This is a genomic window from Candidatus Berkelbacteria bacterium, assembly GCA_016432625.1.
Classification (GTDB): Bacteria; Patescibacteriota; UBA1384; order 2-12-FULL-50-11; family 2-12-FULL-50-11.
On the sequence record CP066697.1, the window covers coordinates 334824 to 388756 of the forward strand.

The 53933-nt window shown below is 49.4% G+C and carries 70 protein-coding genes and 1 tRNA gene (2 of these 71 cut by a window edge); 55 read left to right on the forward strand and 16 right to left on the reverse strand.

Annotated elements, in window-relative coordinates; genetic code table 11:
- The 8 genes from rpoC to HY845_01995 form a co-directional block, all read left to right on the forward strand.
- Positions 1–828, forward strand: partial view of a DNA-directed RNA polymerase subunit beta' gene (gene rpoC / locus HY845_01960; GenBank protein QQG52076.1) — the end only. It extends 2988 nt beyond the left edge of the window; the window shows 828 of its 3816 coding nt (coding positions 2989–3816); the start codon falls outside the window, past its left edge; its stop codon occupies positions 826–828.
- Positions 829–839: 11 nt separating this feature from the next.
- On the forward strand, positions 840–1256 hold the full coding sequence (rpsL, locus tag HY845_01965) for a 30S ribosomal protein S12 (protein QQG52077.1): 417 nt from the start codon (positions 840–842) through the stop codon (positions 1254–1256).
- Positions 1256–1729: a 30S ribosomal protein S7 gene (gene rpsG / locus HY845_01970; protein QQG52078.1), complete on the forward strand. Its 474-nt coding sequence runs from the start codon at positions 1256–1258 to the stop codon at positions 1727–1729. The genes rpsL and rpsG overlap by 1 nt, the downstream gene beginning before the upstream one ends.
- 13 nt (positions 1730–1742) lie before the next feature.
- Complete coding sequence (gene fusA, locus HY845_01975) at positions 1743–3830, forward strand: elongation factor G (protein ID QQG52079.1); 2088 nt, start codon at positions 1743–1745, stop codon at positions 3828–3830.
- A gap of 1080 nt (positions 3831–4910) precedes the next feature.
- Entirely contained in the window at positions 4911–5390 is a 480-nt protein-coding gene (locus HY845_01980) for a hypothetical protein (GenBank protein QQG52080.1), read from the forward strand.
- Between the two features lie 347 nt (positions 5391–5737).
- The gene (gene tuf / locus HY845_01985) at positions 5738–6919 is read left to right on the forward strand and encodes an elongation factor Tu (protein QQG52081.1); all 1182 of its coding nucleotides are present in this window, start codon (positions 5738–5740) and stop codon (positions 6917–6919) included.
- Between the two features lie 22 nt (positions 6920–6941).
- A complete protein-coding gene (gene rpsJ / locus HY845_01990; protein ID QQG52082.1) occupies positions 6942–7286 on the forward strand; it encodes a 30S ribosomal protein S10 in 345 nt (114 codons plus the stop codon).
- Positions 7287–7356: 70 nt separating this feature from the next.
- Positions 7357–8052, forward strand: a complete 696-nt coding sequence (locus HY845_01995) for a hypothetical protein (protein ID QQG52083.1) — start codon at positions 7357–7359, stop codon at positions 8050–8052.
- An 11-nt stretch (positions 8053–8063) separates the two neighbouring features.
- Here HY845_01995 and HY845_02000 read toward each other — a convergent pair whose 3' ends face one another.
- The 3 genes from HY845_02000 to HY845_02010 form a co-directional block, all read right to left on the reverse strand.
- Positions 8064–8426, reverse strand: coding sequence for a DUF2200 domain-containing protein (locus tag HY845_02000; protein QQG52084.1), 363 nt, complete (start codon positions 8424–8426; stop codon positions 8064–8066).
- Between the two features lie 122 nt (positions 8427–8548).
- The gene (locus HY845_02005) at positions 8549–8983 is read right to left on the reverse strand and encodes a hypothetical protein (GenBank protein ID QQG52085.1); all 435 of its coding nucleotides are present in this window, start codon (positions 8981–8983) and stop codon (positions 8549–8551) included.
- Between the two features lie 146 nt (positions 8984–9129).
- Positions 9130–11703, reverse strand: a complete 2574-nt coding sequence (locus HY845_02010) for a hypothetical protein (protein QQG52086.1) — start codon at positions 11701–11703, stop codon at positions 9130–9132.
- A 179-nt stretch (positions 11704–11882) separates the two neighbouring features.
- On the opposite strand from HY845_02010, the gene HY845_02015 reads away from it, so the two are divergent.
- A complete protein-coding gene (locus tag HY845_02015) occupies positions 11883–12122 on the forward strand; it encodes a DUF167 domain-containing protein (GenBank protein ID QQG52087.1) in 240 nt (79 codons plus the stop codon).
- A gap of 60 nt (positions 12123–12182) precedes the next feature.
- On the opposite strand, the gene HY845_02020 is transcribed toward HY845_02015, so the two are convergent.
- Entirely contained in the window at positions 12183–12692 is a 510-nt protein-coding gene (locus HY845_02020) for a hypothetical protein (protein ID QQG52088.1), read from the reverse strand.
- A gap of 222 nt (positions 12693–12914) precedes the next feature.
- Here HY845_02020 and HY845_02025 point away from each other — a divergent pair, with 222 nt between their 5' ends.
- The 42 genes from HY845_02025 (at position 12915) to HY845_02230 (ending at position 38267) form a co-directional block, all read left to right on the forward strand.
- Complete coding sequence (locus HY845_02025) at positions 12915–14033, forward strand: hypothetical protein (protein ID QQG52089.1); 1119 nt, start codon at positions 12915–12917, stop codon at positions 14031–14033.
- 159 nt (positions 14034–14192) lie between these two features.
- The gene (locus HY845_02030) at positions 14193–15149 is read left to right on the forward strand and encodes a hypothetical protein (GenBank protein ID QQG52090.1); all 957 of its coding nucleotides are present in this window, start codon (positions 14193–14195) and stop codon (positions 15147–15149) included.
- 163 nt (positions 15150–15312) lie between these two features.
- On the forward strand, positions 15313–15933 hold the full coding sequence (gene pcm, locus HY845_02035) for a protein-L-isoaspartate O-methyltransferase (protein QQG52091.1): 621 nt from the start codon (positions 15313–15315) through the stop codon (positions 15931–15933).
- A 322-nt stretch (positions 15934–16255) separates the two neighbouring features.
- Positions 16256–16840, forward strand: coding sequence for a 50S ribosomal protein L3 (rplC, locus tag HY845_02040; GenBank protein QQG52092.1), 585 nt, complete (start codon positions 16256–16258; stop codon positions 16838–16840).
- A complete protein-coding gene (gene rplD / locus HY845_02045) occupies positions 16833–17435 on the forward strand; it encodes a 50S ribosomal protein L4 (GenBank protein ID QQG52093.1) in 603 nt (200 codons plus the stop codon). Before rplC ends, rplD begins: the two co-directional genes overlap by 8 nt.
- A complete protein-coding gene (locus HY845_02050) occupies positions 17436–17744 on the forward strand; it encodes a 50S ribosomal protein L23 (GenBank protein ID QQG52094.1) in 309 nt (102 codons plus the stop codon).
- Complete coding sequence (gene rplB, locus HY845_02055; protein QQG52095.1) at positions 17744–18571, forward strand: 50S ribosomal protein L2; 828 nt, start codon at positions 17744–17746, stop codon at positions 18569–18571. The genes HY845_02050 and rplB overlap by 1 nt, the downstream gene beginning before the upstream one ends.
- On the forward strand, positions 18571–18873 hold the full coding sequence (rpsS, locus tag HY845_02060) for a 30S ribosomal protein S19 (protein ID QQG52096.1): 303 nt from the start codon (positions 18571–18573) through the stop codon (positions 18871–18873). Before rplB ends, rpsS begins: the two co-directional genes overlap by 1 nt.
- A gap of 5 nt (positions 18874–18878) precedes the next feature.
- Positions 18879–19265 (forward strand): 50S ribosomal protein L22, encoded by a 387-nt coding sequence (rplV, locus tag HY845_02065; GenBank protein ID QQG52097.1) that lies wholly within the window; start codon positions 18879–18881, stop codon positions 19263–19265.
- A gap of 3 nt (positions 19266–19268) precedes the next feature.
- Entirely contained in the window at positions 19269–19928 is a 660-nt protein-coding gene (rpsC, locus tag HY845_02070) for a 30S ribosomal protein S3 (protein ID QQG52098.1), read from the forward strand.
- Positions 19928–20344: a 50S ribosomal protein L16 gene (gene rplP / locus HY845_02075; GenBank protein QQG52099.1), complete on the forward strand. Its 417-nt coding sequence runs from the start codon at positions 19928–19930 to the stop codon at positions 20342–20344. Before rpsC ends, rplP begins: the two co-directional genes overlap by 1 nt.
- Positions 20344–20577, forward strand: a complete 234-nt coding sequence (gene rpmC / locus HY845_02080) for a 50S ribosomal protein L29 (protein ID QQG52100.1) — start codon at positions 20344–20346, stop codon at positions 20575–20577. Before rplP ends, rpmC begins: the two co-directional genes overlap by 1 nt.
- A complete protein-coding gene (gene rpsQ / locus HY845_02085; protein ID QQG52101.1) occupies positions 20570–20821 on the forward strand; it encodes a 30S ribosomal protein S17 in 252 nt (83 codons plus the stop codon). Before rpmC ends, rpsQ begins: the two co-directional genes overlap by 8 nt.
- Positions 20821–21189 (forward strand): 50S ribosomal protein L14, encoded by a 369-nt coding sequence (rplN, locus tag HY845_02090; GenBank protein QQG52102.1) that lies wholly within the window; start codon positions 20821–20823, stop codon positions 21187–21189. The genes rpsQ and rplN overlap by 1 nt, the downstream gene beginning before the upstream one ends.
- A gap of 1 nt (position 21190) precedes the next feature.
- Positions 21191–21511, forward strand: a complete 321-nt coding sequence (rplX, locus tag HY845_02095) for a 50S ribosomal protein L24 (GenBank protein QQG52103.1) — start codon at positions 21191–21193, stop codon at positions 21509–21511.
- Between the two features lie 2 nt (positions 21512–21513).
- Positions 21514–22059: a 50S ribosomal protein L5 gene (rplE, locus tag HY845_02100; protein ID QQG52104.1), complete on the forward strand. Its 546-nt coding sequence runs from the start codon at positions 21514–21516 to the stop codon at positions 22057–22059.
- Between the two features lie 15 nt (positions 22060–22074).
- Entirely contained in the window at positions 22075–22254 is a 180-nt protein-coding gene (locus tag HY845_02105) for a type Z 30S ribosomal protein S14 (protein QQG52105.1), read from the forward strand.
- Positions 22254–22625 (forward strand): 30S ribosomal protein S8, encoded by a 372-nt coding sequence (rpsH, locus tag HY845_02110; protein ID QQG52106.1) that lies wholly within the window; start codon positions 22254–22256, stop codon positions 22623–22625. Before HY845_02105 ends, rpsH begins: the two co-directional genes overlap by 1 nt.
- Positions 22625–23167 (forward strand): 50S ribosomal protein L6, encoded by a 543-nt coding sequence (gene rplF, locus HY845_02115; protein ID QQG52107.1) that lies wholly within the window; start codon positions 22625–22627, stop codon positions 23165–23167. The genes rpsH and rplF overlap by 1 nt, the downstream gene beginning before the upstream one ends.
- A 1-nt stretch (position 23168) precedes the next feature.
- Entirely contained in the window at positions 23169–23504 is a 336-nt protein-coding gene (locus HY845_02120) for a 50S ribosomal protein L18 (protein ID QQG52108.1), read from the forward strand.
- A 7-nt stretch (positions 23505–23511) separates the two neighbouring features.
- Complete coding sequence (gene rpsE / locus HY845_02125; protein ID QQG52109.1) at positions 23512–24027, forward strand: 30S ribosomal protein S5; 516 nt, start codon at positions 23512–23514, stop codon at positions 24025–24027.
- A complete protein-coding gene (gene rplO, locus HY845_02130; protein ID QQG52110.1) occupies positions 24024–24443 on the forward strand; it encodes a 50S ribosomal protein L15 in 420 nt (139 codons plus the stop codon). Before rpsE ends, rplO begins: the two co-directional genes overlap by 4 nt.
- Before the next feature lie 76 nt (positions 24444–24519).
- Positions 24520–25800, forward strand: a complete 1281-nt coding sequence (gene secY / locus HY845_02135) for a preprotein translocase subunit SecY (GenBank protein QQG52111.1) — start codon at positions 24520–24522, stop codon at positions 25798–25800.
- A 24-nt stretch (positions 25801–25824) separates the two neighbouring features.
- Complete coding sequence (locus HY845_02140) at positions 25825–26511, forward strand: LysM peptidoglycan-binding domain-containing protein (GenBank protein QQG52112.1); 687 nt, start codon at positions 25825–25827, stop codon at positions 26509–26511.
- Positions 26508–27104: a nucleoside monophosphate kinase gene (locus tag HY845_02145; GenBank protein QQG52113.1), complete on the forward strand. Its 597-nt coding sequence runs from the start codon at positions 26508–26510 to the stop codon at positions 27102–27104. Before HY845_02140 ends, HY845_02145 begins: the two co-directional genes overlap by 4 nt.
- On the forward strand, positions 27094–27849 hold the full coding sequence (gene map / locus HY845_02150; GenBank protein QQG52114.1) for a type I methionyl aminopeptidase: 756 nt from the start codon (positions 27094–27096) through the stop codon (positions 27847–27849). Before HY845_02145 ends, map begins: the two co-directional genes overlap by 11 nt.
- Before the next feature lie 71 nt (positions 27850–27920).
- Positions 27921–28139: a translation initiation factor IF-1 gene (gene infA / locus HY845_02155; protein QQG52115.1), complete on the forward strand. Its 219-nt coding sequence runs from the start codon at positions 27921–27923 to the stop codon at positions 28137–28139.
- A 67-nt stretch (positions 28140–28206) separates the two neighbouring features.
- The gene (gene rpmJ / locus HY845_02160) at positions 28207–28320 is read left to right on the forward strand and encodes a 50S ribosomal protein L36 (GenBank protein ID QQG52116.1); all 114 of its coding nucleotides are present in this window, start codon (positions 28207–28209) and stop codon (positions 28318–28320) included.
- A gap of 3 nt (positions 28321–28323) precedes the next feature.
- Positions 28324–28710, forward strand: a complete 387-nt coding sequence (rpsM, locus tag HY845_02165; protein QQG52117.1) for a 30S ribosomal protein S13 — start codon at positions 28324–28326, stop codon at positions 28708–28710.
- A 2-nt stretch (positions 28711–28712) separates the two neighbouring features.
- On the forward strand, positions 28713–29114 hold the full coding sequence (rpsK, locus tag HY845_02170; protein ID QQG52118.1) for a 30S ribosomal protein S11: 402 nt from the start codon (positions 28713–28715) through the stop codon (positions 29112–29114).
- A 4-nt stretch (positions 29115–29118) separates the two neighbouring features.
- Positions 29119–29610 carry a 30S ribosomal protein S4 gene (rpsD, locus tag HY845_02175; protein ID QQG52119.1) on the forward strand — a complete coding sequence of 164 codons (492 nt, stop codon included), beginning with the start codon at positions 29119–29121 and terminating at the stop codon, positions 29608–29610.
- A 167-nt stretch (positions 29611–29777) separates the two neighbouring features.
- Complete coding sequence (locus HY845_02180; protein ID QQG52120.1) at positions 29778–30578, forward strand: DNA-directed RNA polymerase subunit alpha; 801 nt, start codon at positions 29778–29780, stop codon at positions 30576–30578.
- A 2-nt stretch (positions 30579–30580) separates the two neighbouring features.
- Positions 30581–31003 carry a L17 family ribosomal protein gene (locus HY845_02185; GenBank protein ID QQG52121.1) on the forward strand — a complete coding sequence of 141 codons (423 nt, stop codon included), beginning with the start codon at positions 30581–30583 and terminating at the stop codon, positions 31001–31003.
- A complete protein-coding gene (gene rplM, locus HY845_02190; protein ID QQG52122.1) occupies positions 31000–31374 on the forward strand; it encodes a 50S ribosomal protein L13 in 375 nt (124 codons plus the stop codon). The genes HY845_02185 and rplM overlap by 4 nt, the downstream gene beginning before the upstream one ends.
- Positions 31367–31744: a 30S ribosomal protein S9 gene (gene rpsI / locus HY845_02195; GenBank protein ID QQG52123.1), complete on the forward strand. Its 378-nt coding sequence runs from the start codon at positions 31367–31369 to the stop codon at positions 31742–31744. Before rplM ends, rpsI begins: the two co-directional genes overlap by 8 nt.
- Before the next feature lie 75 nt (positions 31745–31819).
- Entirely contained in the window at positions 31820–32137 is a 318-nt protein-coding gene (locus HY845_02200; GenBank protein ID QQG52124.1) for a ribosome-binding factor A, read from the forward strand.
- Positions 32134–32514, forward strand: a complete 381-nt coding sequence (locus tag HY845_02205; GenBank protein ID QQG52125.1) for a hypothetical protein — start codon at positions 32134–32136, stop codon at positions 32512–32514. The genes HY845_02200 and HY845_02205 overlap by 4 nt, the downstream gene beginning before the upstream one ends.
- Positions 32511–33191, forward strand: coding sequence for a phenylalanine--tRNA ligase subunit alpha (gene pheS / locus HY845_02210; GenBank protein QQG52126.1), 681 nt, complete (start codon positions 32511–32513; stop codon positions 33189–33191). The genes HY845_02205 and pheS overlap by 4 nt, the downstream gene beginning before the upstream one ends.
- The gene (locus HY845_02215) at positions 33191–35044 is read left to right on the forward strand and encodes a phenylalanine--tRNA ligase subunit beta (protein QQG52127.1); all 1854 of its coding nucleotides are present in this window, start codon (positions 33191–33193) and stop codon (positions 35042–35044) included. Before pheS ends, HY845_02215 begins: the two co-directional genes overlap by 1 nt.
- Positions 35041–36429 (forward strand): aspartate--tRNA ligase, encoded by a 1389-nt coding sequence (locus HY845_02220; protein QQG52128.1) that lies wholly within the window; start codon positions 35041–35043, stop codon positions 36427–36429. The genes HY845_02215 and HY845_02220 overlap by 4 nt, the downstream gene beginning before the upstream one ends.
- Positions 36419–37417 (forward strand): D-alanyl-D-alanine carboxypeptidase, encoded by a 999-nt coding sequence (locus tag HY845_02225; GenBank protein QQG52129.1) that lies wholly within the window; start codon positions 36419–36421, stop codon positions 37415–37417. The genes HY845_02220 and HY845_02225 overlap by 11 nt, the downstream gene beginning before the upstream one ends.
- A gap of 166 nt (positions 37418–37583) precedes the next feature.
- Positions 37584–38267: a hypothetical protein gene (locus HY845_02230; protein ID QQG52130.1), complete on the forward strand. Its 684-nt coding sequence runs from the start codon at positions 37584–37586 to the stop codon at positions 38265–38267.
- An 81-nt stretch (positions 38268–38348) separates the two neighbouring features.
- On the opposite strand, the gene rnc is transcribed toward HY845_02230, so the two are convergent.
- The 7 genes from rnc to HY845_02265 all read right to left on the reverse strand — a co-directional run bounded on the left by rnc (position 38349) and on the right by HY845_02265 (position 45488).
- Positions 38349–39062 (reverse strand): ribonuclease III, encoded by a 714-nt coding sequence (gene rnc / locus HY845_02235; GenBank protein QQG52131.1) that lies wholly within the window; start codon positions 39060–39062, stop codon positions 38349–38351.
- On the reverse strand, positions 39034–39501 hold the full coding sequence (nusB, locus tag HY845_02240; protein QQG52132.1) for a transcription antitermination factor NusB: 468 nt from the start codon (positions 39499–39501) through the stop codon (positions 39034–39036). The genes rnc and nusB overlap by 29 nt, the downstream gene beginning before the upstream one ends.
- Before the next feature lie 4 nt (positions 39502–39505).
- A complete protein-coding gene (gene rpmF, locus HY845_02245) occupies positions 39506–39724 on the reverse strand; it encodes a 50S ribosomal protein L32 (protein ID QQG52133.1) in 219 nt (72 codons plus the stop codon).
- A gap of 41 nt (positions 39725–39765) precedes the next feature.
- Positions 39766–42609, reverse strand: coding sequence for a class I tRNA ligase family protein (locus HY845_02250; protein QQG52134.1), 2844 nt, complete (start codon positions 42607–42609; stop codon positions 39766–39768).
- A 44-nt stretch (positions 42610–42653) separates the two neighbouring features.
- Positions 42654–43772 (reverse strand): Glu/Leu/Phe/Val dehydrogenase, encoded by a 1119-nt coding sequence (locus HY845_02255; GenBank protein ID QQG52135.1) that lies wholly within the window; start codon positions 43770–43772, stop codon positions 42654–42656.
- 92 nt (positions 43773–43864) lie between these two features.
- Positions 43865–44887 (reverse strand): hypothetical protein, encoded by a 1023-nt coding sequence (locus HY845_02260; protein ID QQG52136.1) that lies wholly within the window; start codon positions 44885–44887, stop codon positions 43865–43867.
- A gap of 151 nt (positions 44888–45038) precedes the next feature.
- Complete coding sequence (locus HY845_02265) at positions 45039–45488, reverse strand: hypothetical protein (GenBank protein ID QQG52137.1); 450 nt, start codon at positions 45486–45488, stop codon at positions 45039–45041.
- A gap of 207 nt (positions 45489–45695) precedes the next feature.
- Between HY845_02265 and HY845_02270 the strand changes: the two genes are divergently transcribed.
- The 3 genes from HY845_02270 (at position 45696) to HY845_02280 (ending at position 49202) form a co-directional block, all read left to right on the forward strand.
- Positions 45696–46106, forward strand: a complete 411-nt coding sequence (locus HY845_02270) for a hypothetical protein (protein ID QQG52138.1) — start codon at positions 45696–45698, stop codon at positions 46104–46106.
- A 292-nt stretch (positions 46107–46398) separates the two neighbouring features.
- Positions 46399–46995: a hypothetical protein gene (locus HY845_02275; GenBank protein ID QQG52139.1), complete on the forward strand. Its 597-nt coding sequence runs from the start codon at positions 46399–46401 to the stop codon at positions 46993–46995.
- Positions 46996–47636: 641 nt separating this feature from the next.
- Positions 47637–49202 carry a VCBS repeat domain-containing M23 family metallopeptidase gene (locus HY845_02280; GenBank protein ID QQG52140.1) on the forward strand — a complete coding sequence of 522 codons (1566 nt, stop codon included), beginning with the start codon at positions 47637–47639 and terminating at the stop codon, positions 49200–49202.
- Positions 49203–49302: 100 nt separating this feature from the next.
- On the opposite strand, the gene HY845_02285 is transcribed toward HY845_02280, so the two are convergent.
- The 3 genes from HY845_02285 to HY845_02295 form a co-directional block, all read right to left on the reverse strand.
- The gene (locus tag HY845_02285; GenBank protein ID QQG52141.1) at positions 49303–50010 is read right to left on the reverse strand and encodes a hypothetical protein; all 708 of its coding nucleotides are present in this window, start codon (positions 50008–50010) and stop codon (positions 49303–49305) included.
- A 285-nt stretch (positions 50011–50295) separates the two neighbouring features.
- A complete protein-coding gene (locus HY845_02290; protein QQG51376.1) occupies positions 50296–50634 on the reverse strand; it encodes a hypothetical protein in 339 nt (112 codons plus the stop codon).
- Between the two features lie 163 nt (positions 50635–50797).
- Positions 50798–50870 (reverse strand) — tRNA-Ala (locus HY845_02295).
- Positions 50871–50991: 121 nt separating this feature from the next.
- Between HY845_02295 and HY845_02300 the strand changes: the two genes are divergently transcribed.
- Positions 50992–51216 (forward strand): DUF378 domain-containing protein, encoded by a 225-nt coding sequence (locus tag HY845_02300; protein ID QQG51377.1) that lies wholly within the window; start codon positions 50992–50994, stop codon positions 51214–51216.
- A 54-nt stretch (positions 51217–51270) separates the two neighbouring features.
- On the opposite strand, the gene HY845_02305 is transcribed toward HY845_02300, so the two are convergent.
- A complete protein-coding gene (locus HY845_02305; GenBank protein QQG51378.1) occupies positions 51271–52899 on the reverse strand; it encodes a 2,3-bisphosphoglycerate-independent phosphoglycerate mutase in 1629 nt (542 codons plus the stop codon).
- Positions 52883–53933: the 3' portion of a phosphopyruvate hydratase gene (gene eno / locus HY845_02310; GenBank protein QQG51379.1), read on the reverse strand. It continues 182 nt past the right edge of the window; the window shows 1051 of its 1233 coding nt (coding positions 183–1233); its start codon lies beyond the right edge, outside the window — the gene reads right to left on this strand; the stop codon is at positions 52883–52885. The genes HY845_02305 and eno overlap by 17 nt, the downstream gene beginning before the upstream one ends.

The following is a 53933-nucleotide window of genomic DNA, read 5'->3' on the forward strand; positions in this document are numbered from 1 at the left end:
TACGTTGAGGTTATTAGCGAAGAAATTCCTGAGGAAGAGTACGAACTTGAAGAAGGTTACGAGGCAGTCGTTAAGAGCGGTGATGTTGTTAAGCCAAAACAGGCCATCGCAACTGCTCCCGACAAAAAGGCTGTCCGCGCCGCTATCGGCGGTAAGATTCGCCTTGAAAAAGGAAAAGTCTTCATCAAGTCGGCTGAGCCGCTTAAGGTCAACTACCAAGTACCTGCTGATTCAACCCTTCGGGTTAAAAGCGGCGAGTCAGTTGAGCGCGGCGACATGCTAACTGAAGGTCACCTAGATCTCACTATGGCACTCGAATTACGCGGTTTGCGCGACACCCAGAAATACATTATCCGCGAAGTTCAAAACATCTACGCCGGTCACGGTGCAGAGGTTAACGAAAAGCATATCGAGATTATTGCTCGAGCCATGCTGGCAAAGATCCGAGTTGTTGAAGGTGGCGAGTCCACCTTACTAACCGGTGGAATTGTCGACCGCTTGGTTGCCGAGCGCATCAACGACCGCCTGAAGAAAGATCATAAGCAGCCCGTCCAATACGAGCAGATTGTTCTTGGTATTACCCGAGCTTCGCTCAACACCAATAGCTTCCTATCGGCGGCTTCCTTCCAGGAAACCACCAGCGTTCTTATCAAGGCGGCAATTCGTGGCGCTGTTGACCCACTCAAAGGACTTAAAGAGAACGTTATTATCGGTAAACTGATCCCCGCCGGTACTGGATATAACGCCGAACCGATCATTGAAGAAGTGGCCGCGCCCGAGCGTCCCGAAGCTAAGCCGCGGGTTGAATCGAAGGCTGAAACCGAGTAAACTGACTTGTAATGCCGACGATTAACCAATTAATTAGGAAAAGCCGAAAAAGCGTGGCCAGCAAGTCCAAATCGCCAGCGCTTCACCGTGGCTTTAACTCTTTGAAGAACCGACCCGTTCAGTTTCCCAAGGGTCGGCCGCTCATCCGTGGGGTCTGCACAAAAGTCACCACCATGACGCCAAAGAAACCTAACTCTGCTCTGCGTAAAATCGCCCGTGTCCGCTTAACTAGCGGCCAGGAAGTCACCGCTTATATTCCGGGCATTAAACACAACTTGCAGGAGCACTCGTTGGTTCTCGTCCGCGGCGGCCGCGTTAAAGATTTACCAGGTGTGAAGTATCACATTGTCCGTGGCGTCTTGAACGCTGACGGCGTTGAAAATAGAAAACAGGGTCGCTCTAAGTACGGAGCCAAGAAGGCGAAGTAATGAGAGGACGACGCAACATCAAACGCCCGGCTGTACTGCTTGATTCAAAGTACGCCGATCCACTAGTTACTAAGTTCATCAACCGCGTCATGGAACGCGGTAAAAAAGATACCGCGGAACGCTTGGTTTACGCAGCTCTTGAGCGCCTTGCTAAGGAAAACAACAAAGAAGTCCCGGCCTTATTCGCCGAGATCATTGAAAAGGCAGCGCCGATCCTTGAGGTTCGCTCTCGCCGTGTTGGCGGAGCAAATTACCAGGTCCCGGTAGAAGTCCGTCCAAGCCGCAAAGTCATTTTGGTTTTGCGCTGGATCGTCACCACTGCCCGAAGTCGCAAAGGCGTGCCGATGTCGGTCGCGCTCTACAACGAGATGAAAGATGTCCTCGGCGGCACTGGTTCAGTCATGAAAACCCGCGAAGACATGCACAAAATGGCCGAGGCCAACCGCGCCTTTGCCCACTTTGCTAGATACTAATTCTGGGGCAACTATGGCACGTGAATATCCGTTAGAGAGTGTCCGTAACTTTGGCATAATTGCTCACATCGACGCTGGTAAAACCACCGTTTCGGAACGCATCCTGTTCTTCACCGGTAAAACTTACAAGATTGGTGAAGTACACGAGGGTGCGGCCGTCATGGACTGGATGGAGCAGGAACAAGAGCGTGGTATTACTATCACCGCCGCCGCTACCACCACTTTTTGGAAAGATCACACGTTCAACATCATCGACACCCCGGGACACATCGACTTTACCGTTGAAGTTCAGCGCTCTCTGCGCGTGCTTGACGGGGCGGTGACCGTTTTTGATGGTGTGGCCGGTGTTGAGGCGCAAAGTGAAACTGTTTGGCGACAAGCCGACAAGTATAAAGTACCGCGAATCTGTTTCGTCAATAAACTCGATCGTATCGGGGCGGATTTCAAGCACGTTATTAAAACCATTCACGATCGTCTCGGCGCCAAGACAGCGATTCTCCAACTGCCAATCGGCACCGAGGATCAGTTAAAGGGTGTTGTCGATTTACTCGAGAACAAAGCCCTGGTTTGGCCAAAAGAAGAAGCCACCGAACCCACGATCGAAGACGTTCCGGCCGATATGAAAGCCGAAGTCGAAGAGTATCGCAGTAAACTAATCGAACAAATCGCCGAAACTGACGAAGCCCTGCTGGAAAAGTTTTTTGCCGGTGAAGAGCTCGCTATTGATGAGTTGAAAAAAGCGCTTCGTAAAGCGGTCATCAATGTCGAACTCTTTCCCGTCATGGCTGGTTCTGCCCTCAAAAACAAAGGCGTTCAGCCGTTGCTAGACGCAGTTGTTGATTATCTTCCGTCGCCGCTTGATGTTCCGCCGGTTGAGGGAATTAACCCGAAAAACGAAGAAGAAAAAATTGTCCGCGAAACTTCTGACGACGTACCATTTACAGCCCTTGCCTTTAAAGTCGCAACCGATCCTTTTGTTGGCTCGTTAACGTTCTTCCGCGTCTACGCCGGAAAACTTGCTGCTGGCTCGTATGTTTTAAACCCTGGAAAAGGCGAGAAAGAACGTATCGGTCGCATCGTCCGCTTGCACGCCAATAGCCGCGAGGACGTCAAAGAAGTCTACGCTGGTGAAATTGCCGCTGCTGTGGGATTAAAAGCCACTACTACTGGCGACACTCTCTGCGCCGAAAATGCGCCGATCGTGCTGGAACAGATCAGTTTCCCAGAGCCGGTCATCAAAATGTCAATCGAGCCGAAAACCAAAGCCGACCAAGAAAAAATGGGCGCTGCCCTGCAACGTCTCGCCGCCGAAGACCCAACTCTACGTTTATCTAAAGACGAAACTGGCTCACAAACGCTGATCGAAGGCATGGGCGAGCTTCACCTCGACATTATCGTCGACCGCATGAAGCGCGAGTTCAACGTTGAAGCCATTAAAGGCGCGCCGCAGGTTGCTTACAAAGAAACGATCAAAAGCACCGTCAAACAAGAAGGCAAATACATCAAACAAACCGGTGGCCGCGGCCAGTACGGTCACGTTTGGCTGCAAATCGAGCCGCAAGAATCAGGAACCGGCTTTGAATTCGTCAACAAGATTGTCGGCGGCACCATTCCTCGCGAATTCATTCCTTCAGTTGAAAAGGGTATCAAAGACGCCCTGACCAAGGGTGTAGTTGCCGGCTATCCAATGGTTGATATTAAAGCCACGCTTTACGATGGTTCGTACCACGACGTCGACTCTAGTGACGTTGCCTTCCAGATTGCCGGCGCCATGGCCTTCAAAGATGGTTGTAAAAAAGCTAACCCGATTCTCCTTGAACCGATAATGAAGGTTGAAGTCGTCACGCCGGAAGAGTTCTTCGGTAACGCGATGGGCGACTTAAACAGTCGTCGTGGCCGAGTAATGGGTACCGAAGATCGCGGCAACTCCAAAGTTATCGACTCGCACGTCCCGCTTGCTGAAATGTTTGGCTACATCACTGATCTTCGCGGTATGAGCCAAGGACGAGCTTCGTTCACCATGGAATTTGACCATTACGAAGAGGCGCCGAGCAATATCACCGCTGGCATCGTTGGGAAAAGTGCCAAGGCAGAGGCGTAAAATATTTTGAATCAAAAGCAGAGAAGCGCCGATGCGGTGCTTTTTTGTTTCGCAGGAGGTAGGGGAATTCATTGCGACGTCATCCCCCTACCTCCTGCACCTCCACCCCCGACACGCTCGCTCATGGCTGAAGGCAAAAAGCGACTTCATAACCTGCCTAGGGGTTAGATTCAGCCGCTTTTTAACTATTTAATAAAATACATACAAAATACGGGGCGAAGGCGTTGACTTTGAGGTGGGTTTAGGGTATTATTCGCCAGCGTTCGACGGCTTCCTTTGGAAGCAAACTTCCGGCTGTGGCCAGGTTGTGCAAACAACCGACCTAAACCACGTAAGCCCCAATTCAAGAATCGTCGAACGAAACCGGCTCCCGCCACCATACGGGAGCCGTTTCATATTATGTATGAGTTGGGCCCGGGAAGTTCATCCCGGGCCCTTTCTGGCTACCGCTGTGGAGGCAAAGGGCCTCCGCCGAGTGTCTCGCCCATGCCTAACGCAAAGGCGATAAACATGGGAGAAAGTGCGATGCCGATGCCGGCATACATCACCTGTTCCTGGTGAAACAAGGCAGCGATGCCGGTAATGATCAGTCCGAAGACTGTTCCAGATGCGTATGGGTGCCTTCGCACAAAAGAAACGAACCTCATCCGGTTACCTCCTACCGATGTTTCGCAGAGTATACCAGTTAACCCCCACCTAATCCATATAAAACCCGTCGAAAAGTAAATCGAAAATTACCAAGCCATGGAACAGCGCGGTAATTTTCTCCTCAACCGCGTAGCGAGCGTGTCGGGGTGAGACCGCCAGTGAGAAGCCAACTGCTTGGCTTTGAACCGGTCGAACGGGTTGAGGCCTATTCGTAGAATGCCGAAACCCCGCTTCATTTGTTGGTAGGGGCTGACTTCGCAATGAATTCCTCTACCTCCTGCAAAACAAAAAGCGGCCTTTGGCCGCTCGCTGCTTTTGATTCAAAATGTTTTAAGCTCCGGCTAGCGAGGGCGAATTGCTCACGCTAGTCTGGATTTTTTAACAAAAGATATATATAATTCCGACTAATCTTCGGATTACAGGAGGAACCCCTTGGAAGAGAACGTTAAAGATGATCGGAGAATCTGGGCGCTGATTCGAGAAATCGATGAGGTTAAGAAGCGCTCCTTGCTTCCACCCGGACAGCAGGAAATGAGTAAGGCCAGACGATGCAAATTAGCTCGTCGGCTTATGTACCTTCTTGATGATGCGAAAGGCGTGATGACGGAAAGCGAATTATTCAGCCACCTAGGCACTACGGCTGAAGAGTATCACACGCAGTGTTCGCCAAAGTACGGTGATGCGACGATCGTCGAATTCGTCAGGTCTCGAGACGCCAAACTCGATAACCTACGCGAAAGGTGTTTAGACACACTTGATCCGAACAGGGTCAAGATCGGCACATCAAGGTCGAGTGGACGAGCGATTAGTTTCCTGAGCAATGCCGAGCAGGGCGCAGGAGCTGAACTCTCAATTGACAGGTGCATCTCGCTTCTCGAGGAGTTACGCAAAATCCAAGACGAGGCGAAATGAAGACGATACGAAGGCCGAGGCGCGCAAGCGCTGAGGCCTTTTTCTTTACTTATCACCCAAAAACCACGAGCCATGCTCCGTGAAACAGGATCAGCGAGCGGTTTTCACCTCGCCCCTGCGGGTGGCGTGCTTGGGTGGGGAGTGCAGAGGGGTAGGGCAGCGCTTCGCAAGTAGCACCCCTACCCCTCTGCTTGAGTTTTCGCTGCTACAATTAGGAAAGACGTCAGCACCCTGTCTTAACGAAAGGAGCCTTGACGCTCCTTCTGATAACCAGGTACAATAGCGAAGCTAGACACAATATGCAAACTAGTTAAATAATTATTAGGTTAAAGGAGAAGTTTAAATAAATGGCAGCTACATTTGAACGAACCAAACCGCACGTCAACGTCGGCACAATCGGCCACGTCGACCACGGTAAAACGACCTTGACTGCCGCTATCACCAACGTTTTAGCGGAAGAGGGCAAGGCCGAAAAGAAGGCCGTTGATCAGATCGACAACGCGCCAGAAGAAAAGCAGCGTGGTATCACCATTGCCACCTATCACGTCGAGTACGAATCGGATAAGCGTCACTACGCTCACGTTGACTGTCCGGGACACGCCGACTACGTCAAGAACATGATCACCGGCGCCGCCCAGATGGACGCGGCAATTCTTGTCGTATCAGCACCGGATGGCCCTATGCCGCAGACGCGCGAACACATCTTGCTTGCTAAGCAAGTTGGCGTGCCTTACATCGTTGTCTTCTTGAATAAAACCGACCAAGTCACTGACCCGGATCTTCTGGAACTGGTTGAAGAAGAAATTCGTGATCTATTAAACAAGTACGAGTACCCTGGCAAAGACACCCCGATCATCAAGGGTTCCGCTCTTAAAGCCCTCGAAGGCGACGCGGATGCTAAAAAAGCCATCAAAGAGCTAGTTGAAGCTCTCGACACCTACGTTCCAGAGCCAACTCGCGAAATTGACAAACCGTTCCTGATGCCTGTCGAAGATGTTTTCTCGATCAAGGGTCGCGGTACTGTCGTAACCGGTCGTGTTGAGCGTGGTCAGATCAAAATCGGTGACGAAGTTGAAGTTGTCGGTATCAAACCAACCGCCAAAACTGTTATTACTGGTGTTGAAATGTTCCGCAAACAGCTTAACGAAGGCCAAGCCGGCGACAACGTTGGCTTGCTTGTTCGTGGCTTAGAGCGCACTGACGTTGAGCGCGGACAGGTTATGTGTAAGCCGGGTTCAATTACTCCGCATACCGAGTTCGAAGCCGAATGCTACATCCTCAAGAAAGAGGAAGGTGGCCGACACACGCCGTTCACTAAGGGTTACAAGCCGCAGTTCTACTTCCGAACCACTGACGTCACCGGTGAAGTTGAGCTTCCAGAGGGTGCCGAGATGGTTGTCCCGGGCGACACCACGACTTTCAAAGTCAAACTGATCAATCCGATCGCGATGGAAGAGAAGCTTCGCTTCGCCATCCGCGAAGGCGGCAAAACGGTCGGTGCCGGGATTGTCACTAAGATTATCAAGTAATCATCAATTTGTACCTTAGAAAATGAGTGAATCAAAACACAAAAACGAAAAGCGCACACAAGCTAAGTCCTCGATCCGCATTAAGCTCAAAGCTTACGATTACCGGGTCATCGACCGTAGCGCTAAGAAGATAATTGAAACTGCTGAACGGACCGGGGCGGTGGTTGCTGGACCTATCCCGCTGCCAACGGAAAAGAACCTCGTCACGGTCAACCGTTCAACGTTCGTCCACAAAGACGCGCGTGAGCAGTTCGAGATCCGCACCCACAAACGCATCATCGACGTCTTGGACCCAAATCCAAAGACTTTAGATGCCTTGATGAATCTGGACTTGCCAGCGGGTGTAGACATAGAGATTAAGACTTAAGTTGAACTAAAAAACCTAAGCGCAGAAAGCCCCAGGTGAAAGCCTGGGCTTTTTGTGCTAAGTAAACAACATGGATCCCAATAGTGATGAGTATAAGAATTTTCTAGCCTTCAAGGAAGATAGGCTCGGGACAGCAAAACTGCGAGATGAGGTTGTTGATAAGTTTGTTGGACATATCACAGATAATCTTAAGCAGCGACGTGAGCTACTGAAGCATATAACAATTATCTCCGCAGGTATTGTTGCGGTTTTGCCTGTGATACAAAACGGAAGCGATAATAGTAACTTGTTTTTCTGGGGAATATTCTTACTGCTAGTCACGGTGGTGCTAACGGTTAGTTATTTGCGAGAGAAGATGGACCTTGAAGGACAATCTCTGCAAGACAATTCGGAGAAGTATCTGACTATACTCAAGACAAAGCTTGCCCTACTTGATCGGTACATCGGTGAGCGGAAATTCTCTAATAACAATGTTTCTGAGTATCTGGATGAGTTGGAGAATGAGCCAACTATTAGAGAGCTTGGACGAGAGGTAGGTAAACCCGCAGAAAAAGAACGTTTAGAATATTTCTCTGAGTTCGTTGTCTTTTTATTCGTAAGCGCACTTTTCCTTTTAGCTTCAGCACTTGTTCCGTTGTCCCTAAATCCCTACGAGTTTTTTTCAACAATTGTCGTGATATTCATCGTTTCCTTCACTGGGTTTGCTTCATTACTCTCTCGAGTAATCACCGACATCATCGACTACTTTTTGCATAGGATCAGGTAACCCTCTTGCGACTAGGCCCGTATAATCTTTTCCATTGGCCTACCCTTGGCCAGGTCGTCGATGAGTTTGTCTAGAATTCGAACTTCGCGGACTATTGGGTCGGTGATTTCTTCGATCCGTACGCCACAGATTGTGCCAGTAACTTTAGTGCGGTTGGGATTGGGTTTGGGAGCTTGGGAGAAAAACGCTTCGAAATCAGTTTCGCTATTGAGTACGGCTTCTAATTCTTTTTGAGAATAACCCGTCAGCCAGCGGATAATTTCATCAACTTCAGCTTTGGTGCGGCCCTTTTTCTCGGCCTTGGCAACATAAAACGGGTACACCCCCGCCACCTTCATTTTATATATTCGTTGTTTCGACTTCTCGGTATCCATAATTAGTTCCCTTATTCTACCAAACACCCCTAATTTCCTAGCATATGCTATGGCAATGGCCGGTCGTGATGACCGGCCAATACTTGGGAGCGAGCGGTTACTCGCGAGAGATGGTGACTACGCTACTTGGGCAGGCGTGTTGAGCGCCGCGCTGCCGGAACTACGAGACACGTCGGGCAGATTGCTTGACGAGGCTCGTGCGGTTCGATGTTGTGACCGCAATAGATACAGTACCGGGCTGGGAATGTGTCGATGTGACGAGGCATGCAGTTTTCGCACCGCACAACGTCGAGTGTCTTGTACTGCCTGACGAGCTTGACTTCATCGGACGCTCTCTCACCGCAGGTGCAGCAGAAGTTAATCCAGAGCGTTTTAGGCTTCGTATGCTTCTTCAAGGCAGCTCTCGCCTCCGCCCCCAATTGGTGAAAAGGGGAGGGTGCGCCAGAGCGCGTGTGGTGCCTCAACTTGTCGAGCTTTTCTTTGTCGAAGCCGTCAACATCCGTATTGACTCCTTCGCCGTCTTGGCGAATTTGATTGATTCTAAGGTGCCGTGCCATGTGCGAATTATACGTCCATCCCCAACCCGAATAAAGCCGTAGGGGACTTATTTAACCTTACTGCAACTGATAAAGGCTTTTTCAATAAAGAAAGGGCCGGGTCCTTTATGGACCCGGCCCTGGCATTACTGCCGCAAGTTTGGTGGCTACCAGCTGCCACCGGATGATGAGTCACCGCCCCCGCCCCAACTTCCGCCGGAGGAGGAGTCGGATCCGCCGCCCCAGCTGCTGCCGGAGTCGCTGCTTCCCCAGGAGCTGCTACTGCTCTCATATGAGGATTGGCGGCGACGACGGTCTTCGTCTTCCTCAGCTCGACGCCGGGCAGCTTCTTCTTCCAGACGCTGTCGCTCAGCTTCTTCGTAGGCTCGCTGCGCTTTAAGCGCCTCGTTTTCCCACTTTTGCTCCGTTCGATCGAGAAGGAGCAAGAGCGTCACGTAGTCGGCTGGGCCGTTGATCGTGTCCGCTCGGTACCTTGCCAGGTTGGCGCTGCCGCCGTACTGACTGATACGACCTTGAAGCGATCGACGAACCGAGTCGATTGACGCAAGCCGCTTCTGGTATTCGGCTTTTTTCTCGTCGAGCTCGTCGCAGTGACGAACGGACCGCTTCGCCTGGTCAATTGCTTGACCGAGCTTTTCGGTTGCCCGATCGGCATTGTTGCGAGCATTGAGGTGTCGCCGCTCGGCCAGCTGACGCTTGGCCTTGTCCAGGTCTCGCCCGGCTTCTTGAATCAACGCTTCCGCGTTGGTCAGAAAGCCTTTCTCGACCTTGACGTGATTTTGACGGGCTTCCTGAAGTCGCCCACTAGCTGCTGCGAACTGCGACTTCGCTTGGGCCAATTTGGCGTCAGCTTTGGTAATCGATGACTCCGCACCACCAACTGCGCTCTTGATCGTGGCTGCCTGTTCGGCAGTTTTACGATAGAGCGAGTTGACGGTTTTGGCGTGTTCCTCGACTTCCTCAACTGTTTTCGCGCTGGCTAGTACGCCAGCAAGCTTGTCTTCGGCTCTTCTCGCGAGCGCAAAGGTCGCCACAGGGTTGTCATTTGGATCGACGACGGTGTTAGCGATATTCGGCTCGGCCTCGAGTCGATCGGTAGAGACGAGCTTCACCGCAGCGACAAGTCGCTTGATTTGCTCGATAACTGCCGCTTCTTTGGCCTTAAGGGCCGCAATCTCTTCGTTGAACGCGATCGGGTCGTCCCAAGAAAGGGCATTGACTCGAGCGTACAGCGATTGATCGTCGGTTTCGTCCCCCGCGAGCGGATGGCCGGACAGCCAGCGCTTCGGGATCCTGAGTTCGTCGGCTTGCTTGTGGAGCTCGTCGAGGTTGCTTGACGGGAAAGCAGATTCAGCAGTTGTGCCGCGAGCGGCAATGGCTGCCTTAAGCTCTTCCCAGCCGTCAACGGCTTTCTCGAACTGAGCCTGTAACGATTTGGTAAGTTCGGTCGGATTGACACGAATCACCTTCGTTTCGGGCTCGAAGAGGTCGCTTTTGTTGACGACGCCAGTGTCGAACTCGAACTCGCTACTCATCGACTCGATCGCGCTTGTCAGCGGATCCAAGTTGAAGTAGGTAGCCGTGTCGGCTTGTCGTTTGTACGTCTCGGCGTGCTGACGCAACGCTTCAACGCCAAGAAAGATCTCGTCGACACTTCGAGTGACGCGATGGTAAAGATCCAAGCTCTTCCCGGTGATGCCGGTTAAAGAGAGGATATCACCACGGTCGCCGTACAAGGCGAAGAACTGCTGCGCCGCATTGGTTGTGGCCGTAGTTCTTTTCTTGAAGATGTCGTCGAACTCTTCCCGGAGAACTCTCAGCTTATTCGCTCGTGCGAACAAGTAAGAGAGCAGGAAGAGGAGCGCCCCAATGCCGATAATCCAAAAGAAAATCGTTTTGACGAGCTCGTTTCTTGCCTGTGACATTTTGTCGTTGACGAACGTTTCGAGAGTGGCGATGTCGGGCTTGAGGGCCTGACTTACACTACTCATTTCGATCGGGTCGTTGCGTTGCCGAGCGGCCTTGGCGGTTTCCAAGCTCTTCTTGTACCCGGCAGTGTTGCTGGGAACGAAGCGCTGGTCCGACAAGAGCTCGCTCAGCTTCTCGATCTGGCCATTGAGCGTTGATTGAGCGGTTACCAGTCGTTTCTGCTCCTCCTGTTGCCTCGCGGCTTCGGTGCGAGCAGCGATCCGTGCTGGGTCGGTTTGGTCGAAAAGGAACTCGTCGACAGCTTCCATCATATTGATGATGCCGTTCTTAGGATCCTTTCTTTGCGACTGGACCGAGCGATCGAAGATGCTCGTGTATGGCTTGTGCGCATCGCTGCGAAAACCAAGCTCGCTCTCGAATTTACTGCCTGCCAGAAACCGATATTTCTTCGGATTGTAAGCAAGTAGAAAGATCTGAGATTTGGCCATGTCGAACGACGGGTATCGCTGACCCCACTCTTCCGCCAACGCGTTGACCGCGTTTGCTGCTCGTTTGTCACCATCGCCGGATCCCGGCAGGTCCCTAACGAGCACGACGTAGAATGGGTAACGGCAACGACGCGCCGCGCCGTTGAGATCATCGATTCCCGACTGCCCAATCAAGGGCGGGTCGAAATTGCTCGGGATAGTGTAGACATATTGTCCGTCCCGCAGAGCAGGCGTCGGGAGTTGGGCGAGGCTTATGCCGCAAAGGGCAAAAAGCAGGGCAAGAATCAGTGGAATCTGCTTCAATTGGGTGTTTCCTCCATGTCCTTCAAGTGAAGGGGCGTTGACAGCAGAGTATCTGCTGCACTATGCAGGCGGAATTTTAGCAAGAAACAGGTTGAAAGTCGAGAGGTTTAGCTAGGATTTCTGTTATTATCGTTTCGAGTTATGACAAATCAACGGAAACTCCCGGAGCGTAAAAGTCTATGAAAATATTCGTCAAAGTTAAGGCGGGGGCGGGGGAGAATGCGGTTGAAAGACTCGATGCAACGCATTACGCAGTTTCAGTAACGGCCATGCCAGTAAAAAATCAGGCAAATACGGCGGTTATCGAGCTTATTTCCAAGTATTTAAATATTCCAAAAAGCACTGTCGTCATAAAACGCGGCCAAACTGCCAAGCAAAAAACTTTAGAGATTCTAGGTAACCAAGAGCTTTTTAAATAGAGAAGAGGCGCCTCCCGTGGGGGAGACGCCTCTTTGGGTGCCGAGCGTCTGAGCCCGGTCTTAGCCGAACGGAAAGTCCTCGAAGCGATGATAGCGACCATGGGGTCTGGAGCGACCGGAGCCGCCGACCATGATGACTTCCACGCGACCGTGGCTGCCGAAGATCATGTTCATGAACTCGTGGACGCTCTCGTCGAGCAGCTTCTGCGCGTTTGCCGTTATGATGTGATAGCCGGGCGACTTGCCACAGGAGCAGTCTTTGATCTCCCACTGACCTGTGGTCTCGAGCATCTTCCCGAGCGCCTCACGACCCATCTGCGAGTGCAGAAAGTCGACGGCAAAGTCGTCCAGTTGAACGTCGTTCAGCACGGCGGCCGCGGTTAGCACCAACGGCATGAGAGCTTCGCGCTCCTTGTCGGGGATCTTTTCGTTCCTCCGTGCCCACATATTGGCCAGGAAGATGAGCCGATCGTCTTTGCTCGGATTTTCGCCCAGGAGTGCTTGCGCCGAATTGCGCAAAACCTCCCAAGCTGGTGTCGAAGGCGCTTGATGCGCAGTTGGCGTTTCCATGTAAGGTGTGTTCCTCCCATTCACCGAAGAATCAATCTTGGTGACGTGGCGAAAATGATAGCACTTTTTAGCTGAATCATCAAGGGGGGGCCGAAGCGAAATATAATCATTTGCCACTGAAACTCAGTACGACGCTAGATTTTAAACTAGTTAGCAGATAGAATGGTCGCACAACGAGCAGGAGGATTCCTGCTTTGTTCTTACCAGTTTCGGGTACGGAGGATGATGATGAGTACTACACCTGGCGATGCCAGCTATTCGGCAGCTTTTGGCCAATCGGCCTACGACCAATTCATCGGGCGTGGACAAGCGATCACGCTCGAGACCGTTAGCAATCTTGAGGGCAGCGGTATCACGCCCCACGAACCAACTCTTGGCCTAAGTGCCTCGGTTAATGACGTGTGCGGACTTCTAAAGATTGCTCACGTAAATGAAGTGCTTGGCACCAAGTACCATGATGCCGAGCAGCTGCGCAAGAGCGGCGGGCCCAACCTTTATAGGGTTGTTGGTCACGACGCACTGGCGATGGTCTTGAACGACCTGTCGGCTGTCGGTGCTCGGCCGTTCGATATCAAGCTGTTCTTTGCCAATCAAGGCAAGCAGTGGTTTGACGACACGGAGCGCACCGAAGAGTTCTACAAGGGCTGGCATGAGGGCTGTGATCTGGCGAAATCCTGGTTCAGCGGCGGCGAAACGGCCGGCCTGCACTGCACGATCGTTGAGGACGAAGCGGTGTTTTCCGGCTCAGCAGTGGGCGTCATCTATAACGATGAGCACGTCTACGACGGCACTACGGTGCAGGTGGGTGACCGCATCATCGGCTGGCGGAGCCACGGGCTTATGTGCAACGGCTTCACGTTGGTGCACACCAAGTTCATTCCGGCGTTGCCAAACGGCTATATGACGGAGCTTGAAGGCGGTCAGACTGTTGGCGAGGCGCTGATGGAAAAGACAGACTTCGTCGCTCCGGCGGTTCGCGCCTTTCGCAAGGCGAAACTTAAGGTCAGGATGATCAACAACATCACTGGTCACGGTTGGGCCAAGATCATGCGTGCTGCGGTGCCGTTCGACTATGTGATCGAGGAGCTGCCGCCAGTGCCGCCGATCTTCACCCTGATGGAGCAGACGCTCAGCATGCCGCTCGAGGATGCCTACGGCGACTACAACCGCGGTTTGGCCGGTGTCGTCATTTGTGACGAGGCTGACTACCGCTTCGTGATGGCGAATATGAGCAACAAGGGTCTGCAGCCGTTCGAACTTGGCCACGTTTCTGCCCCGGCCATGGAGGGGAAGAGCCGCGTCGTGATCGTGCCCGACAACGTCACCCTGGTTGCCAAGTAACGGCAACCGACATTCCAATGCTCACCCTCACAAGGTGGGCATTGTTGTATCTTGGCCAATCTCATATTGCCGAGTTTATGACCCAGGAGTATCCTTGGGGCGGTTTGGTAGCACTTTCACAAGGCTCTTCAGTTGTCGTAAGACGCGATGGAGGTAAAGATGAAAGTAAAGTTCTTCGGAACCCGAGGTTCCATCCCGGTCTGCGGCAAAGAGATGAACGGCTACGGCGGTAACACTACCTGCCTCCAAGTCGAGTCGTCCTGTTTGCCTGACGGGTTCGCCCTGGTTGTCGACGGCGGCAGTGGATTTATGCCCTTGAGCAGCGAGCTGCTGCAGAAGGGCATCTACACGATTCACATGCTGCTGTCGCACCATCATCACGATCACACCCAGGGGATCTTGTTGTCCCCTGCGGTCTACTCGCCAAAGATTAGGTTCGAGCTCTACGGACCAGTCGAAAGTGGTATTGGCCCAAAGCAAATGATGCAACACATCATGCGCCCGCCATTCCACCCTGTCAGTTTCAAGCTAGTGTCCAACCGGTTTAGCTGTCACTCGCTCGATACCCCGCAAACGAACGTGATCGTTTTCCATCCGGAAGGCGGTGTACGTAAGGTCGGGGTCGAGGTGCTCGACGGCGTTGAAGGACACCGGCCGAGCCAAATCAGGCTAGGTGGCGGCTTCTACGACATCAGGGAATGTTTGGTTGTGCGCATGGCGCGCACCGAGCACCCTGAACGGACAATCTCGTATCGCTTTGAAGAACGACCAACCAACAAGGTATTCGTTTTTCTGACCGATCACGAGAACACCGATGGCGTGCCCGTTCACCTCAGACCTCACCTGATGGGTGTCGATCTGCTGGTGATGGATAGCCAGTACTCCCGCGAGACCTACGACAGACGCACGTCGGGCTTCGGCCACGGCACCCCCGACTATTGCGTCAAAGTTGCCCGCACCGTCGGCGCTAAGAAATTAGGGCTGACTCACCACGATCCACTCTCGACAGACGAAATGATCAACGCCATGCTCGCTGAAGCGCGTGAGAGCGCACTCAGTCCGAGGTACACGGGCAAGATCTTCGCCTGTCGCGATTACCAAGAGGTGGAAGTCTGATTTCACCTATCCCGTGCTTTCAACTGAATCCTGTGATATCGCTCCAAACCACGCAAAGGCCGCCCCGCAACGGGCGGCCTTGTCACGTAAAACGCAATAGAAAAATAGATCGTCTGCAACTTTTTACATTGTTTGCGCCCTTGCGTCGTGACAGGATGCCCACATGAGATCTAACGAAACTATGGTTGAGTCGTTAGTTGCCAGGCGGGTTTTAAAGTCAACCCATTTAATTAGGGCGTTCGAAGAAGTAGATAGGGGATTGTTCGTGCCGAAAGGCTATCTCCAACAGGCATATTACGACTCGCCACTACCGATCGGGCACAACCAGACAATCTCGCAACCCACCACGGTGGCGATAATGCTTGAGCTGCTACAGCCTCAACCAGGACATGTCGTTCTTGACGTTGGCTCGGGTTCTGGCTGGACTACCGCACTCGTTGCTGCCGCCGCTGGACCCTCTAGCAGAGTAATTGGCGTAGAGCGTCAGGGTGATCTTGTTGTCCTAGGCCAGAAGAATCTTGCCAAGCTGCATTTACCCTGGGCTGAAATTCGCGCAAGTGGCACGGAATTGGGCTATCCAGTCGAAGCGCCGTACGACAGGATCTTAGTTTCAGCCAGTGCACCAGATATGCCGAGCCAATTACTGGGCCAGTTAAAACAAGGGGGAACATTAGTGATACCGATTCAAAATTCGATTTATCAGATCAAAAAAACCTTGACGGGCATTGTTCAACGAGAGCTGCCTGGTTTTGCTTTTGTGCCGTTGCGGGTAGCGTTCGCCTAAATCTGAAGACAGGAGCTAAAGAGAGGCCCTCGCTTGGGTGCGAGGGCCTTGGCCTATGCGGCCGGAATCGTTGCGCCCCGGGGCAAGCGGGAAGTAGCCAGAACTTGCCACCGGAGCGAGGCGCTGGAGCCAGGAAGGTCGATGTCCACTGGCTCCGATCTAGTCTCAGTCAGCGTGTCGTTTGCTACTTTATCATGGGCAAGGGCGATACTCAACACCGACAGAATAATATTAAGTACTGCTTGCTTGACTCTGTTAAAGGATAATGCGAAAATATCGCTAATGTGTGCTCGGTTTAAAGCCGTACAACACGAAAGTTTTCATGAAAGCAATATTGGGTCAAAAAGTTGGCATGACACAGGTATGGGACGACAAAGGTCGTCTGGTTCCTGCTACAGTAATTCTCGCCGAACCCAATAAAGTACTTGAGAATAAGGAAAATACAGTTCTCGTCGGAGTGAAAACAGCTGGCAAAACAGCTAAGGCCCAGCGTCATTTCGCCACCAAACTCGACTCAAAGCGCGGCATTAGGATCAAAAGCTTCAAAGACGTTTCACCGGAAGGTGAAACGCTTTCTGTTTCACAGTTCAAAGTTGGCGAAAATGTCAGCATCACGGGAACTACTAAGGGTAAGGGTTTTGCCGGCGTCGTTAAGCGACACGGGTTTGCTGGATGGCCGGCTAGCCATGGTCACTCTCATCAGCGTCGCCCAGGTTCAATTGGAGCTCAGCGGCCACAGCGCGTGGTTAAAGGTCAAAAAATGGGCGGTCATATGGGCCATGAAACCCTAACCGTACGGGGCAATAAAGTTATTTCAATAGACACGACCGAAAATCTTTTGATTGTTTCAGGCGCCGTGCCAGGACCAGCCAAGGGTCATCTGGTGATTAGGAGCTTTAATGACTAAGCCAAAAGGCGCGAATTCAGCGCTAATTAAACAAGCCGTTCTGGCTAAACTTGCCAACAAACGCGCTGCAACGTCTGCAGTTAAAACTCGTGGTCAAGTCTCAGGTGGTGGTCGTAAGCCTTGGCGACAAAAAGGTACCGGGCGGGCCCGAGCCGGCTCGTCACGTTCGCCAATTTGGGTTGGTGGCGGTAAAGTTTTCGGCCCAACGAAGGAGCGTAACTATAAGACCAGGCTGCCACAGAAAATGCAGCGCCGAGCACTTACAGAAATACTCAATACAATTAAAAACGACGTTAAGACCGTTTCTAGCCTCGCCATGAAAGAAATTAAGACCAAAGCCGCTGCCGAAATGCTGCGAAAGCTTCAAGTAAATGGCGCCGCTTTGCTTATCACAGAGAAAATTCAGCCAGAGCTACTACTTTCAACCAACAACTTGCCGAATGTATCTGTTACAACAGTTGAGAATTTATCGATTGGCGACTTTGTTTCTGAGCGAAGTGTCGTGATGGAGCAAAAAGTTTTCGACAAATTGTTCCCAGAAGCCAAAAAAGCCCCGGCTAAGCCTAAAGCAACTAAAAAAGCGGAGACTAAATAAATGTACTCTGTTATTAAACCGCTATTAACCGAAAAATCCGCTGCCAAAATGAGCGAGGGTTTGTATGTGATGACAATTACTGAAGGCGCCACAAAGACCTCAGTGGCTCAAGACCTTAAAAAGCTATTCAACGTTGAAGTTACTGGCGTACGAATCATTAATTTACCGGCGAAAAAGGTTCGTTTTAAAGCTCGTAAAGGCACCCAATCAGCCATCCGCAAGGCTTATATACAGCTCAAAAAGGGCCAACAGCTGCCTGGTTTCGAAGTGAAAAAAGAAGATAGAAAAGCTGACAAGGAGAAAGCCTAATGCCACGCGCTGTTAAACCGACCGGCAACGCCCGCCGCGGCATGACTTACACCGAGTTTGGAGCACTAACCAAAAAGCGACCTGAGTCGTCACTGACACTAAGCTTGAAGAAGCACGCTGGCCGCGACAAGAGGGGACACATCTCAATTCGTCACCGCGGTGGTGGTGCTAAACGGCTATACCGCATTATTGATTTCAAATTCTTGCCATTCGAAGGTAAGGCAACTGTCAAAGCACTCGAGTACGATCCAAATCGCAGCTCCTTTATCGCGCTTTTGGAGATGCCGGACGGTAGCAAAAAATACGTCCTCGCCACCGAAAATATGAAGGCTGGCGACACTCTAACCTCCGGGGTTACCAAAGGGTTTTCCCATGGTTCCAGAAACAAACTAAAAGACATTCCTGTTGGTTACGAAGTTCATAATATTGAAATGCAGCCAGGCCGTGGCGGCCAGTCTGTCCGTTCTGCAGGATCTTCGGCAACAATTACCGCCAAGGAAGGCAAATACGCCTATATCAGGATGCCTTCTTCAGAAATCAGGAGAATCTTGATAGAATGTATGGCGTCAGTTGGTAGGGTCTCGAACACAACTCACAATTTAGTACGTCTTTCGAAAGCTGGCCGTGTTCGCCATATGGGCTGGAGACCAACAGTTCGTGGTAAAGCCATGAACCCAAATTCCCACCCACACGGCGGCGGTGAGGCAGTTAACCCGATTGGTTTGAAATATCCAAAAACTCCATGGGGCAAACACGCTCTTGGTGTTAAAACCCGACGCAATAAGCGGACGGACAAATTTATTGTTAGTAGAAGGAAGAAAAAGTAATGGCACGATCACTCAAAAAAGGCCCGTATTGCGATCCTAAACTACTCAAGAAACTTGACGGAATGAGTGCTGGCGCAAAAACGGTCATTAAAACCTGGAGTCGTCGATCAACCATTTTCCCAGAAATGATCGGTTTTACTTTCGGTGTCCATAACGGTAAGTCGTTTTTGCCAGTTTTGGTGACGGAAGAGATGGTTGGCCACAAGCTTGGTGAGTTCTCCCCAACCCGTAACTTCCGTGCTCACGGCGGTAAGATGGCTAAAGAACAAGCTCAAGACGCCGCCTCAAAGGGAGCTAAGTGATGTCCGTGACTGTCAAACTACGTTTCTTGCGTCACTCTGCCCGTAAGCTTCGCCCGATTGTCTTGTTAGTTAGGGGTAAAAGCCTAACGGATGCCTTAAACACGACGTCTGTAATGCCGCAACATTCCGCGTATGACATCAATAAGGCTCTGAAGATGGCGGAAGCTGCCGCAAAACAGAAACAGTTTGATCCGGCAAAAATGATTGTCTCGGCAATTACCGCTACTGACGGCCCAAAAATCCGTCGACAGCGCCCGAACGCTCGCGGCCGTTCCAATCGTTACCTGAAACATTTGGCACATTTAGTTATTACGGTCGCCGAAACCGAGAACGAAACGCCAAAAACTAAAAAGAAAACTTCAAAAGCAGTCAAGAAAGAGGAAACGGAGTAAACCATGGGCCAAAAAACGAACCCAATTAGTAACCGCATGAGCATGGACGCCGACTGGCGTAGCAAATGGTTTGCTGTCAATAAGAGCGACTTTCGTAAATACCTTGTCGACGACATTAAAATCCGCGATTACATCAATAAAAAACTGAACAATGCCGGCATTGGCAGAGTGGAGATAATCCGTTCACGCGACCGCCTGGAAATTAAATTAACAACCAGCAAACCAGGCTTGGTTATTGGTCGTGGCGGGCAAGGCATTAACCTGTTGAAAGCGGAATTGCAGAGTAAATTCTATCCCCAGGGCATGCCAGCGGTTAGGCTTGATATAACCGAAGAGCGTAAGCCTGATCTGTCAGCAACTCTCGTTGCCCAGAACATCGGGAATCAGATCGAACGACGTATCCCGTATCGCCGTGCCTGCAAACAAGCGATTGAACGAACGATGTCCAGCGGCGCTAAGGGAATTAAAATCCTCGTTTCAGGACGCCTAAACGGTGCAGAAATCGCCCGCAATGAGAAGTTCCAGGACGGCTCGATCCCACTTTCCAGGTTCAATATTGATATTGACCACTTCGTCTATCACGCCAAGACCACCTACGGAGTTATCGGCGTGAAAGTTTGGGTTAATCGCGGCGAGCGCGAGGAAGTGGTTGAGGAGAAGTAATGCTATTACCAAAGAAGCTTAAACACCGCAAAATTCGCAAGGGCAGCTACGCTGGCCCGGCAACACGTGGTTTCAGCGTTGACTTTGGTGACTATGCTTTAAAAGCGATGGATCGCGCCTGGTTAACCAGCCGTCAGATCGAGGCTGCGAGACGGGCAATGACACGGTACATTCGCCGTGGTGGTAAGATTTGGACCCGCGTCTTCCCACATAAACCAGTCACATCTAAACCAGCTGAAGTTGGCATGGGTGGTGGTAAGGGCGCGCTGGACCATTTCGTGGCAGTTGTAAAACCCGGCACGATTATCTTTGAGCTCGGTGGCGTTGAGCAATCAATTGCGGCTGAAGCAATGCGTCTCGCTGCCCACAAATTACCCGTTAAAACCAAGTTCATCAGCAAGGAGCAGGAGATCTAATGGCTCATCGTCGTGATTTTATTAGCGAAACCAGAAGGATGACACCGCAACAGATTAGCGGTAAAATAAGCGAGAGCAAAAAACGCTTGCTGGAAATTGACCAGGAAAAATTGCTCGGCAAACTAAAGAACGTTTCGTCCCGACGTTATTTAAAGCGGGAGATTGCCCAAATGATGACTATTCGTGACGAAAAAGTTTCTCAAGCGTTGCAGAAGGAGCCTCAAGATGCGTAAGACAATGACCGGAATCGTTGTTTCGGACAAAATGCAGCTAACCGCTGTTGTCGCCGTGACAACTCAAAAAATTCACCCAATAATCAAAAAGCGCTACAACAGAGACGCTCGCTTTATGGTTCATAACCCAGAAAACGCCTACAAAACTGGCGATAAGGTTGTAATCGCCGAAACGAAACCATTGAGTCGCCACAAAAACTGGGAGATCACTGGTTACGCCGACAAGGGACAAAAGGCCAAGTAATGCTCCAATTACGAAGCCGCGTCAAAGTTGCTGATAACTCCGGAGCCCGTTTCGTCGGGATCATTAAGGTTATTCAGCAGGGAAAATCAGACGCTGCTGAGGTTGGGGACGTCGTTATAGCTTCAGTCAAAGAAGCAATCCCCCGCGGAAATGTTAAGGCAAAAGAGGTTGTGCGAGCCGTGATTGTGCGCCAAACAAAACCATATCGACGTAAAGACGGTTCAACTATTCGTTTTGACGATAACGCCGTGGTAATCATTAACCCTGACGGTACACCACGTGGTACACGTATTTTTGGCCCAATTGCTCGCGAAATCCGCGACAAGGGCTTATCTAAGATAGTCTCGCTAGCTCCGGAGGTACTCTAAAATGTCGAAAATAATTAAAGGCGACAAGGTACTAATTATTGCAGGCAAGGATAAGGGTAAAACCGGCCTAGTTGATCGAGTATTACCGAAAAAACACAAAGTCGTAGTAGTCGGTGCCAATATGGCCAAAAAACACCTTAAAAAGTCGGCCAAGAACCCGCAAGGTGGCATCATCGACATCACTTTGCCTATTCATATTAGTAATGTTATGTTACTTGACCCGGCTCAGAACAAACCTACTAGAATCGGTTACGCCATTAAGGGTAGTGATAAGCAGCGAGTTTCGAAGCGAAGCGGCGACATTGTCCGACGAGAAAAATAACCATGTCATTAATCGATTTCAAAGAGCGATATAGCAAACAACGTCAGGATCTTACTGGCATCCTTGAGGTGGATAACGTTAATGCTTTGCCGAAATTGGCGAAAATTAGCGTCAACGTCGGTACTGGCCGTCTTCGAGGTAATAAGGATATGTTAGCCTACGTTGAAGGCGCGTTGAAGCAAATTACCGGCCAAAAGCCAGCTATCACCAAAGCGCGCAAGTCGATTGCTGGTTTCAAACTGCGCGAAGGCGAAGAAGTTGGCATGAGAGTGACGCTGCGCGGCGGTAAGATGTACGATTTTCTGAATCGTCTGATCAACGTTACCTTGCCGAGAATCCGTGAGTTCCGTGGCTTTGCTGCTAGCAGCTTCGACGCTCAGGGCAATTTAAATATCGGCCTCGGCGATACGTCTCCTTTTGCCGAGCTCGGCCACAGCGCCCTCGATAAGCCGTTCGGTATGTCAATCACACTCAATTTTCGTAATTCTAGCCGCGAGAAGTCGTTCAAACTACTTCAAACCCTTGGCTTACCTGTAAAAATCGACTAAAATTAATTGAATAATATGGCAAGCAAACGATTCACCACCAGGAAACCATCGAAGTTCAAGGTTAGACACGTTAACCGCTGTGCTTTGTGTGGCCGAAATCGCGGTTATTTGCGGGCTTTTGATATCTGTCGCATCTGTTTTCGTGAACGTGCCTCTAAGGGTGAAATTCCTGGTGTCAGAAAGGCTTCTTGGTAATGTTTACCGATATTGTTTCTGATTTAATTACACAAATCCGTAACGCCAGCGCTACCGGCAAGGAAGTTATCAATGTCCGTAGCTCTAAAGTTGTGGTGTCAATCGCCCAGCAGCTCAAAACGCTCGGTTTCATTCAGGGATTTGAGCAGTCAGGGTACATGCTGACAATTACCCTAGCTGAGGATACGCCAGTTTCTCATATCAAGCGTCTCAGTAAGCCAGGAATCCGTCGCTACGTTCGCTCCGCTGAAATTCCGACGCCACACAGCGGCTTAGGAACAGTTTTACTTTCAACGCCAAAAGGTGTGATGACCGGCAACCAAGCAAAAAAACAAAAGGTTGGCGGAGAATTAATCTGCGAGGTCTGGTAATGTCACGAGTCGGAATTCGTCCTATACCAGTAACAGAGGGTGTCAACGTCGAGTTAACTCCAACCAAGCTTACCGCACGCGGGAGTTTAGGCGTGCTTGAAGTAAATTTGCCGCACGGTGTCATTGTTACGCAGAAAGAGAACCAAATTTTGGTTAACCGAATTAGCGACGCTAAGCCGCACAAAGCATTGCACGGCACGATCCGCAATTTAATCCGTAACGCTATCGTTGGGGTCTCAGCCGGTTTCGAGAAACGTCTTGAGCTGGTTGGTATCGGTTATAGGGCTGCTATAGAAGGGCCGGAGCTAGTTTTACAAGTAGGCTTCACCCATTCAGTAAAAATGCCCGTTCCAGAGGGTCTCCAGGTCAAAATTGAAAAAAATATCATCAGTATTTCCGGAGCCGATAAGCAAAAACTCGGTCAATTCTGCGCTGAAATTCGCGCCGTCAGGCCGCCGGAGCCATATAAAGGCAAAGGTATCCGCTACCAGGGCGAACAGGTACGTATGAAACAAGGTAAAGCCGTAAAGGCGGGAGCGTAATATGACTGCCCTTGAACGCAGAATGCGCATCAAAACCAAACTCCGACACACTGTTGTTGGTGACGCTAAGCGCCCACGCTTAACAGTTTTTCGTAGTTTGAATCAGGTTTATGCCCAGTTAATTGATGACGCAACTGGAAAAACTCTCGTCGCCGCCAATTCGTTAAAATCTAGCGGCAGCCTCAGTCTGAAAGCCAAAGCTGTCGGTACCGAAATAGCAAAACTCGCCAAGGATGCCAAAATCAGTACGGCAGTCTTCGATCGTGCTGGTTTTGCTTATTCAGGAGCAGTTAAAGCACTTTGTGAAGCAGCGCGCGAGGCAGGATTAAAGATTTAAGGAGATCATGACACGAGACGAAACCAAAGAAATTCTGGAAGAAACCACTGTCAGCGCTCCCGAGCCGTCGTTTGACCATAAAGTAATTGCTATTGATCGCATATCGCGCACTGTTGCTGGTGGTCGCCGTATTCGCTTCCGAGCGATGGTGGTTGTTGGCAACCTTAGCGGCAAAGTAGGTGTTGCTACTGCCAAGGCCAATGACGTTCAGGGCGCTATCGCCAAAGCAACTAACGCTGCCATGAAAACGGTGATTGTTGTTCCGTTAACTAACGACACAATCCCACATCAGGTCAGTTACACATTCGGAACGACTGCGGTATTACTCAAACCAGCTCCGAAGGGGCACTCCATTATTGCCGGCGGCGCGGTTCGACCTGTTTTGGAATTGGCCGGTGTTAAAAATATCGTTAGTAAGGCTCTTGGTAGCAGCAACACCTTAAATAGCGCCATGGCCACGTATCATGCACTGAAAATTCTTAAAGCCCGCAATACGTTCGTCACACAAAGAGGAAAATCATGAGCCTAACTGAACTCTTTAAAGGCGAGCATCACAAAAAGGCTAAACGGGTTGGACGTGGCATTTCCGCTGGCGGCGGTAAAACTGCTGGTCGTGGTACGAAAGGACAGAAATCTCGTACTGGTTCTAACTCCAAAATAAGCCCGTGGTTTGAAGGTGGTCAAACGCCGCTATGGCGAAAAATGCCAAAAGTCAGAGGTTTTCGCCACAAGGTCAAACGGCCGTACGTCTTAACTACCGACCTGGTAAACCGTTTCTATAAAGAAGGGGAAGTTGTTTCCCCGGCGACGATTGTTGAGAAGAATATCGCTCGCAAAACCGAACTTACAAGCGGCGTTAAGCTTATCAAGGGTCAAGACCTGAAGGTTACCGTCACGTTTGATTCAATTAAAGTTTCAAAGTCCCTACAAAAATCATGATTCAGTTTCAGGGTGGGGGCGCCTGGGACGAACAGCTTGAGGAGCTTGGTGCGGATATGATACGACTTAGCTAACAATGTGGGAAACAATTCTTCAGGTTTTTAAGAGCCGGGATCTACGCAACAAAATCTTCTTCACGCTCTTTATACTTGCTTTAGTCAGAGTTATCGCTCATATTCCGCTTCCCCAGATCGATCGTGAGCAACTGTCACAATTCCTTGGTCAATCTGAGAACCAAATATTTGGTGTACTTAGCTTGTTTACCGGGGGTGCGTTGTCGCAGCTTTCGATCGACCTACTAGGCGTTGGGCCGTATATTACCGGCTCGATCATCGTTCAGCTTCTAACTAAGGCCATACCTGCCTGGGACGCGATGAGCAAAGAGGGCGGTTCTGAGCGGGAAAAGCTGAACCAATACAGTCGTTATTTGACCGTTCCGCTAGCTGTAGTACAAGGCTACGGCATGATCGCCCTGCTGAAGAGCCAGAACGTGCTTACCAATATCGGTGGACAAGAGATGTTTCTAATTCTGCTTGCCTTAACTGTTACCAGTGTCTTCGTGATGTGGTTAGGCGAATTAATCTCGGAGAAGGGGATAGGGAACGGCATTTCGTTAATTATTGCCCTTGGGATCGTTGCTGGCTTGCCGCAACAGCTTGTGAATACCGCCAATACTTTTGAGTCGGGCGCTGTCATAAGCGTGCTTATTTTCGCCGCCATCGCTCTACTTACCATCGCGGTTATTATCTTCATCAATGAAGCCGAACGGAAAATTCCGGTTACCTACGCCAAGCGTTCAGCCGGTCCGATCGGCGGTTTAGGTTCGCCGGTGGATAGCTACTTGCCGCTTCGAGTCAACACGGCTGGCGTCGTACCGATTATTTTTGCTTTAAGTTTTCTAACCTTCCCCGCTGTCGCTGCCCGATTCTTAAGTACGGCCAAATCGGAGTCTTTGGTCGATTTTTCGAATAAAGTTACCGCATTTGTTGGTAACGACACGTACTACGCGATTATGTACGCTGTGCTGGTTTTTGTTTTCACCTTTTTCTACACGTATATCATTATCGAGCCTAAACAACTGGCAGAAAATTTGCAGAAACAGAGTGGATTTATTCCAGGAGTTAGGCCCGGAACAGAAACCGCACAGTTCCTGAAATATACGATTAGTCGAATTACAGTCATTGGCGCTATTTTCTTAGCAGTGATTGCTGTGCTGCCGACTATACTGCAAGGCACGCTAAATATGCCGTCGCTGGTGATTGGCGGCACTAGCGTCTTAATCGTGGTTTCAGTTGTGATCGACACCAGTCGTCAGTTAGCCGGCCAAATCTCGCTAAGACGTTACGACACTGTTTAAAAGCCTCATGATACAATCCGATTGATGAGCGCCTCACCCTTAACCCTTTTCGTGGTTCTTATTGTGTTCGGTTTCTTGAGCGGTTCAACGTTATATTTCTACAATAAGAGTGGCTCGAGTAAAAGTAAGAATAGCGCCGAACCTACTTTCCAAGCCGATTCTCTCCCACAAGAACAGTCGAGCGGTCCGGACAAAATTGACGGTTTAACCGCTCCGGCTGAACCAAAAGGCCGGCTAAGCTACCCGTCAAACGTTTATAAAGTTCAGCCGAAAGAATCACTATTTGCGATTGGTGAGAAGATGGGCGTTTCGTGGCTCATTGTTAAAGCTGCAAACGGTTTAAAGGATGAGAACTTAATACAGGCTGATTATCCGCTCGCGATACCTAAATTGAGTCGCGAGACCGACTACTACCGGGTCAATTTCACGTTGAACGAAGAGAAGGCTTCCGAGCTTAATAGAGAGCTCCGTGACAAGGATTCGAGCGAGTGGTACGACCCAGTTGCAGTTGTGAAGAAGAACGCTGTGCCGTATTTTAATATTGACGAAAATGATCAAATGAAACTTATGGAGGCAGATTACTCGCGTGGCACGGCCTTAGTTGAAGCTAAGGGCGAGGGGAAACTCAACTATATCGGCCTAGTTCAACCTAAAACTAAAGGACAAAAAGGCCTGTGGGTGCTGCTCTATGTGGAAAGCAGGAGCGAATGAAATATTTGGTTATTGTCAGCGGTCCGCAAGGCTCAGGCAAAACTACCCAGGCTGAGATGGTGGCGAAAAAATTCGACATGGCCTTATTTGAGGCTGGGAAGCAACTGCGTGCGTATGTCGCCGCCAAAAAGCCGGGATCGGATGATATTGAGTCTGCCATGGAAAAAGGAGTACTTGTACCGCACCACTACTTGAACAGGCTCTTCGTTAACTTTACCGAAGAAAATAGCGCTCGGGCCGGACTTGTTTCTGATGGCTTCCCTCGTTCATTGGAACAATGGGGTACTGTCCAGGAAGTGATTGAGTCGTCGGGCATGAAGGTTATTGGAGTTTTCGTCAATCTTCGTCAGGAAACGGCGTTGGAGCGTATAAGAAAACGAACCGAAACCCTAAACGGGCAGGTCGTGCACCGCGCCGATGATACGGAGGAGGCATTAAAACAACGATTTGCCACCTACCACGCCGAAACAATACCGGTGCTTGAGTTCATACGAGAGCATCACCGACTGCTTGAAGTTGACGGCTCAGGTTCTGTCGAGCAAGTAAGTGAGGATATAATAGAACAACTCGAGCCGTTACTTAATGGATCCTAAGAAATTAGCTAAACAGCAACAAGCCGGCCTCGTCGCGTACGATTTTTTTGAAGAGCTAAATAGCTTTATCAAACCTGGACGAAATCTACTTGAAATTGAGGTTCTGGCAAACAAACGGATTAAAGAGGCGGGTTTCAAGCCCGCTTTCTTGGGCTACAAAGGCTACCCAGCGACAACCTGCCTATCGGTTAATTCAGCCATCGTTCATGGGATTCCGTATGACTACGAACTTGATGATGGTGATGTTGTAGCGGTTGATATCGGTATCAACAACGATGGCATGCTAGTCGATACGGCACGTACATACGGCGTCGGTAAGATCACTACCACCAACCAACGGCTTATCGACACTACGCGAATTGCGCTCGAGGAAGCGGTTAAACTATGCCGACCAGGTCATACTACAGGTGATATCGGCGCGTGCGTACAAGGAATTGTCGAGAAAGCGGGATTCGCTGTGATCGAAGAGCTGACCGGGCACGGCGTCGGCACCACGCTTCAAGAGGCGCCCACCGTACCCAACTACGGTCGTCCAGGACAGGGAGTAGCGCTCCAGGCCGGTATGGTAATTGCCGTCGAGCCTATCACAGCTATTCGCGACGTGAAGGTAGTTATTCTTGCCGACGGTTGGACTGTTGCCGCGAAAGAGGACGTGGTTACGGCTCATTTTGAGCATACCATTCTAATTACAGAGGATGAGCCCGTAGTTCTCAGCGCCCCCGTTGAAAAAACGAGCAAGAAATGACATACTATCAACAGATGTCCAACAACGAAATGTCCCGGATTGTTTTTCCGAGTCCGCGATTGTGCTCCTGAATGGAAAAAGAAGGTGTCATTGCCGTTGACGGACAGGTAGACGAAGCGCTACCAAATACCCAATTCCGCATTACGTTGGATAACGGTCAGGGTGTTTTAGGTTACGTTTCAGGAAAAATTAGAAAACACCGTATCAAAATCCTACCTGGAGACAGGGTAACGGTCGAACTCAGTCCTTACGATCTTACTAAGGGCAGAATTACGCGCCGTCTAACCTAGAACCAGGGCTGACAAATAGGGATATTTAAGGTAAAATCTTATTTAGGAAGCTCACTTATACTAATTAATGAAAGTTCATGCAGGTACAAAAAAACGTTGCTCAAAGTGTAAAACCGTCCGTCGACGGGGCGTACTTTATGTTATCTGCCAGAATCCACGTCATAAGCAGCGTCAAGGTTAAAATATGCCACGAATTGCCGGTGTGAATATTCCAGATAACAAACGAGTCGAGATTGGCTTAGGGTATGTCTACGGCGTCGGTCCCTCAAACGGCAAAACTATTCTCGAAAAAGCTGGCATCAAGGCCAATCCGAAGTTTTCTGAGCTCAACGAGACCGAGATTGATAAGATTCGTACCATTGTTGAAAAAGAATACACAGTTGAGGGCGATTTACGTCAGGTCGTGAGCCAAAATGTCAGGAGATTAAAAGATATTAACAGCTATCGCGGCGTTCGCCATCGACGTAATTTACCGGTACACGGACAGCGTACCAAAACAAACGCTCGTACGAAACGCGGCAAACGGGTTACTGTTGGTAGCGGAAAGCGTAAAGCCGCAGACAAGACTTAAAAATGGCAACTAAAACCCAGAAATCAGCTCCAAAATCCCGTAAACCTGTTGAAAAAGTCGAAGAAATTCGTCTCTCAATTCACGCTTCATTTAATAACACAATTATTACCGCCAGTTCTTTTCGTACGGGTCGAGTTCTTGGTTGGGCTTCATCAGGAGGTTCGGGCTTCAAAGGGACAAAAAAAGGCACGCCGTATGCCGCTGGCATCGCGATGAAGAACCTACTTGATAAAATCGCCCCCTACGAGCCGCAATTAGCTCACGTCTTCGTCTCCGGCGCCGGAAATGGCCGCGACGCTGCCCTGCGAGCGATCGTTGGCACTGGTCTAAAGACCGTTGAGATCAAAGACGTCACCCCGTTACCACATAACGGTTGCCGTCCTAAGAAAGCCCGAAGGGTTTAATCAGATGCCAATTCAAAAGCCACAATCCCGACAGAAGAAAATAAGCGAGTACGGCTCGCAGTTACAAGAGAAACAGCGTCTCCGTAACAATTACGGTCTACGAGAGAAACAGTTTCGCCGCTACTTCGAAACAGCCACAAAACAGCACGGTCAAACTGGCCGAGCATTGCTTGAATCATTGGAGCGTCGTATTGATAACGTCCTTTTCCGGGCTGGGTTTGCCCTCAGCAGAGCTCACGCTCGTCAACTTGTTGGACACCGCCACTTCAGACTAAACGGTGTACGCGTTGATATTCCTTCTATTTCCGTTAAAGCAGGTGATGTAATTGAGCCGCACGACAAGGGGTTGGTTCAGCTTAGGCCTGAAACTGTCGAACTTGACTGGTTGGACGTCGACAAAAAGGCGCTAAAAATTACCGTAAAATCCCTGCCGACAGAAACTGAGCTACCGATTGAGTTTGATACGCAGAAGGTAATTGAGTTTTACTCCAGGTAAGATGGAACGTTTCAAACTCACTTCTCAAGCTCAAGCTATCGCAGTTGAGTTTGATACCCAAAAAGTCATTGAGTTCTACTCACGATAATAGCAATGCCATATCTTGATAGCACTCAAAGTAACTGGTACAATTTACAAGAAATATTGAATTTGGAGGTACTATAAAAATGTCTTACCAACTACCTGAAGTTTCATTAATGCAGGTCAAAGTCCAGGACACCAGCGGCGACACTGGTACTTTTGTCGTCGAACCACTTCTGCCAGGTTTTGGTTTGACTGTCGGTAACGCCTTGCGTCGCGTTTTGCTGTCATCTCTACCTGGTGCCGCGATCACATCTATCCGCATTGACGGCGTTAATCACGAATTTACGACCATCAAAGGCGTACGCCAAGACGTTGTCGATTTAATTCTTAACCTCAAACAAGTCCGTCTACGTGTCGAGTCAGATGAGCCGCAGGTCATAATTCTTGACGCTAAGGGCGAGAAGAAGACCAAAGCTGGTGATTTTAAATGTCCAACAGGTGTGGAAATTATTAACAAAGACCTACCGATTGCGGAACTAATTTCCGGTGGCAAGCTCTTACTCGAAGCAACCGTTGAGAAGGGCCGCGGTTACGTCCCAACCGAGATGCGCAAAGAAGAGAAGCTGCCAATTGGTGTTATCGCCATCGACTCTGCTTTCTCACCAGTCAAAAGGGTTAACTTCAACACTGAGAACACCCGTGTTGGTAAGATGACTAACTTTGACAGACTAATTATCGAGATTGAGACAGACGGTTCTATTACGCCACATCAGGCGCTGGAACAGTCTTCAGCAATTCTCGTTGACCACTTTTCCGTCCTCTCTGGCGGTGAGTCACAAGCTGAGACCGAGGTCTCTGAAGAAGAAGTTTCTGAGGCTGAGATAACCGAAGAGCCAAAAGCCAAAAAGGCAGTTGCCAAGAAACTTGCTAAAAAGGTTAAGTAACAATGTACCGGGTAGTTCGTGCCTTATCTGATTTTCAGCAGACCGAGCTACGGAGCCAGCTAACGTCATTGGTACTTTACGAAGCTGTCACAACCACAAGCGCTAAGGCGCGCAATTTAGTGCCGTTCTCAAATCGATTTTTTAACACCATTCGCAATAAAGATCTGGGAGCAAAAAAAGTGGCACACTCAACCCTACTTGATAAGAAAGCAATCGCTAAGGTTTTTGAAGAGATATTGCCTCGCTATAAAGACAGCGAAACAACGTTTGTGCGTAGTTTAAAAGTTGCTAACCGTAAGGGTGATAATGCGCCGCAGACGATGGTCGCGCTCATAGCTCCACTAAAAGTTGAGTCACCAAAAGCCGTCGAAGCTAAAGAGGCTGCGAAACCAAAGGCAGCTAAACCTAGTAAGAAGACATCATGACCGTATCTAAACCCCTAACCCACACTATTGATGCTGAAGGAAAGATATTGGGCCGTCTCGCTACCGAGATCGCTGTACTTCTACGCGGTAAAAATAAAATCGGTTTCACTTTCAATGAAGATCACGGCGATAAGGTTATTGTAAAAAACGCCAGTAAGATAGTTCTGACCGGTAATAAGACCGAGCAGAAAAAATATTACCGACATTCGCAGTACCCGGGAGCGTTACGTGAAATTTCTTACAAAGAGATGAAGGAAACTCACCCTGAACGAATAATTGAACATGCTGTAAAAAATATGTTGCCAAACAACCGTTTACGTACGCGCTGGATGAAGCGCCTAGTAATCGAACAAGGAGAAACTAATGCCTAAAACTGACGACCTTTTTACTGGAGTAGGCCGAAGAAAATCTGCAGTTGCTCAAACCAGAATTCATTCTGGTCGCGGAACTTTAACCGTCAATGGCAAGGAAAAGCCTTGGCCACGTAAAGTAACTCAAATTTTTGAACTCGTAGGACGTATTGGCGAGCTCGACGCCGAAGTTATTGTTCGCGGCGGGGGAATTACTGGCCAGAAAGATGCGATTGCTCTAGGTATTGCCAGAGCCTTAGTCGAATTAAACCCAGACTTCCGCTCAACTCTTCGCAAAGCTGGCTATTTAACTCGTGATGCTCGTATTACTGAGCGTAAGAAACCTGGTTTGAAAAAAGCTCGACGCGCCCCACAGTGGGCAAAGCGTTAATAAAAAACCGGCAGATGTGCCGGTTTTTTGGTTGCTTGAATGTTTAGTAGTATCAGGAGAAAATAAGCTCAAGCCATGGCCAAAAACAAGTTAGAGCAAGTCAATCAATCCTATAAAAAAGCGCTTGGCGCAGTCCTACTTAGGGAGTTTCCGGATATAGTTGAGCTCTCAGTCAGTTATGTCTTGATTGACCCATCTTATCAACACGGACGCGTTTGGCTTAAAACTACTCCAGAAATTTTAACCAAAGTCGAGAACAAGCGTCACGAGATCCAGACAGCTATGAAAAGATACGTCAAAACCCGCTACACGCCCAAATTAGCTTTTCTAATTGAAACCGGGGAAGTAGAGAAAATCGACGAGCTATTTAGCAAGCTGGATAACAAACAATGAAAACGAAGGTGTTACTGTTCTTAATATTCGCTGTGACAATTTTTGCTCTAGGAACAGTGGTTACCGTTTTATTTAACACGGCGCCAACAAGTGCTGATGTGATCGCGCTATTCTACTTAGCGTTACTAGTCGCGGTTTTCGGTATTATTTTCTTTGCCACATACAGCTTTCACTACCTTAAACTACAAGCTATCCCGAGCTGGCAGAGTACTATTGGCGCGATGCGTCTTGGTCTTGTAGGCGGCCTGTTGATAATCGCCTTGTTGGCGATTCGTAGCGTTGATTACTTAAACACCGCCACGTTCATCGTTCTGTTTTTGCTCGCCATCGCAACAGAGCTAATCCTACGTAAGCGGACAGTCCTAAAATTAAAATGACTGGGCACCTTCATCCACTTACCACTACTGCCGAGCTCGTCGTTGGGTACTTCAAGCCGCTTGGTTTCGAGATCGTTTTAGGGCCGGAAGCTGAGAGTGAAGAGTATAACTTCGACAAGCTGCGCGTGTTTGCCGATCACCCGGCTCGGGATGAGCACGACACTTTTTACTTACTGGATGGACGAGTGCTAAGAACTCATACCTCAAATATGCAGCTGCGGGCGATGGAAAGCCGAAAGCCCCCAGTTCGTTTGCTTTCTATAGGCCGTTGTTATCGCAACGAGGCGACTGATTCAGGTCATAACACAACATTCCACCAAGTAGAGGCGCTGGTCATAGGTGAGGATATTACCTTCCAGCACCTAATCGGTACTTTGAAGGAGATGATGAAGCACTTGATCGGTGAGTCGCTGGAATTTCGCATCCGCCCTGGCTATTTCCCATTTGTTGAGCCGGGTATCGAATTAGATTTTCGAAAAAAGGGTGGCCAGTGGCAAGAAATACTTGGCGCAGGGATGGTTCACCCAGAAGTGCTCGGAAACATGAAGATTGACCCGAAGAAATACACCGGCTTTGCCTTTGGGATGGGCCTAGAGCGGCTTTTGGGCGTCATGACTGGTATTGATGACGTCAGATTGCCACTATCAGGCGATTATCGTCTGCTAACCCAATTCTAATGCTTATTAAGCGTTCTCACCTAAAGAAGTTCTTACCTAGCCTGTCGTGGTCAGACGAAGAGCTGGCGGATAAGCTCTCCAGTATTGGCCATGAGGCCGAAGTAGTTCGTGACGATACGCTTGAGGTAAAGATCTTCCCCAATCGTGGCGACACCTTGTCGTTATACGGACTATCGCGTGATTTGTCGGCTCATTTTACTGAGTTAGGCGAGCTAGCGGAGCCGGAAATCGCTCCGCTTCCGAAACCAGCGGATTTCATAAAATTAAATATCACCGACAAAGCTAAGGCTTTTATTACTGCCGATGAATTACTTAAAATCGACAATTATCAGCACACCGAAAGCCCTCCTGAAATTAAAGCATATCTAGCCACTCTGGGGCTGCAGCCAAAAGACCTGTTGATCGATATCACAAATGCCTTAACCTACGAACTTGGCTTGCCGCTACATGTTTTCGACTACGGTAAGATCAGCAGCGGCTTGGAGGTAGACTTGTCTCGCTCGGGGGAAGAAGTAATGCTTCTCGACGGTAAGAACTATAAATTACCGAAAGACCTGCTGATACAGCGCCACAACAATGAAGTAGTTGATCTCATGGGTGTGATGGGCGGCAAAAACTCTGCCGTCAGCGAAAAAACAACTAATGTGGTTTTTCAAGCGACAACTTTTGGCGGAGCAATTATTCGACGCAATAGCCGTGAAGCAAAAGTACACACCGAAGCTTCATATCGCAACCAACGCGGCGTCGACCCTAAACTTGCCAGCGTCTCGTTATCGCGAGTGGCGTATTTGCTTACAAAGTACGTTCCAAGAGTGAAAATAAGTGGCTACCAGCCCTATAAAGCAGTGGCTGTCCGCACAATTATTGAGGTATTGCCCGAACAAATAAGCCGAGTACTCGGCGTTAGTGTAAGCCAAAAGAATTTAGAAAACTTAAACCGTCTTGGCTTTTCTTATGACAAGCCTGAATTAACCGTACCGAGCTGGCGACAAGACGTGACGATAGTGGCCGATGTAGCTGAAGAGGTAGCGAAAATGATCGGTTTGAACGAGCTGGGTGATAAACCTCTCACTAACCAGGCTCCAGCCAAGAGTGGTGAGTACGAAAACGTCCTTGATATCAAACGTCTGCTGGCGAAATATGGCTTGAGCGAAACAATGTCCTATTCGTTTACTTCCGAAGGATCACTAAAACTCCAGAATCCTCGAAATAAGGCGCAAACGGCAATGCGACCCACCCTAAAATACGGCCTACTACAAACCCTGGCGCGCAATCCTTACTTAAGTAAATCGATGCTTTATGAATGCGGACACGTCTTTAAACCTGAGGAAGAAAATTATCTAGGTATAATTACGAGCGGCTACAAAGACTCTGCAGTTCAGGAGTTGAATCAAAAATTATCAAGCGTGTTAGGCACGGAATTACGATTTGAAGAAGTGTCGCAAACAGACCGTGATGAATGCGACGTCAAACAGTCACGGGTCTATTTTGCTGAACTGCCAATTCCTACGGTTAACGGTACGACAGACGAAGTACTACCAATCGAGAAATTGCCGAAGTACCGGCCGATCAGTAAGTTTCCTCCTGCCGTGCGCGACGTAACGTTAGTGATGGACTCTTCTATTCAGCCCTCCACAATAGTCAAAAAGCTTGGTGGAGAGGGAAAAGTTTTTGTCGTCGAGCACATTGATACATACACTTCTGATGAAAAATTAGGTAGCGACAAGGCTGCTCTAACTTTTCGACTTATTTTCCAGAGCCTAGAAAGAACACTCACCGACGAGGAGGCTAATAAAATCCAGGAGGAGATCTTCCATAACCTGGAGACTACTGTAAAATTTGAGATAAGATGACAAACCACTCACGGGTACTAAGTAATGAAGTTAACCAGCAGGTAGACAAGAAGGTCCTTCTTCGTGGTTGGGCGCAAACTATTCGTCTTCACTCTAAGGTTGCGTTTATAGACTTGCGTGACAGAAAGGGCATTACGCAACTCGTCATAACTGACGCCTTGTTGAACGATGTGCAGAACCTGACTCCCGAGTCGGTTATAAGTGTTGAAGGTGTGGTTACTAAACGTCCTCAAAATTTAGTAAACCCGAATATTATTAGTGGCACCGTTGAGGTACAAGTTGATAAATTAACTGTTGAGGCAGTCGCTAAACCATTACCGCTACCCTTGAACGATCGCGAAGTTGGAGAGGACGTGCGATTAAAATATCGCTATTTGGACTTACGCAGCACCAAAATGGCCGAAAACCTGCGCACCAGGCACAGAATGAATCAGTTCATCCGTGATTTCTTCACTAATAAGGACTTTATTGAGGTGGAGACCCCATACATTTCCAAATCAACGCCTGAAGGCGCACGAGACTATTTAGTGCCGAGCCGCATTATGCCAGGCAACTTCTACGCTTTGCCGCAATCTCCACAACAGTACAAGCAACTCCTGATGGTAGCCGGCGCTGAACGTTATTTTCAGATCGTTCGCTGCTTTCGCGATGAAGATGCCCGAGCCGATCGCCAACCAGAATTTAGCCAGCTTGATGTTGAACTAAGTTTTAGTTCACAGGAAGAGATTCTAGAGCTACTGGAAGACGCCTATAAAGATTTGGTCAAAACACTTTTCCCGGAGAAATCTTTAACTTTTGCTGCATTCCCGCGCTTGAAATACGCCGAAGTTATGAAGCAATACGGTACCGACCGACCAGACTTGCGTAAAGATAAAAACAACCCTGATGAGCTGGCTTTTGCGTTTATTGTCGACTTTCCAATGTTTGAGTACAAAGAGGGCGACAAGCGATGGGGAGCTGTTCACCATCCGTTTACCGCGCCAGCAGCGGAGTGGGAGGATAAATTCGAGAAAGACCCGAAGAACGCCTTCGCCGAGCAGTATGACCTTGTCCTAAATGGTAGCGAGGTTGCAGGTGGCAGTATTAGAATTCACAAACCTGAGGTACTTCAAAGAGTGTTTGAGTTTCTAGGACACAGTAAAGATGAGATAACCGCTAAATTTGGCCATTTGATCGAAGCATTTCAGTATGGCGTGCCGCCGCATGGTGGCTTTGCGTCGGGCCTAGATCGGCTTTACGCAATATTGCTGAAAGAAGACTCAATTCGTGACGTTATCGCCTTTGCTAAAGCGGGCGACGGTCGTGATTTGATGATGAATGCCCCGAGCCCGATCGATGAGTCACAGCTAAAGGAGTTGGGGCTTAAGAGAGCTGATGCTAAATAGTTACGTCAAAACACCTACACGTCACCGACCACGCATTCTCTCATTAGTGACGTTGCTCGTAATACTTTTTCTTCTTCGCTCAGGGAGTACCGCTCCAATCGCTTCTGCGAGTGGCTCGACTGAGACGGCGAGCTTAGCAAGCTTAGATAGTGTCGAGGAATACCTTGCCGTAAAGGATAAGGCCCCCGCAGCACCGATCTACGCCAAATCTTACATCTTGATGGATGGCGAAACTGGGGACATACTGGTAAATCGTAACGGTGATCTTTCAATTCCTATTGCCTCAACAACCAAAATGATTACCGCTCTTACGGCCGTTGAGAACTTAAAACTAGACGATGTGACAACAACTACCGCCTTCCCGACAAGAATAGAGGGCTCGAAGGTTAATTTACTTACCGACGAGAAGATAACTGTTCTAAACCTCCTCAAGGCGCTGCTTATAAATTCAGGAAACGACTCTGCGTTTGCAATCGCAGAAGCATATTCAGGCAAAACAGGCGACTACCAGACATTTGTTAAAAAAATGAACGAATTCGTGGCGAAAAACGGCCTCAAGAATACCGTCCTGTCAGATCCAGCTGGCCTAGATGATGAAAAAGGCCGCTCCACGCCGCGTGAACTGGCGCATATCGCCAGGATTTTGCTTAAGAACGAGGCACTTTCGAAGATAGTCAGCACACCGCAGGAAGTGGTTACCTCAGTTAATGGACAGCAGCGTCATGAATTAAAAAATACCAACCGTCTTATTCAATCAGACACCCCGTACTACATGCCGAATGCTTTAGGGGTGAAAACCGGCTTCACGCATGAAGCAGGGCATAGCCTAGTTGCCGCCTACCGATTGGGCGATCGGTTACTCATCGGTGTAGTCATGAATACAGCAGAATACACCAACACTGCCTCGGCGGCAGAAATGAAAAAGCTTTTTCTTTGGGCTGAGCAGAATTTAGCAAAGAAAAAGTATCTTGAGCTCGCTGTACCTTAACTAATATATGCTCTACTCTTGACAAAGATGGGTATAGGTATATTAATTACTGGATATTCGTCACAGTGCACAAATTGCACTTCAACGAGTCCGGTGGCTCTCTTGGGAATGAAATGACCAGAGACACGCGTTTGGAAGTGATCACAAATAATAAGAAAGGAGTCGAATGAGTGTGATCGATACATGGGGAACTGAAGTCAGAGATGTTCTCCAAAATACATGGGACCGCATTGTTGATTTTGCACCCAACATTGTAGGCGCCGTCATTATTGCTTTAATAGGTGCAATTGTGGGAATGATTTTGGGTTATGTAGTAACCCGGATTTTACAAGCCGTTCGTTTGCAATCGTTGGCCGATCAGAGCCGTTTTACCGAAGTTTTGCGACGTGCAAAGCTACGTACTGACGTCTCAGAGTTTACCGGTGCGTTTGTCAAATGGGTGGTAATCTTGGCCTTTTTGATTCCGGCAGCAGCCGTACTTAAGGTCGAGGGAGCGCGCGAGTTCTTTGAAGGCATCTTGCTCTATGTGCCTAAAGTCCTCGGCGTTGCTGTCTTCGTAGTCTTGGGTGCTTTGCTAACAGATGTTCTCGCAAAGCTCGCCCGAGTTTCTGTTGACAGCCTTGGTTTGACGTTAGGTAAAGTAGTTGACGCCTTAGTGCGTTGGTCACTTTACATCTTCATCGCGATAACAGCGATGTTTGCCCTAGGTGTTGCTCGTGAGTTCATCGTGATTATGTTCACTGGACTTATCGCCGCCCTGGCAATCGGTTTCGGTTTGTCATTTGGCTTAGGCGCTCAATCCCACATGAACGACCTGGTCAAACGAATTCGTGACGACCTACGCCGTTAAGAAAGTAAGCTAAGAATAAAGGAAGAGCGTCGGCAAAGGCCGGCGCCTTTCTTTTATTACCTACTTAGTTGGAGCTCGAGGCTAACTACGTTTGTTTTTCGGCCAAGTCGTCAGGGCGATAGATGCAGCGTCTTGCTCGGCACGCTGCTTTGAGGTTCCAGTGCCTTTAGCAATTAAACGGCCCGAAGCATGGACGCCGACAACAAACTGCTTCTGGTGATCCGGACCTTCCTCTGACAACACACGGTACTCTGGCGTAGCGCCAAGATCATCCTGACACACCTCCTGTAGGCGTGATTTTGGGTCGATGTAGAGCTTTTTCTCTATAATCTCAGGTAAAAGGGCGATCAAGTACTTATGAATGAACTTAGAAGAGGCCTCGTATCCCAGATCAAGGTAAATCGCGCCGATTAGAGCTTCGAAAGTATTAGCTAGAATTAGACTTCGGGAGCGGCCGCCGGATTTTTCCTCACCTTTACTAAGGTAGAGCTGCTGGCCTAGCTCAATATCAGACGCAACTTTTGCCAGAACTTCGCCTTTGACTATCGAACTGCGCCAATTTGTCAGCTCACCCTCGGGGTTGTCGTAAGTTTTATAGAGATACTCAGTAACGACTAGCTCAAGAACTGCGTCCCCCAAGAACTCTAAGCGCTCGTTGTGCTCGCGAATGTCTTCGGGTGATTCATTTAAATACGACCGGTGTACGAAAACCGTTCGCAGTAAGTTGGGATCGTTAAATTTTAGTTGATGCCTAGCCTGAAAGTCTTCAAGCTGCTTCAGCTGGATCTGGTTCATCAGTTTTTCCCTCTTCTTCCTCAGGCACAAAGCGGTCACTGTTGCGGTATAAGGTGCCCAGGACGCCGTTTATGAATTTAGATGAGTTCTCACCGCCAAAAGTCTTGGCAAGCTCGACAGCTTCGTTGATAGCGACCTTAGGCGGGATCTCGTCGCTCTTAAGTAGCTCATAGCCAGCAATGCGTAAAATACTCTTATCAATAATCGAGATCTGATCAAGCGGCCATTCTGGAGCAGCTTCCGTAACAAGCTTGTCAATTTCTTCAACCGCGGCGGCTGTGCCCTCGACAGTTTTCTTGAGATATTCCATATCGACGTCTTTCTCCACGGGCTGAACAACACGTTGGGCAATTTCCCAGGCAGGTTTTTCTGGATGGAAATCCCACTCATACACCGACTGCATTGCAATGGTGCGTGAAAGATGTCTATTTACCGACATAAAACTATTTTACTTCGTCTGTAGCGTTTAGGCGAATGCGCTTCGTCGGCGCATTACTCTTCACTAATTTTCCGCGGTAAAAGCCACAATGTGGGCAAATGATGTGCGGAAGCTTAGGTTCGTGACAATTTGAACAAACCGCCACTTTTGGCGCGTTAATCTTATATTGCGCGCGTCGCAAGTGGGTTCGTGTTTTTGAGAGTCTTTTCTTTGGCTCGGCCATTTAGAAACAATTTTATCTCAAAAAACACCTAAAAACTAGACTTATGCTGTGTCTGAAACGAAGTCTATAAAGAGACCCGGCTTATAGATGATGCGTGTTTTATCTAAAACTGGAACCTTTTCTTTGAAATCTGACGTCTGAACTAGTTCCATAACTTCGTCTTGGGACTCATTACCCTCAACTTGTTGAATACCGATATGTTTATGGTTAACGCGAACTGATAGTTCTTTCATTGAGGCGGCTTCTGCTCCCGAGGTAGGCCATTTAGCGTGGAAAATGGATTGTTTCTCGCCCATAGCTTCCCAAAGCTCCTCGGTTAAGTATGGGAAAATAGGGGATAGAGTGATCAGAAATTCCTTGAATATTGTCTCGCTGACCGCTTTTGAGCCCCAGCTATTAATTAATTTCATCGCTTCGCTAATAACGGTATTTAGGCGGAAGCCGGCAATCATTTTGTTCACTTCACGCAGGTAGTGATTGAATGCCGCTGTTTCTGCTTGTTCAGCTGGTGAGTCGACAACTTTTTCCTTAAATTGGAAAGCTTTTATTAAAAAGCGGTGGATTCCGTTAATGCCATTAACATTCCACTCGGCCTCGATATCCATCGGTCCGACAAAGAGTTCGTACCCTCGCAGCGCGTCCGTGCCATAGTGTTCGATTAACGGGTCTGGTGAGACAACATTACCTTTAGACTTACTCATTTTTGCCCCGTGAAGCGTAATCATGCCGATATTAAATAGTTGCTTGAACGGTTCGGCTGTGGACGCGTCTGTGTAGCCGTTCTTAGCTAGGAAACGGGCAATAAAGCGCGCATACAGCAGGTGAAGCGTTGCGTGCTCGATGCCGCCGATATAAAGGTCGACAGGCAGCCATTTTTTGACTAATTCAGGGTCGAACACAACAGAAGTGTCGCCAGGCGACAAATAGCGCAAAAAATACCAAGAAGAATCGACGAAGGTGTCTAGCGTATCCGTTTCAAAGTGCCAACCTTGTCCGTAAAGCTTTTCGGCCCGTTCTTGATACTCATTTGAGCGCGCCAGCGGCGATTCACCGCCAGGTAAAAAGTCGACATCGTCGGGTAGTAAAAGTGGCAAATGCTCGTCCTTAACTTCGTGTAGCTTACCGTCCGGGTCGTAAACAATCGGGATCGGCGCGCCCCAATATCGCTGACGTGAGACCAGCCAGTCTCTCAAGCGGTACGTCGTTGCCTTTTTACCCTTATTATCGTTTTCTAGTAACGTGACTATCTTTGCCGAAGCTTCATCGCTTTCCAAAGAATCAAATATACCCGAGTTAACTAACGTTCCTGCTTCAGTGTATGGTGTGAAGCCTGCATCAAGCCAGCGTAGAATAAACTGATGCGTCTCTGGTGTTAGAAATTTAGCTAGATCTTCTTTTGTGAGCCAAACCAGGTCATGCCGAGCCTGCTCAGCACTGTCAACTATGTCCTGTTCCTCATTTTCCAATTCGACGAGGAACACGTGTCCGCGTACCAGTTTGTTCGTTTTCTTAGGTAGGTGGTAGAACAAGCCGTCAATTACTCCTAATTTTTGCGATATTTTAGCGTTTTTATACCCAGTTTCTTCGCGAATTTCTTTAACTACCGTCTCTTCCGGCGAAAGATCGTCAATCGTGCCCGTCAGTAGGGTTTTTGCGCCCCAGGAGCCCTCTTTCCAGTCAAGGCCGAGATACTTGTCTTCTGTTGGGTGCTTGACGAAAACAATCACGCTTTGACCGTTTGCGGTTGGCTCGTCGGGACGATATTTGGCTGGTTCTGTTGATTGAACCAGTTTTGGGGCGATAACTTGAATAATCGGCAGGTTATGTGTTCTGGCAAACTGGAAATCGCGTTCGTCATGTGCCGGTACGGACATCGCCGCGCCCGTGCCGTAGTCCATAAGCACATAATCAGCGATCCATATCGGCAATTTATCGTTCGTCAGGGGGTGGGTAGCGTATTCTTCCGTGAAAACAGCGGTCTTGGCAGTTTCTTTTTGTTGTTGACGGTCAATATTAGTTTTCGCTCTGACTTCACTTAGATACCCTTCGATTGCTTGGCGGTTTTTGTCGTTGGTGAGCTTAGCGACTAACGGGTTTTCCGGTGCCAGGACGATCGCCGTCACACCGAAAATGGTGTCGGGTCGTGTGGTAAATACTTTAATTTCGCCTGCAGTGCTACCGAAAACGATCTCAGCGCCATCAGAACGCCCGATCCAGTTACGTTGAAGCGTCTTGACGTGTTCTGGCCAGTTGACCTCTTCCAGGCCGTCAAGTAGCTCGTCAGCCAGTGCTGTCGTCTTGAGATACCATTGCGAGAGGCTCTTTTTAGTAACAACGGTGCCGCAGCGCTCGCATTTGCCGTCTACTACCTGTTCGTTGGCAAGCACGGTCTGGTCGTTCGGACACCAGTTCACCAAGCCCTCACGTTTTTCGGCGTAGCCGTGCTTATAAAGCTGTAAGAACAGCCACTGCGTCCACTTATAGTAATCTGGAGTACTCGTGTTAATTACTTTTGACCAATCGTAGGCGGCGCCTACTTGTTTCAATTGGTTGGTGAATGTCGGAATGGCTTTTTCGGTGAACTCGCGCGGGTGGGTCATATTTTTTATCGCCGCGTTTTCGGCCGGCAAGCCAAAAGCGTCGAAGCCCATCGGGTGAAGCACGGTTTTGCCCATCAGACGCCAATAGCGAGCGTAGAAATCGCTTAAGACATAACCGCGCCAGTGGCCGACGTGCAGGCCTTCCCCGGAAGGGTAGGGGAACATGTCTAAGCAATAAAACTTGTCCTCGGCTTCTTTAGGGTCAACTTCGTAGAGTTTTTCTTCTTGCCAACGCTTGTTCCACTTTAGTTCAATAGCAGCGTGGTCGTAAAAGTCTTTGGCCATGTCCAAGGCATTGTACCCCTGAATACCGACAGGGAAAAGTCGAGTTAGAAAGCAGACTTGCGTTTCTGCATCGCCGCGATAACTTTTTCCCTCGCCAACACATTTGCAACCTCGCGCAAGCTCTTTTTATCCTTATCAGCGCGAGATAATACAGCGCGTGTAGTTGTGGTGATTTTTTCCTCGACGATTTTGAACATTTCTTCTGGCTTCATGCCAACGTGCTCACAATACGACGAGATGACGCCGCCGGAGTTTGCGACAAAGTCAGGAACGACTAAGACGCCTCTGTCGATAAGCTCTTTTTCTATCGCCTCGGTCATCGGGATATTTGAGCCCTCGACAATCATTTTGGCCTTAACTTCGTCCTTATTTTCTTTGTTAATGACGTCCGTGACGGCTGCAGTTATCAAGACGTCAACATCAAGCGTCAAGAGCGCTTCGGTCTCCATTTCTTCGGCACCTGCTGTATAACGCACCGAGCCACGATCGTTTTTGGCCGCCCAAACTTTATCGAGATCGAGGCCGTTTTTGTCGTAGGCCGTACCCCTTGAATCAGAAATAGCGACTATCTTCACCCCAGCTTCGCTTAAATGCTGAAAAGCAAAAGTGCCGACGTTTCCAAAACCTTCAATGGCGATAGTTACATCCTTTGGATCGATCGATTTATGCTTGAGAAGTTCCAGAGTTGAATGCGCCACGCCAAAGCCAGTTGAGCCAAGTTCATGCGGCAGGCCGCAATGCCCATCCTCGCAGTAATCTTTAGGTTTGCCGGTAGCGGCCTTAAATTCGCCAATTGCTTCAGCAATCCATTTCATCTCGTCCTCACCGCTAGAAACATCGGGACCGGCGATATATTTGTTGATGAATAGTGTTTTTAGTGCTCTAGCGAAGGATTGTACGATTGCCTTTTTCTTTTTGTCGCCGCCCGCCCAAACAATGCCGCCTTTGGCGCCACCAAACGGCAGATCGACTAAGGCATTTTTCCAGGTCATTGTACGAGCAAGACGGAAAACTTCCTCGGGAGTAACACTTGGGGTCATCCTAATGCCGCCCTTGCCCGGCCCCATTGCAGTGTTATCTATCACTAAAAATCCTACCATCCCAGTGTTGGGGTCGGAAACTTCAATCACGTATTCAGGACCGAATTCATCTTTGGTAATCATTTTTCCTCCACGAAAATCTTCTGTTTGGTTCTTATGTTGTAGCAGGGGATTGTGGTCACGATCAAGGGTCTGGTTAGCAGTTGATTTATGCTTTAGCGAAAGTCGCTTTTCAGATAGGGCTTTGTTTGGTAGATAACGATATTTTTGTATTTTCCAGTCATGCTGCCAAGACTGCGGGCGGTGCTGCGAGGGTTAACTAAGCTCTCGGCGTTAACTTTGGTGAGCGAATCAGTTGTTTTTGTTGAGTCCGTGAAGTAGAGGACGTCGCCAACGTAAAAACTGCCGAATTCACACTCGACGAAGTACGGCCCGTCTTTCGAAATTACACTGTCGCTTAACCAGTCATAGTCGTTTAGCGATGTAGCTGCGCTAGGCGAGTCGGCGATATCCACAACCGGCAGTATTCGCTTAACCTCATTGTTGCCCTTTTTCAAGGCGATGTTATCAGTTGCCTGATTTAGGTCGGTATAAAATTCGTCTGTGCCAGAAATGTAGCGATACATGCCCTCTGATTCCACCTCGAACAAACGGCAGTCGATGCTCGCTTTCGTTGCTTCTACCGGAGAGTCAATAACTAATGTTACTTCTAGTTGTTTCGGCAGTTTTGACGGAACAATCGACCGTTCAATTAACTTGTCTGAGATAACCGTTAGCGGTATGTCGCTGTAACGCTGTTCGATAGTTTTGTCCCTATTGCCACTTGCGTAGTCGTAAGGGTTAAGCCTAGAGATTGGTAGGTAAAGTATTTTTCCGACCAACGGGAAAACGACCAGCAATAGTACGAGCATGGCGACCAAACTCTCTTTGGTTTTTGGCAGTTTTTTTCTTAAAAATATAAAAGGTACGATGCTTACGACCAACACTTCGCCCACTATTGAGAGTATGAAGAAGGCTATACCGCTAAATGTCGCTCCTCCGAAGGCAATCAGAGCGGGAAGATAGAAAAGTGAAGCAAGCGTGACGAACGACGTTGAAGAAATACGCCAAGGCCAGCCATGCAAGATTGCGTAATTAAGCAGGAGATTAGCAAGCGCCCCGATAACAAAGTAAATAACAAACGCGATTAACGCGTTCTTATACCAGTCTTTTGGAAAGCGCTCTGGGTTTTTGCTCATTGAACAAATTGTACAGTAAATGCCGTGATTTCGTGCTTTAGGCACGTTCGCTCTGATTCTTGGATTTAGGTAAAGAGAAAGCCGGTACCCTTACGGGAACCGGCTCAAAAGTCGATCTCTATTTAGCTGTTTGGCCTACGACGCGGCTTGGCTAGCCCTTAACGGTTGTCGACGCCCGACGCAAGTCACGCGTCAGCAGCCGAAGTTCGATCAAGTCGAACGTGCCCTTCTTTGCAGGAAGCTGAGTGACGAGCAATGCCCGATCAGCCCAAGTAGCTTTCAGTGCCACGGCAAACGTAGCACCCTCGAACGGAACGAGCGTGTAACCAACTTCCTTCTTGCCCTTCTTGGCCAGCACCAGCATGACGCCATCGGAGGCAAACTTGGGTGGCATCGCGATTTCTAGAAAGCTGATCGGCTTCAGAGCGTCGGACTTGTCGGTGACGATCTTCCCGGATAGCTTCAGTCCCGTAGCCTTAGCTTTGGGGTACTGCTTGTCGAACTCCTTCCGGGCCTTCGTCACAGTCTGGTCAGGGGCCTGAGCGTGGACGATTGGCGCCACGATCAAAGCCAGTAAAAGAACAATTAGAATGAGTCGCATTACACGACCTCCTTCCTCGCGAATACGAGGGTAGCGATAATTATAAAGATAATATTGGCGGAATCAAGGATTTCACACCTGATTTAAGTGAGCTCAATATCCTCTTCCGGTAAATGCGCCTGTGACCCCCTGGATTCTATTACCTGTTACCTCTATAATATGCCGAGATTGTGTACCTGCTCGCAGGTTGCTCAATAGGGAGGACCTTTGAAGATTAACTTTGTTCAGTACGAGCCGATCGCGCCGTCAACTCCGAACGGGCTCGTCGCCTATATCGTGAGCGATAAGCTCGTGGTGTTCAGCGGCCTGATACCGACCTCATCGTCCACCATCAACTCCGCAGAAGCGATTTTGGTAGCAATCTGCGAACGCGAGAAACTGGACTGGCGTGAATGCACGTTCATCGACATTCAGACTCGTCGGTGCTACGAGAGGTTTAAGAAGTTTGAGCACGAGCTCTCGCGGCTAACTCTCTACCAGAACACCGAGAAAGCGTTTGTGATGAACTGGATGCCTGCCGAGGAATCTGAGTTGCCCGCAGGCTGCATCGAACTCTTTGACGAACTGCCGTGGTACGAAGATACGCCGAGCACAAAGCTCGACGACCTCAAATCGTGACCACGATTCCGATTGACCCCAGCTACCACTGGGGTCTTCGTTTATACTGGCTGTCCTTGCGTGTGAAAGTGGACTGCAGAAACGAATATACGAACCCAACAACAGATAACGATACGGCTACGAACTGGCTAGTATTCCTGAGAAGGATGTATGAACAGTTCGGCCCGAATGCTGTTGCGAGCAGCAGAAGATGAGAACATAGCTCACTCACCACAAGTGGAACGCCTTGGCGATACTGCCCTGCTTTGTGCGTATTGACAAACGCAGACGCGCGGCATAGCGTCGAAGCAGAATGCCTCAAGATAACTTTAGGGGTAGACCGGGCTTCTGGATCGCCATCGTCGCCTTAGCTTTGCTCGGTGCCGGCTATTTTGCATACAGCTTCTATTCAAAAAACAAAAGCTCCGACGACAGTAAGCCATCAACCACCGAGACTCCCCCTGCTTCTGTCAATTCTCCTACTCCAGAAGATCCTTGTTCCGAATGGAAACAATATACAAACTCAGAATTTCGGTTCAGTCTTTGCTATCCACCGGCATGGCAGCTAACAGAGGACGAAGCGTCAGCCTTCACAAAGGAGAACACGAGGCTACTGTTTCAGGTAACAATACAGCAAGCCGATGGCCAACGAGTTAGTTCGATTGGAGTGTTCAGCAATGTTGAGGGTCTAGAGCTAGGGAAGTGGATTGACAAATATAACCCCAATCCAAACACTTACGCTGAAGTCACAGTGGACGGTGAGCCCGCCCGAAAATTCGAGAAGACGGCCATGGGCTCCAAAGCTACAAATATCTATACGATCTTCATCCAACGAATATACGCGCTCAGTTCCACTCCCGGAAACACAGAATTCGAACGGATCTTGTCTTCATTTAGGTTTCTCAGGTGATGAAGCGACTGCGAAAGTGGATATTGGCGACAGGCGTAGTTGCGCTGAGCCTGTTGTCGATTGTCCTCCCACCAATTAGTGCTACATCGGGCTCTGATGACCCCTGGTCCGAGTATAGCGACCATAGATATGCCTTCTCGGTCAGTCACCCATCCAGCCTTCACCCGGTTGCGTATGACGCAGATCAGATCACGCAAGAGAACACGAGGCTCTTGAGAGAATTGCGCTTCAATGCGAGAGATGAGGCAACGGTCCTTAGCGTGGCCATTTTCAATAACCGCGAAGAACTACCCCTACAACAATGGATAAGTCGGTATAACCCGAACGAGAACGACACCGGAACCGTCAAGCGATATGGCAATGTTGAAGGAAGAGCATACCAGAGGAATGCAATGGGCGAGCCCTCACCCAATTTCTACGTAGCGAGAGGACTACGGGTATATGCAATCACTGGTCTTAAGCAGGATAATCAGTTTGACCGGTTTGCTACTAGTTTACGCTTCTCTCCCTTCGGGTTCCTCAGAATACGACATGCCTCAACAGCATATGCTCTGGGGCCTTATGTCCTCCCCTTCTACTCGAACCAAAGCGTCACCTGTGGTTTTGGATGCTATTATGGCCACACAGGGGTTGATTATGCTTTGCCGAACGATACATCGGTGGCTGCGGCAGCAGGCGGCGAAGTGTGGAACTACTACTACCCTGGGCCGAGCAATTACGGAAACCTGCTCGCAATAAAGCACACCGCAGGTCACAGATCGCGCTATGCTCATCTCGGCTCCTCGCTGAAGGCAAATGGAGCAGATGTTAGCCAGGGAGAGGAAATAGCGAAATCCGGGAACTCAGGAGGGCCGTGGTGTCAGGAATATAACCAGCAAGGGGAATGCACGCGCTGGGCGTCGCCTTACCATCTTCATTTTGAATCGCGGATTAACGCAGGGGATGGCAACCATTTAGCAGGAACAGCGGTGGATCCCTATTCTTCGGGTGACTACCTGTGGTCCACCAACCCTCCAACTCTTGCCAGTCATAACACCACGGTGTCTCTATCGGCAAGCAAGATCTACTCTCAGTTGGGTAAGAGGGTCGCGTTGACCTGGTCGTCAACGAACGCAACAAGTGTAGTAAGCAGTAACTTCGGGGCATCGTCTGTTAGTGGCAGCGCCAGCCTCAAGCCACTGCGGACTACAACTTACAACATCACTGTCAACGGTCCAGGTGGGAACGCGAGCTCGCAGGTTACAGTAAATGTTTCTCCATTGGCTGATTTCACGCGTGATACGCTGTCTGATCTGGCTGCGGAGTATCAGCCGTACGGTAGCTGGTGGGTGGGGGTGAACACGGGTGGGGCTTTCAACTCAATGAATGCTTGGCTCTACAACCAGCTGATTGGCACCAGCGTCAGTATCCTCAACGGCGATTACAACGGCGACGGCTACATGGATATTGCTGCCCGGGATATCAGCAGCGGCAACTGGTGGGTGGCTTTAAATCAAGGCAATAACACTTTTAGCACCATGCAGCAGGTCTTGTCGGCACAAGCCGGTGGCACCGACTACGATGTGTTGGGCGGTGATTTCAACGGCGACGGGCTGGCTGACTTCGGCGTGAAGTATCGGCCGCTTGGCAGATGGTCTGTTTCTATAAACCAAGGCAGCCTGTCGTTCACCTCGTTCTGGACTTGGCTTGATGGGCAACTCGGCGGAAACGACAGCGACACCTTCAGCGGCGACTTCAACTATGACGGCTTTACCGATGTTGGCGGCAGATATCGCCCGAGTGGAGGTTGGTGGATCGCGAACAACCAGGGCAACAGCTCGTTCGGCTCAATGACGCAGTGGCTAACTAACCAAGGCGGTGGCAACGACTGGGACACGCTGAGCGCCGATTTTAATGGCGACGGTTACACCGATATCGGTGGGCTCTACCGACCGAACGGCGACTGGTGGATCGGCACCAATACCCAAGGCAGCTCGTTCAACAGCCTTAACACTTGGCTGACCGGGCAGGCTGGCGGCACGGGCTGGAACACTTTCTACGGCTACTTCAACAACGACGCGTATGCCGACATCGGTGGCCGGTACGGCGCTTACGGCGACTGGTGGATCGGCCTCAATACAGGCAGTCAGTTCGGCAGTATGACGAAATGGCTGGCCAATAACGCGGCTGGTGCGGGCTGGAACGTTATCAACGCTCGTAGCGAGTAGCGTACTGAGTTTGTCCAGAATTAGCAGTCGACTGACCCCTTTCTCCTTTGGCACAGGTCAAAACACTTTAATGCTATGCTTCTCGACCCTGTGCTATTTGCTACAGAGAAGGCTTGCTTAGAAGTTTAATCTCTCCCGTTTGGAGATCATAATCGTACACGTAGTCATATTTACCGCCATAGAACTTACCAGGCAGTTGTAAATGAGAGGTTGGATTCTTATGGTAAGTCACGCTGGCTACTTCCTTCTGAAGGTCGTAACCTTCTTTCGTAAGTGTCTCTTCCAATCCACTCGCTGAAGACAAGTACTTATCCAACGAGCCCTGATCATGCACGTCACACTCCTTCACTAGCTCGGCGAGTTGCTCCTCGTACCGCGATTTCATTCGGTCGGGGTATATTGAGCGAAGTATGCCAACGGCACTTATCGTTTGATTCTGCCACGTCCCTCTGTGGGGATCGACCATTCTGCCACCGCTTCCGAAAAATAGTGATTGCTGATCAATATCGGCCGTACCAGTATCAGCATCAATCGGCATTGACACTGCTATGTTTCCAAACATCGCTCCATACACAAACATCGGGTCAGTCACGGCTCGATGGGTATTGTCTTTGACATAAAGAATACAAGGGTAATCGGTTGATCCTGCGAATTGCGCACGGGCCTTCTTGATTTTTTGTCGTAGCGGCGCATAAGGGTCAAATGATCCACTAATCATTGTTCCGGATCTGAGTAACGCTAACTCTTTTGGGTTATAGTCGATGTCTTCAACTTCGGCGACTGCGGCCAACTTCTTTGCTTTATACACGCTGAAGTCAGGGGCTTTAGTCCCACGAGGTTCCTCGTATCGTGGCATATAGCCCAAGGAGATCAGGTGCTGGCATATCGCCAGTTCACTCGGCTTTTGTGGAGATTTCATCGTTCAAGTGGTGCACTACTCTGATAAGAGCCCACATCAGCCCGTGACAGGTTCAGAGTCGAAGCCGGACTTGTTAGATAGCCTGAAGCTCTGCCGTGAAATCTACCGCCGTTTTGGACCTGGCTCGAACCAGTCCACTGACTTGCCCTTTGTGGGAGTACACCCCGGCTCACATTAAACATCTAGAGTACTCTCCGGGTTAGTAAAGCGGTTCCGAACCGAGGGGAGTTCCATTGGCAAGTGTTCGAGAGAGTTTGTTAATCGGCTTAGTGCGTCGCGCCACGTCTTTATTCCGCTAAGCCTCACGTGATGAAGACCACCGTATTTTCTTGAATCTAAATGCCACCCCAGCCTTCGGCTGTAATCCACCCTATAGAGTTCTTGTACCGTATTATCGTTCACTCGCAGCAATGCCAGCGTTGCTGTCGGGTTATTGACGTCGGGGGTCGAGATCGCGTTCAACTGGTAGCTCGTCATCAATGGGTAGATACTTCCCAGCGAGGCACTTGTCATTACCACTGAGCTTCTTGGTAACACCCGCTCTTTACAGTATGTTCCAGGTTTCACGTTTGTCCACCCCTCGAATAGGCATTGACTTTGAAGCCTCTTCTTTAAATCTAGTAGGTCCTCAACAATTTTGGTCATGTGTCAAATGTAGTTCGTTTTACCGAACATGTGGACCGTATCGGACTTGAACCGATGACCCCTTCCATGCCATGGAAGTGCTCTACCAGCTGAGCTAACGGCCCTACAACGTGAAATTATACCTCAAATCTGCCGACATTAAACGGGTTGCTCTTGCAAAGTAACGTGGTTTGGCGCAGTGTAATTGCAGATAATTAACGTCGAGTAAGGGGGGAGGTGAGACGTATGAAAATGAGCGGAATGGACTGGATTGTTTGGATACTCCTCTTTGTCGGCGGCCTTAACTGGGGTCTCGTTGGCGCTTTTGATTTTAACCTTGTTGACTCTATTTTCGGCGCAGGATCGGCTATCGGCCGTATAATCTACGTACTCGTAGGCTTAGCAGCCATCTGGAGCCTTTTTGGAATGTTTATGAAAGGCAACGGTTCCTCAAGTGGAATGAACCAGTAGGAAGCTGAGATAGTGAGAAAACGGACTCGAATAAACCCGGGTCCGTTTTTCTTATCACAGAGTAGAAGCTGCGGAGCGAGCAACTTGTGGCTGAACCACCAGAAGTGACGAACCCGTCATCTCGGCAGGTTTAGGGATGTTGAGAATATGCAATAAAGTTGGTGCCACGTCAGAAAGTATCCCGCCCGAACGCAGCTGGCAATTAACCACAGCGTTACCAGTCACGATAAATGGCACCGGGTTATTGGTATGCTCTGTGTCTGGTTCACCAGTTTTGGGGTTGACCATCTGTTCAACGTTTCCATGGTCAGCCGTTATGGCGAAAATCCCACCCGCTTGAGCAACGGCCTGAGCGATCTTATTTAGATTGGCATCAACTGCCTCACAAGATTGAATCGCGGCACGGAGGTTGCCAGTGTGGCCGACCATGTCAGGGCAAGCAAAGTTAAGAACGATGAAGTCGTACCGATTGATATTCTGAATAACAGTGTCGGCAATTTGCACAGTCGACATCTCGGGCACTTGATCAAAACTCGGGACATGTGGCGAGGGGATAACGATACGGTCTTCGCCCTTAACTGGCTGCTCATTACCGCCATTAAAAAAGTAGGTAACGTGGGCGTACTTTTCACTCTCAGCGACGTGTAGCTGCCTCATCCCAGCATCGCTAATTACCCCCGACAATGATTTCTTAACATTGTGCGGTCGGAAAGCCACGTGGATTGGCAGACCTTCTTCGTAATAAGTAAAACCGACGAAGTAGAGATTGGAAACGGACTTTTTACGATCAAAGCCCTCAAAATTTGGTTTCATCAACGCCTGGGTAATCTCCCGAGCCCTATCGCCACGGAAATTGAAGAAAATTACCGTATCGCCATCCATAATGGGCTTAAAGGTGTTTTTTGGTCCCTGAATAACAGTTGGAGGAATAAACTCATCGGAAAAGCCGTCTCTATAAGCGGCCGCAACCGCCGCTTCAGGCGTAGCAGCTGTTGGTCCAACGCCTTCGACCATCGCCCGGTACGACTTTTCGACTCGCTCCCAGCGGTGGTCACGATCCATCGAGTAGTAACGACCGGAAACGGTGCAGATACTGCCGACACCAAGCTCCTGTGTCTTAGTGGTAACATCAGCAAGAAACTCTTGCGACACAAACGGCGGCGTGTCGCGTCCATCAGTAATAGCGTGAATACAAACATCTGTGAATTGCTGTTGCTTAGCAACTTCTAGCAGGGCGTAGAGGTGTTCAATATGACTATGAATTCCTCCAGGCGAGACGAGGCCGATAATATGGACCCGCTTACCGTTTTGCTTGGCCTGGTTAATTCCTTGCAAGATTACCTCGTTACTAAAAAAGGTCTTGTCCTGGATGGCTTTGGTAATTGAAGGGAAATATTGCAAGACAACTTGGCCAGCACCGATGTTTAAGTGTCCGACTTCTGAGTTGCCGCGTTCGTTAGGCGGCAAGCCAACACCTTCGCCCGAAGCTTGCAGCGTTGTGTGAGGAAACTCTTGCATGGCCTTGTTCATGAAGGGGATTTTGGCGAGTGTTACAGCATTGCCGCCCCAGTGTGGCGCCACACCCCACCCGTCAATTACCGCCAAGACAACCGGTTTTGGACGATTGTATTTGGCCTTAGGCGCTGCCGACGCGCCATTAGGCACGTTAGACGATTGCGGCATGGCCCAACTCTTGTTCAATAGTTAATAACCTGCGGTATTTTGTCATGCGCTCCGGATGAGCGTCGTTTGGACAGCCGGTTTTAATAAACTGCGCGCCTACACCTACTGCGAAATCAGCGATAAAATCATCGAGCGTCTCGCCAGAGCGATGCGAGACAACGATCAAGTACCCAGCTTGTCGGGCGATTTGAATGACTTCAAGCGTTTCAGAGACGGTACCGATCTGGTTCAACTTGACCAGAATTGAGTTGGCGGCCTTCTTGTCGATGCCCTGACGCAAGCGTTCTGGATTGGTGACAAATAAATCATCCCCGACAAGCATTAGTTTCTTGAAGCTCGAGTTTGATTCGTCCATTTTAGTGCGGAAAGTCGCCCAATCATCCCAAGCTTCTTCGCCAAACGGGTCTTCAATCGACAAAATTGGAAAATCTTTCAACAAACCGAGGTAGCGTTCTGGCGAAATTTCAAAAGTTTCCGGCAAGCTCGAGGCGGCGATATCAAGCGCGATAGAAACCTCATCCCAGGGTTTATAGCCAGATTGAACTATCGCTTGGCGCAAATAATCCATCGCTATCTCATTGGTGTCGAGCATCGGCGCGTAGCCGCCCTCATCACCAATAGGGAGAACCGGAGAAACCGCACGCAACATTTGTCCTAAAGTGCTGAAAATTAGTTTGCCGGCGGAAAGTTGGGCGTGATAAGTCTCGATACGATCCGGAATAACCATAAATTCCTGAATTTCTAGATTATTGTCGGCGTGTTTGCCGCCGTTGATGAGATTCATCATCGGGATCGGCACGCTAAACGCTTGGCGAGAATCTAAGAAACCAATATAGCGGTAAAGTGGTAATTTCAGCTCGTTAGCGCTAACCCTGGCTAAAGCTAACGAAACGCTCAAAATTGTGTTGGCGCCAAGCCGGGATTTATCGGCGGTACCATCGAGTTCACGCATGATCCCGTCTAGCTCCTGTTGCGTAGTTGGATCTTTGCCGACAAGCGCCCGTTCTATTTCATCTTTAATGAAAGCTACCGAC

What these genes read in the sequence shown, in the direction of transcription:
- HY845_02220 (QQG52128.1), top strand. Translation starts at nt 35,041, where the DNA reads ATGACAAACCACTCACGGGTACTAAGTAATGAAGTTAACCAGCAGGTA.
- HY845_02300 (QQG51377.1), top strand. Translation starts at nt 50,992, where the DNA reads ATGAAAATGAGCGGAATGGACTGGATTGTTTGGATACTCCTCTTTGTC.
- HY845_02290 (QQG51376.1), bottom strand. Translation starts at nt 50,634, where the DNA reads ATGACAAGTGCCTCGCTGGGAAGTATCTACCCATTGATGACGAGCTAC.
- HY845_02260 (QQG52136.1), bottom strand. Translation starts at nt 44,887, where the DNA reads ATGAGCAAAAACCCAGAGCGCTTTCCAAAAGACTGGTATAAGAACGCG.
- fusA (QQG52079.1), top strand. Translation starts at nt 1,743, where the DNA reads ATGGCACGTGAATATCCGTTAGAGAGTGTCCGTAACTTTGGCATAATT.
- rplB (QQG52095.1), top strand. Translation starts at nt 17,744, where the DNA reads ATGCCACGCGCTGTTAAACCGACCGGCAACGCCCGCCGCGGCATGACT.
- rpsG (QQG52078.1), top strand. Translation starts at nt 1,256, where the DNA reads ATGAGAGGACGACGCAACATCAAACGCCCGGCTGTACTGCTTGATTCA.
- rplX (QQG52103.1), top strand. Translation starts at nt 21,191, where the DNA reads ATGTCGAAAATAATTAAAGGCGACAAGGTACTAATTATTGCAGGCAAG.
- pheS (QQG52126.1), top strand. Translation starts at nt 32,511, where the DNA reads ATGACTGGGCACCTTCATCCACTTACCACTACTGCCGAGCTCGTCGTT.
- rpsJ (QQG52082.1), top strand. Translation starts at nt 6,942, where the DNA reads ATGAGTGAATCAAAACACAAAAACGAAAAGCGCACACAAGCTAAGTCC.
- rpsD (QQG52119.1), top strand. Translation starts at nt 29,119, where the DNA reads ATGCCAATTCAAAAGCCACAATCCCGACAGAAGAAAATAAGCGAGTAC.
- HY845_02050 (QQG52094.1), top strand. Translation starts at nt 17,436, where the DNA reads ATGTACTCTGTTATTAAACCGCTATTAACCGAAAAATCCGCTGCCAAA.
- infA (QQG52115.1), top strand. Translation starts at nt 27,921, where the DNA reads ATGGAAAAAGAAGGTGTCATTGCCGTTGACGGACAGGTAGACGAAGCG.
- HY845_02275 (QQG52139.1), top strand. Translation starts at nt 46,399, where the DNA reads ATGCCTCAAGATAACTTTAGGGGTAGACCGGGCTTCTGGATCGCCATC.
- rpsI (QQG52123.1), top strand. Translation starts at nt 31,367, where the DNA reads ATGCCTAAAACTGACGACCTTTTTACTGGAGTAGGCCGAAGAAAATCT.
- HY845_01995 (QQG52083.1), top strand. Translation starts at nt 7,357, where the DNA reads ATGGATCCCAATAGTGATGAGTATAAGAATTTTCTAGCCTTCAAGGAA.
- HY845_02120 (QQG52108.1), top strand. Translation starts at nt 23,169, where the DNA reads ATGACTGCCCTTGAACGCAGAATGCGCATCAAAACCAAACTCCGACAC.
- rnc (QQG52131.1), bottom strand. Translation starts at nt 39,062, where the DNA reads ATGAACCAGATCCAGCTGAAGCAGCTTGAAGACTTTCAGGCTAGGCAT.
- rplM (QQG52122.1), top strand. Translation starts at nt 31,000, where the DNA reads ATGACCGTATCTAAACCCCTAACCCACACTATTGATGCTGAAGGAAAG.
- rpmJ (QQG52116.1), top strand. Translation starts at nt 28,207, where the DNA reads ATGAAAGTTCATGCAGGTACAAAAAAACGTTGCTCAAAGTGTAAAACC.
- rpsK (QQG52118.1), top strand. Translation starts at nt 28,713, where the DNA reads ATGGCAACTAAAACCCAGAAATCAGCTCCAAAATCCCGTAAACCTGTT.
- rpsQ (QQG52101.1), top strand. Translation starts at nt 20,570, where the DNA reads ATGCGTAAGACAATGACCGGAATCGTTGTTTCGGACAAAATGCAGCTA.
- HY845_02305 (QQG51378.1), bottom strand. Translation starts at nt 52,899, where the DNA reads ATGCCGCAATCGTCTAACGTGCCTAATGGCGCGTCGGCAGCGCCTAAG.
- HY845_02265 (QQG52137.1), bottom strand. Translation starts at nt 45,488, where the DNA reads ATGCGACTCATTCTAATTGTTCTTTTACTGGCTTTGATCGTGGCGCCA.
- HY845_02140 (QQG52112.1), top strand. Translation starts at nt 25,825, where the DNA reads ATGAGCGCCTCACCCTTAACCCTTTTCGTGGTTCTTATTGTGTTCGGT.
- HY845_02200 (QQG52124.1), top strand. Translation starts at nt 31,820, where the DNA reads ATGGCCAAAAACAAGTTAGAGCAAGTCAATCAATCCTATAAAAAAGCG.
- HY845_02230 (QQG52130.1), top strand. Translation starts at nt 37,584, where the DNA reads ATGAGTGTGATCGATACATGGGGAACTGAAGTCAGAGATGTTCTCCAA.
- tuf (QQG52081.1), top strand. Translation starts at nt 5,738, where the DNA reads ATGGCAGCTACATTTGAACGAACCAAACCGCACGTCAACGTCGGCACA.
- rplC (QQG52092.1), top strand. Translation starts at nt 16,256, where the DNA reads ATGAAAGCAATATTGGGTCAAAAAGTTGGCATGACACAGGTATGGGAC.
- HY845_02205 (QQG52125.1), top strand. Translation starts at nt 32,134, where the DNA reads ATGAAAACGAAGGTGTTACTGTTCTTAATATTCGCTGTGACAATTTTT.
- HY845_02025 (QQG52089.1), top strand. Translation starts at nt 12,915, where the DNA reads ATGATGATGAGTACTACACCTGGCGATGCCAGCTATTCGGCAGCTTTT.
- HY845_02185 (QQG52121.1), top strand. Translation starts at nt 30,581, where the DNA reads ATGTACCGGGTAGTTCGTGCCTTATCTGATTTTCAGCAGACCGAGCTA.
- HY845_02015 (QQG52087.1), top strand. Translation starts at nt 11,883, where the DNA reads ATGAAAATATTCGTCAAAGTTAAGGCGGGGGCGGGGGAGAATGCGGTT.
- secY (QQG52111.1), top strand. Translation starts at nt 24,520, where the DNA reads ATGTGGGAAACAATTCTTCAGGTTTTTAAGAGCCGGGATCTACGCAAC.
- rpsM (QQG52117.1), top strand. Translation starts at nt 28,324, where the DNA reads ATGCCACGAATTGCCGGTGTGAATATTCCAGATAACAAACGAGTCGAG.
- rpsS (QQG52096.1), top strand. Translation starts at nt 18,571, where the DNA reads ATGGCACGATCACTCAAAAAAGGCCCGTATTGCGATCCTAAACTACTC.
- HY845_02020 (QQG52088.1), bottom strand. Translation starts at nt 12,692, where the DNA reads ATGGAAACGCCAACTGCGCATCAAGCGCCTTCGACACCAGCTTGGGAG.
- HY845_02225 (QQG52129.1), top strand. Translation starts at nt 36,419, where the DNA reads ATGCTAAATAGTTACGTCAAAACACCTACACGTCACCGACCACGCATT.
- rpsE (QQG52109.1), top strand. Translation starts at nt 23,512, where the DNA reads ATGACACGAGACGAAACCAAAGAAATTCTGGAAGAAACCACTGTCAGC.
- HY845_02255 (QQG52135.1), bottom strand. Translation starts at nt 43,772, where the DNA reads ATGATTACCAAAGATGAATTCGGTCCTGAATACGTGATTGAAGTTTCC.
- rplE (QQG52104.1), top strand. Translation starts at nt 21,514, where the DNA reads ATGTCATTAATCGATTTCAAAGAGCGATATAGCAAACAACGTCAGGAT.
- rplN (QQG52102.1), top strand. Translation starts at nt 20,821, where the DNA reads ATGCTCCAATTACGAAGCCGCGTCAAAGTTGCTGATAACTCCGGAGCC.
- rplD (QQG52093.1), top strand. Translation starts at nt 16,833, where the DNA reads ATGACTAAGCCAAAAGGCGCGAATTCAGCGCTAATTAAACAAGCCGTT.
- rpsC (QQG52098.1), top strand. Translation starts at nt 19,269, where the DNA reads ATGGGCCAAAAAACGAACCCAATTAGTAACCGCATGAGCATGGACGCC.
- HY845_02030 (QQG52090.1), top strand. Translation starts at nt 14,193, where the DNA reads ATGAAAGTAAAGTTCTTCGGAACCCGAGGTTCCATCCCGGTCTGCGGC.
- rpsH (QQG52106.1), top strand. Translation starts at nt 22,254, where the DNA reads ATGTTTACCGATATTGTTTCTGATTTAATTACACAAATCCGTAACGCC.
- HY845_02000 (QQG52084.1), bottom strand. Translation starts at nt 8,426, where the DNA reads ATGGATACCGAGAAGTCGAAACAACGAATATATAAAATGAAGGTGGCG.
- nusB (QQG52132.1), bottom strand. Translation starts at nt 39,501, where the DNA reads ATGTCGGTAAATAGACATCTTTCACGCACCATTGCAATGCAGTCGGTG.
- rpsL (QQG52077.1), top strand. Translation starts at nt 840, where the DNA reads ATGCCGACGATTAACCAATTAATTAGGAAAAGCCGAAAAAGCGTGGCC.
- pcm (QQG52091.1), top strand. Translation starts at nt 15,313, where the DNA reads ATGAGATCTAACGAAACTATGGTTGAGTCGTTAGTTGCCAGGCGGGTT.
- HY845_02005 (QQG52085.1), bottom strand. Translation starts at nt 8,983, where the DNA reads ATGGCACGGCACCTTAGAATCAATCAAATTCGCCAAGACGGCGAAGGA.
- rpmC (QQG52100.1), top strand. Translation starts at nt 20,344, where the DNA reads ATGGCTCATCGTCGTGATTTTATTAGCGAAACCAGAAGGATGACACCG.
- HY845_02145 (QQG52113.1), top strand. Translation starts at nt 26,508, where the DNA reads ATGAAATATTTGGTTATTGTCAGCGGTCCGCAAGGCTCAGGCAAAACT.
- HY845_02215 (QQG52127.1), top strand. Translation starts at nt 33,191, where the DNA reads ATGCTTATTAAGCGTTCTCACCTAAAGAAGTTCTTACCTAGCCTGTCG.
- HY845_02105 (QQG52105.1), top strand. Translation starts at nt 22,075, where the DNA reads ATGGCAAGCAAACGATTCACCACCAGGAAACCATCGAAGTTCAAGGTT.
- map (QQG52114.1), top strand. Translation starts at nt 27,094, where the DNA reads ATGGATCCTAAGAAATTAGCTAAACAGCAACAAGCCGGCCTCGTCGCG.
- rpmF (QQG52133.1), bottom strand. Translation starts at nt 39,724, where the DNA reads ATGGCCGAGCCAAAGAAAAGACTCTCAAAAACACGAACCCACTTGCGA.
- rplO (QQG52110.1), top strand. Translation starts at nt 24,024, where the DNA reads ATGAGCCTAACTGAACTCTTTAAAGGCGAGCATCACAAAAAGGCTAAA.
- rplP (QQG52099.1), top strand. Translation starts at nt 19,928, where the DNA reads ATGCTATTACCAAAGAAGCTTAAACACCGCAAAATTCGCAAGGGCAGC.
- HY845_02180 (QQG52120.1), top strand. Translation starts at nt 29,778, where the DNA reads ATGTCTTACCAACTACCTGAAGTTTCATTAATGCAGGTCAAAGTCCAG.
- rplF (QQG52107.1), top strand. Translation starts at nt 22,625, where the DNA reads ATGTCACGAGTCGGAATTCGTCCTATACCAGTAACAGAGGGTGTCAAC.
- HY845_02250 (QQG52134.1), bottom strand. Translation starts at nt 42,609, where the DNA reads ATGGCCAAAGACTTTTACGACCACGCTGCTATTGAACTAAAGTGGAAC.